Origin of the sequence: Candidatus Kaelpia aquatica (assembly GCA_030765335.1) — a bacterium.
Taxonomy (GTDB): domain Bacteria; phylum Omnitrophota; class Gorgyraeia; order Kaelpiales; family Kaelpiaceae; genus Kaelpia; species Kaelpia aquatica.
The window spans coordinates 1-56,365 of sequence record JAVCCU010000016.1 but is presented as its reverse complement, the minus strand read 5'-3'; the positions used below and the strand labels follow the sequence as shown (position 1 = coordinate 56,365).

Genomic DNA, 56,365 nt, shown 5'->3' with positions numbered 1-56,365 from the left:
TAATGCTGCTGTTATAATAGATAAGCAGAAGAATCCCAGAGGTACTCGTGTCTTTGGTCCTGTGGCTAGGGAGTTGCGAGACAGGGATTTTATGAAGATAATATCTTTAGCACCAGAGGTATTGTGAGGAGTATGTTATGGAGAGGTTAAAAAAAGGCGATACTGTTGAGGTTATTGCAGGTAAAGATAAAGGTAAGAAAGGTAAGGTTCTAAGGGTCTACCCTAAAGCAGGGAGAGCTCTCGTTCAGGGTGTTAATGTAACAAAGCGTCATATGAAGCAGAGATCTCAGGATACCCCTGGCGGCATTATTGAGCTAGAGAGTCCGCTCGTTTTAGCTAACATTCTGCCTGTTTGCAGTAAGTGTGGTAAGGGTGTTAAGGTTGGGTTCAAGGTTTTGGAAGATGGTACGAAGATAAGAATATGTAGAAAGTGTAGAGAGGCTATCTAATTATGCAAGCAAGACTTTATAAGATATACAAAGATAAGATCGCAGCAGAACTTACAGATAAGTTTGGATATTGCAATACTCATCAAGTTCCTGTTCTTAAAAAGATAGTTGTTAATATGGGCGTAGGTGAAGGCTCGCAAAATCTTGAGGTTTTAGAAAAAGCAACGGAAGAGCTCTCTATGATAACCGGCCAGAAGCCGGTGGTACGTAGAGCCAAGAAGTCGATTGCTAATTTCAAGATTAGGCAGGGAAATCCTGTAGGGTGTAAGGTTACTTTACGCAGAGATAAAATGTATGAATTTCTGGATAGATTGATAAATGTAGCTTTGCCCCGTGTCAGAGATTTTCAGGGCATTCCCAGCAATAAGGGTTTTGATGCTGGAGGTAATTATACTCTAGGGCTTAAAGATCAGACTATATTCCCTGAGATTAATCTGGATAAAGTAAAGAGGGTTCAGGGGATGGATATAAGTTTTGTTACAACTGCCAAAAGCCGCGATGAGGTACATGCGCTGTTAGAGGCGTTTAATTTTCCGTTTAGGAGGAAATAGTATGGCAAAGAAGTCTCAAGTCTTAAAGCAACAGAAGAAACAAAAATTTAAAGTTAGAGAGTACAATAGGTGTCAGATCTGCGGTAGACGACACGGTTATATAAGAAAATTTGGTCTCTGTAGAATCTGCTTTAGAGAGATGGCGCTTAGAGGTGAGTTGCCCGGCGTTACAAAGGCCAGCTGGTAGGAGGTTTAAATGAGTATATCTGATCCTTTAGCGGATGCTTTTGTTAAAATTAAAAATGGCTATAGAGTAAGCAAAGAGAGTGTTGATATAAAATTTTCTAAGTTACTCCTTAAAATTGTTGAGATTTTAAAAGCAGAAGGGTTTGTTAAAGAGTTTAAAGTGATAGAGGATGATGTTCAGGGTGTTATTCGGGTCTACCTTAAATATTTCGCTAGAAATAAGCCTGCCCTCAGAGATATAAAGAGAATATCTAAACCGGGCTGCAGGATATATGTGGACAAAGATAATATTCCAAAAGTCTTAAACGGAATAGGTTCGGCTATATTAACTACTTCAGGCGGTGTCTTCAGCGATCAAGATGCCAGGAAGAATAATCTGGGTGGCGAAGTGATCTGCCAAGTATATTGAGGTGTAAAAGATGTCACGTATAGGAAAAAAACCCATTAATATTAATGCTAAGGTAAAGATAAAAATAGAGAACGGTATTACGTACGTTGAAGGCTCTAAAGGGAAGCTGGAGTCTCCTATTCCAGAAGGTATAACTGTTGAGGTTAGTGAGAATCAAATTGTTGTAAAAAGGGTTAGTGAGGAAAAAAAGTTCCGTGCTCTACATGGTTTAACTAGAGCTTTGGTTAATAATATGGTTACAGGAGTGACTGAAGGTTTTCAAAAAGAATTGGAGATTATAGGCGTAGGTTACAAGGCTCAGCTCCAAGATAAAAAGTTGAGTTTACAGATCGGTAAGTCTCATCCTGTGGAATACTCAATACCTGATGGTATCTCTATGGAGACACCCAAACCTACAGTAATTATTGTTAAAGGTATTGATAAGCAGTTTGTTGGAGAAGTAGCTGCTGAAATAAGAGCTTATTATCCGCCCGAGCCTTACAAGGGTAAAGGGATAAGATATAAAGGTGAATATGTTAGAAAGAAAGCAGGTAAAGCAGGGATTAAATAATTATGGAATTAAAAACATTTATTAAAAAGAAAAGAGCGGCACATAAGAGGAGACATAATAGAGTAAGAAAAAAGGTTTCCGGGACTACTGACAGACCCAGGCTATCTATCTATATCAGTCTATCTTATATTTATGCACAGATTATTGATGATATCAAAGGTCAAACTTTAGTCTCTTTCTCTTCTTTGGAGTCAGAGTTAAAAGACAAGGTTAAGTCTAAAGGCTCTCTAGAGGCTGCAAAGATAGTTGGTACTCGTATTGCAGAGAAGGCCAAGGAGGCTGGGGTAAAGAAAGTTGTTTTTGATCGTAGCGGATATAAATATCACGGAAAAGTTAAGACTCTAGCCGATGCGGCAAGAGAAGTAGGGTTGGAATTTTAAAGGAGGTATATAGTGCCTGAAAATCAGGGATTTGCATTATTGGAAAAAGTAATAGCAATTAATCGTGTTACTAAGACGAATAAAGGAGGTAAGACCATATCCTTTAACGCTCTTGTAGCCGTTGGCAATGGAGAAGGCAGGGTTGGTATTAGTCTTGGTAAAGCCCATGAGGTTGCTGATGCAATTAAGAAAGGCATAAAGTCTGCGCAGAGAGATATGGTTACAATAAAGCTCTCTGATTCTACAATTCCCCATGAGGTGCTTGGTAGATTCGGTGCTTCTAAAATCATCTTAAAGCCTGCTTCAGCCGGTACTGGAGTTATTGCCGGCGGTGTTGTGCGTGCGATATGTGAGATGGTGGGTATAAAAGATATTCTTACAAAGTCTCTAGGCTCTCCTAATGCTATAAATCTATCAAAAGCGATGATAGATGGTTTAGAGCAGCTAAGAACCAGTAGAGATGGTTTAGATATAGTGAAAAATAAAGTAGTGGAAGAAGATAAAGTTGAAGTTCAAGAGGTGAAAGATGCAGCTGAATGATTTAAGAGCACCTCGCGGTGCTAAGAAGAATAGGAAGAGAGTTGGTCGTGGAATCGGATCGACAAGAGGTAAGACTTCTACAAGAGGAATGAGTGGACAGAATTCTAGAAAGAGTCCTGGTCTAGGAGCTCATTTTGAAGGCGGACAGATGCCTCTTATTAGAAGAATTCCTAAGAGAGGTTTTAACAATAAAAGATTTGCTCGTTCTTTCCAGATCGTCAATCTCTCCGACTTAGAAAAGATAGGTTTATCCGATATAGATCCTAATGTTTTAAAGAGCAGTGGATTGATACGGTATTCAAACAAGCCGGTTAAGGTTTTAGGGAATGGTCAGCTAAAGAAAAAACTTAAAATCTCTGTCCATGCTTTTAGCGCAACAGCAATAGAGAAAATAGAGGCAAATGGCGGAGAAGCCAAGGTAATAGAATAGAAAATGTTTAGAGGATTAGCTAACACTTTTAAAATTAAGGATTTACGGCGTAAGATTCTAATAACTTTAGCGCTTATCGCTGTATATAGAATAGGTTCTTACATACCTACACCAGGTATTAATGGCCAGGCTTTATCTGAGTTCTTTAAAAATCTTGCAGATACACCAGGGGGAACTCTATTTGGAATGATAAATATGTTTAGTGGTGGCGCCATACAAAGGTTGACTATCTTTGCTTTAGGTATCATGCCTTATATCTCTGCATCTATTATATTACAGGTTCTTACTCCTGTTATTCCGGCCTTAGAGAGAGTTGCTCATCAGGATAACGGCAGGCAAAAGATCAATCAATATACAAGGTACTTAACGGTTATAATTACTTTATTCCAGGCATTTTTTATAAGCCTCTGGCTGGAAAATCCTCAATCATTCCAGGGTTATCAAATAGTATTTAATCCTGGTTGGAGCTTTAGGTTTACTGCTGTTCTTACTCTCGTTACAGGCACTATGTTTATAGTTTGGCTAGGAGAACAGATAACAGAGTTCGGTATCGGCAATGGTATTTCACTTATAATAACAGCTGGTATAATATCGAGGTTGCCTTCTGCTATGATACAGCTTTACTCTCTTCTGGATCCATTCTCTCCTACTGGAGGTCAGATTCAGCCTTTCACTTTGGTTATTATGGCTGCGATGCTTGTTCTTGTGGTTGTAGGAGTGGTTCTTATAACTCAGGGTCAGCGGAAAATACCAGTTCAATATGCAAGGCGTGTTATAGGCAGGCGTGTATATGGCGGGCAGAGCACCTTTATTCCTTTGAGGATAAATCAGGCTGGAGTTATCCCTATTATCTTTGCGCAGTCTGTATTGATGTTCCCGGCTACTATAGGAGGTTTCATTAATAATCCGGCTGTAGCTAAAATAGTCTCACTATTTAGCCAGCAAGGCATACTTTACTATGTTCTTTATAGCGGTTTTATTATATTCTTCAGTTATTTTTATACAGCCCTTGTCTTTAATCCTAAAGATGTTGCAGAGAACATGAAAAAGCATGGCGGTTTTATTCCTGGAGTAAGGCCTGGTAATAATACTTCAGAATATTTAGATAAAATTATGACTAGAATTATCTTGCCCGGAGCTGTATTTCTTGCAATTATTGCAGTATTACCCTCGATTATATCCACCATTCTGCACATACCTTTCTTAGTGGCTAGTTTCTTTGGAGGTACGGGTATACTTATTATCGTAGGTGTATTATTAGACACAGAGAGGCAGCTTGAGTCGCAGCTTCTTATGAGGCAGTATGAAGGTTTTATGAGAAAAGGGCGTATCAGAGGTAGAAGATGATAGGGCATCTCAATATGATTATAATGGGTTCTCCGGGTGCAGGTAAAGGTACTCAGGCAGACTTAATAGCACGTCATTATAAGATACCCCATATCTCAACAGGAGATATGTTTAGAGAGATTCTTAAAGATGGCAGCAGCGAGATTGCAAATGAACTTGAGGGGTATGTTAAAAAAGGAGAGCTGGTTCCAGATGAGGTTGTACTTAAGATGGTAAGGATGAAATTGTCGGGAGAAGATGCAAGCAGCGGTTTTGTTTTAGATGGTTTTCCCCGAACTATGGAACAGACTAAAGGCTTAGATATTCTCCTTAAAGAGATAGAGAAAGAGATAGACCTAGTCCTTTATTTAGACGCCAGCGTTGATGTTATACTTGAACGTTTAACTGGAAGGCGTGTCTGCATACATTGCGGAGCTAATTATCATATAAAATATTCTCCAGCCCAAGAAGAAGGTGCATGTGATAGATGCGGTGGCGAGCTCTATCAGAGAGAGGACGATAGGGAGAGCACCATTAAAAGACGGCTGGAAGTATATAAAGAACAGATTGAAGATATTGTAAGTTTTTATGATCAGCAAGGCATTCTCTTTAAGGTCTCAGGAGACCTGAGTGCTGCAGACGTTTTCAATCATGTTGAGAAAAAATTAAAAGATATTAATATCAAGGTCCTCTGATATGTTAACTATGACTATACCAATAAAAAGCAAGGAAGAGATAGAAGGAGTTAAGATGGCTTGCGAGAAGACTGCTTCTATTATGAAGAGATTGAGCCGGAAGATTGAGCCGGGCATAACCACTGATTCTTTAAACAGTGCGGCCGAAAGATTGATCATCGAGTCACATTGTAAGCCTGCATTTAAAGGCTACATGGGTTATCCAAAGAGTATCTGTACTTCTATCAATAGCGAGGTTGTGCATGGGGTGCCGGGCTTAGATTGCGTTCTTACTGAGGGAGATATCCTAAGCTTAGATCTTGGGGTTATATATAAAGGTTTTTATGGTGATATGGCAGTTACTTTTGCAGTTGGCGAGATAAGCACTGAAGCGGAAATGTTGATCAGAACAACAAAAGAGGCTCTCTGTGTCGGGATATCATCTGCTGTAAGCGGGAATACTTTAGGGGATATATCTTCAGCTATACAACGCTATGTTGAAGATAGAGGTTATTCTATTGTGAGAAAGTTTGTTGGGCATGGTATAGGGAGAGAGCTGCATGAAGAGCCTGAGATTCCTAACTTCGGTTCTCCTGGTACAGGGCCTTACCTTGAAAACGGTATGATACTTGCATTAGAACCCATGGTTAATGATGGGGATTATAGGGTTAATATTTTAGAGGATGGCTGGACTGCTGTAACTGAAGATGGCAGTCTCTCAGCGCATTTTGAGCATACTATTCTTATTTGGGGAAGCAAACCCCAGGTATTAACGGAGTTTTAATATGGCTAAAGAAGAACCTATTCAAGTAGAAGGTAAAATAGTGGAGACCTTACCAAATGCAACTTTTAAGGTAGAGATTGAAGGTGGGCATAGGATTTTAGCGCATGTATCAGGTAAGATGCGGATGCATTATATTAAGATATTACCTGGTGACAAGGTATCGTTGGAGTTGTCTCCATACGATCTTACTAGGGGAAGGATAACCTACAGGAAGTAATAAGGTGGTTTTTTATGAAAGTAAAGTCGTCAGTGCGTAAAATTTGTGATAAGTGTAAAATCATAAAAAGAAAAGGTGTGTTAAGGATTATCTGTACCAATCCAAAGCATAAGCAGAAACAAGGATAATAGTTTAAAATAAAAAATGATAAAAGCATTTAGTAGGAGGATAGTATGGCAAGAATAGTTGGTGTTGAACTTCCTAAAAATAAAAGAATAGAGATTGCTTTAACTTATATTTTTGGAATTGGTACCACAAGAGCTCGGGAGATACTTAAAGATTGCGGTATGGACAAAAACAAGAAGACAGACCAGCTTACCGATGATGAGGTTTCTCATCTAGCTGATTTTATACAGAAGACCTATACGGTAGAAGGAGAGCTCAGGCGCGAGGTTCAGCAGGACATAAGACACCTGATAGAGATAGGCTCTTATCGTGGTAGAAGACATAAATTAGGCTTACCTGTAAGAGGCCAGAGAACAAAGACAAATGCCAGAACAAGGAAGGGGCCTAGTGCGATTAAGATTAAGAGGAAGAAAAAGGAGGCTTAGCTATGGCTCAACAGCCAAAGAAGAAAGTTAAAAAAAAGAAGATTACAAGAAGAGTAGAATATGGAATTGCTCATATTCAGGCTACTTTTAATAATACAATCGTTACTATAACAGACAAAGAGGGTAATGTGCTTTCTTGGGCAACAGGCGGTGTTGCTGGTTTTAAAGGAACTAGAAAATCTACTCCTTTTGCTGCGCAGATTGCATCCAAACAGGCTGCAAAACGTGCTTTGGAGTATGGCGTTAAAGAGATTACGGTCTATCTCAATGGTCCTGGAGCAGGTAGAGAGACTGCCGTCAGGTCTCTTCAGGCAGCAGGTCTTAATATAAGAGTGATTAAAGATATAACTCCGATACCACACAATGGGTGTCGGCCGCCAAAAAGAAGAAGAGTTTAAGGAGGAGTATAAATGAGTCAATTAAGGACAGGAGTGTGTAGGCTGTGCAGAAGAGCTGGGATGAAGCTTTTCTTAAAGGGTAGGCGGTGTAATACAGATAAATGCGCAGTAGATAAGAGGCCTTATCCGCCGGGGCAGCACGGAAAGAGACGTATAAGACATTCAGATTATGGTATTCGTTTAAAAGAGAAGCAAAAAGTTAAGAATATCTACGGTATTAGTGAGAGGAGAATGAAGAAGTATTATCAAGTTGCAGCTAAAACCAAAGGGGTGACAGGCTCAATTATGCTTCAGCTCCTTGAGAGACGCCTTGATAATGTTGTCTTTAGATCAAACTTTGCTTTAAGTAGATCACAAGCCAGAGAGCTGGTTAATCATGGACATATATATCTTAATGGAAGGCGAGTAAATATTCCTTCTTGCACTGTCTCTATAGATGACGTGATAACAGTTAAAAAAAGAGAAGCTTCTAGGAAGATTATAAAGGCCAACGAAGAGATGGCCGAGGATAGGCTTATCCCTTCATGGTTGGAGGTTTCCAAGGGGAAACTAGAAGTTAGAGTCGAGAGTCTTCCTGTTAGAGAAGATATAGTAGTTCCAATAGAAGAGCAGTTTATTGTTGAATTTTATTCTAGATAAGGAGGGTTAGATATGGGAATAAGAATGAAAGAATTTGCGATGCCCGTTAAGATAGAGTGGGATGAAGACAGCTATTCTCCTACTTATGGAAAATTTGTTGCTGAGCCATTTGAAAGAGGCTATGCTGTGACGGTAGGCAACTCATTGAGGAGAATATTGCTCTCTTCCATTGAAGGCAGTTCGATTACATCCTTGAAGATAAAAGGAGTGGACCATGAGTTTTCTGCTATAAAAGGAGTTCTTGAGGATGTGTCGCAAATAGTGTTAAACCTTAAAGGTCTGGTTTTAAAGTCTCATTCCCGTGCGCCTAAGAAAGTTATTTTGAAGCTTTCTAAAAAAGGAGATTATAAATCTGGTGATATCACAACAGATGAGACCGTAGAGATTATTAACCCTCAGCATCATATCTTAACAGTAACTGACAATGTAGACGTTGACATTGAGATGGAGGTAGGACGTGGCCGTGGCTGGGTTCCGGCAGATAGAAATAAAAGAGAGGATGACTCTATAGGTGTCATTGCAATTGATTCTCTTTTCTCTCCTGTTACTGGAGTGAATTTTAGAATGGAGAATACACGAGTTGGAGCTGTAACCAATTATGAAAGACTGATAATAGAGATAACAACAGATGGGAGTGTTGAGCCTAAAGAAGCTTTAGTTTATGGGGCATATATTTTGCAGAGGCATCTGGATGTTTTTACACAGATGGGAGATGTTGCCGAAGAGGAAGATGAAGAGGTCGTAGATGCGCTTGACCATGATCTTTTAAATAAGATTAAGATGCCTATAACTGAGTTGGAACTCTCGGTTAGAAGCGCTAATTGTCTTAAAGATGCCAATATCCATACGATAGGAGATCTTGTTCAGTTAACAGAGCAGCAGTTGCTTCAACATCGCAACTTTGGTAAAAAATCTTTAAATGAACTGCATGATATCCTAAAAGAGATGAATATATCTTTTGGAATGGAATTACCTCAGGATGTAAAAATGAAATTGCAGGGGGAGGCAGCATAAAATGAGACATCGCAAAAAAATTATTCTGCTATCTAAGCCTGCTGATCAAAGGAGAGCTTTAATCAAAAGCCTTGCGATATCTTTAATCATAAATGAGAGTATAAAGACGACATATAAGCGTGCTAAGGCAGCATCTCGTCATATAGATAAGCTTATAACTTTAGGCAAGAGAGGTGATATACATTCCCGCAGAGAGGTTTATAAGTTATTGCAAGATAGGAGCTTAGTTAAAAAGCTCTTTGACGACATTGCTCCTCGATTTAAAGATGTGCAGGGAGGCTATACCCGTGTTCTAAAAGCCGACAATAGGCGCGGTGACAATGCCTTAATGGCTATTCTGGAGTTGACAAAGATAAAAGAAGAAGTAATTGAAGATAAAAAGAAAGCACGCCGTTTAAGAAAAGAAAAGAAAGCCAAGAGAATAGAAGAAGATCTGTCTAGCGATGTTGGTGAGGTAGAAGTAGAGGAAGAGAAGGCGATCAAGAAGCCGAAGACAGAAAAAGACGATAAGAAAAAAGAAAAAAAACAGATAGACGAAGGTTCCAAAGATAAAGAGGTTAAGCAAGATGATAAAGAGAAAGGATTTTTTCAGGGGTTAAAAGGGTTTTTAAAAGCCAAAAAGGAAAAATAGAACATCTCTTTTAAGTGCTCTAGGAGAGACAATATGGATTTTTCAAAGAGAGTAAAAAGTATATCAGCCTCTCAAACTTTAAAGATAACTTCTGTCATCAAGAGGCTTAAGAGAGAGGGTGAGCCTGTAATAAATTTTGCCGCAGGTGAGCCCAATTTTGATACTCCAGACGAGATAAAATCCTACGCCAAAGATTCCATTGATGGCGGTTTTACAAAATATACTCCGGTTGCAGGAATGCCTGAATTGAGAGAAGAGATTTCAAAGAAGTTTAGGGCTCAGAACAACCTTAAGTATAATCCGGACCAAATAGTGGTCTCCAATGGCGCAAAGCATTCTCTGATGAATGTTTTGATGGCCCTCATAGATGTAGGCGATGAAGTGATCATTATGGCTCCTTACTGGTTGAGTTATACTGAGATGGTGAAGCTCTCATCTGGAGTTCCTGTTATTGTGAGCTCTAGCAAGGAGAGTGGTTTTAGGCCTGACTTCGATAAACTAAAAGCAGCTATTACTAAAAAGACAAAATGTATTATATTGAATAGTCCTACCAACCCAACCGGTATGGTTTGGAGAGAAGATGAGCTAGAGCATCTTGGAAAAATAGCCTTAGAGAAAAATATATTGATAATAAGCGATGAGATTTACGAACATCTAGTATATGAGGATAAACATATCTCTATCGGGTCTTTGTCGGAAGATATTTTTAATAATACTATAACAATAAACGGTGTCTCTAAGTCTCATGCTATGACAGGTTGGCGGATCGGCTGGATAGGTGCAAATATAGAGCTGGTCTCTGAAGTAACAAAGATGCAATCTCAGATGACGTCAAATGCATCGAGTATAAGTCAAAGAGCTGCTATTGCGGCTTTAAGAATGGATGACAGCTGGCTCTCTTTTATAAAGAAAGAGTTTAGAGAGAGAAGAGATGTTATGATGCAGATGTTAGATAATTATGGGATATCTTTCATAAAGCCTGAAGGTGCGTTTTACTTGTTTATGGATATATCAAAGTTTCAAAACGGTTCTTTTTCTTTCGCTCAAGATCTTCTGGATAAGAAGTTGGTCGGTGTTATACCGGGTGAGCCTTTTGGAGCCGATGATTATGTCCGCTTGAGTTATGCAGCATCCATAGAAGAGATCAAAGAGGGGGTAGATAGAGTAGGGAGTTTTTTAGATGGCTAAGACTATATCTGAGAAGATCTTTAGTCTTAAATCTGAATCAGAAGCAAGAGCAGGAGATATTGTAAGGGCCAGCGTTGATTTTGCACTTTCACAAGATGGAACAAGCTCGCTTGTGATAGATGCATTAAATGCTCTTGGTGTTAAAACTTTGAAGGATCCCAAGAAGTATGCTCTTGTTATTGACCATAGTGTCCCTTCACCCAGCCTAGGTGTTTCAAATATCCACAAAAAGATGAAAGATTTTGCTTCTCTAACCGGAGCAATAATATATGCAGAGGGAGAAGGAGTCTGTCATCAGGTTATTATGGAACATGGCCATGTGTTGCCTTCAAATCTTATAACTGGTGCCGATTCTCATACCTGTACCTATGGTGCTTTAAACTGCTTCTCAACCGGAATGGGATCAACTGATATTGCGATAGTTGTTGCAACGGGGAAGAATTGGTTTAAAGTTCCTCATAGTGTAAAAATCGTACTGAATGGCAATCTTCCTCAGGGTGTTTTTTCAAAAGATATAATACTTCATATTATAGGTGTTCTTGGTGCAAGTTCATGCACTTATAAAGCAATTGAATTTGATGGTGATGCTATATCTAATTTAAGTATGGCAGCCCGCTGTACAATAACCAATATGACTGTTGAGTTGGGTGCAAAAGCAGGGCTAATGCAGCTTGATGACAAGACGTCTAAATGGCTTGGGGATAAGACCGGCAGCATGGAATTTAACCCTGTTATGGCTGATCCTGGAGCTGAATATGAGTGGGTCAAAGAGTTTGATATATCTACTCTCTCTCCTCAGGTAGCTGAGCCTCACCAAGTGGACAGTGTTGTCGATATTGACAATCTCATTGGGACTAAAATAGATCAGGGGTTTATCGGTACCTGCACCAATGGGAGATTGGAAGATTTAGAGCTGGCAGCTAGGATTCTTAAAGGTAAGAGAGTTAAGTCCAGATTAATAGTTGCTCCGGCATCTAAGAGTGTCTTAAGTCAGGCTCAAGATGAGGGCTTAATAGATATACTTCTCTCTTCAGGTGCATTGATACTTCCTCCTGGATGTGGGCCTTGCGTAGGGACTCATGGGGGAGTGCCTGCTGATAAAGAGGTTGTGATATCAACTGCAAATAGAAATTTTAAAGGTAGGATGGGTAATCCAAACAGCTTTATATACCTAGGTTCTCCCGCTACGGTTGCAGCCTCTGTTTTAGAAGGAAAGATAGCCGACCCTCGAAGGTATCTGGATATATAATATGGATAATAAAAGAAAACAAGGGTACATTTTGATTGCTTTAATAGTGCTTATGCTTACAGTTTTTTCCTACCGCTTCTTCTACCGTAGCATAGATTTAGAACAGTATCAGAGCGTAGGGTTAGGTATGGATACAGAGCAGGTAAAGGCTGTTTTGGGAAGTCCGGTCAGAGTGTCCAAACATTATTGTTCTTGCCATGGTGCATCGGAAGTTTGGCGTTATAATATAAGGTTCTCTCTGCTTGCAGCTACAACATGGTTTAAGTCTCCAGGCGGAGGTTCTATGGTTGTTGTTGACAAAGTTTGGGGGTTTATATCCCAGTAATATTTATCGCTAAAAACTGCTTGCAGTTTAGATGTTTTAATTGTATGATTTAAAAATCATGGATAGAGAAGGTTGGGTTTTAGTAAAACTGCTGCTAATAATTACCGGGGTACTTATATTTATCTATTTTATTACTCCGAAATTCCAGAAGAATATATACCGAATACGTGATTTAACCACCCAGACTAATCTAGAATCAATAAGGGTGGCCTTGTTAAGTTATTATAAAGATAAAGAAGAGTGGCCCTCTTCTCTCTCTAAATTGACCCCGGAATATTTAGAGAAGATACCAAAAGAGTTTCTCTCTTCTGTTAAAGGGTCTTCAGAGATATTGATTGTCAAAAAAGAGTTTGATTTTATTTCTCAGAGAGGCCCCAGTTTAGCTGGCTGGATATATGGCAGCTATGATCAGGGAGGAGAAGATAGATATGCACGATTCGTATTACCTGTGAGTGTGACTCTGTCGGATGAGGCAGGCGATACTTCTTCCTGGTGATTATAGTTGTTGCAAATTTCTTTTTGTAAAATAATCTTAAATTAAAGGGGGAGATCATGGGAGTTATAATCGGAGGCAACAGAGAGGCAAGAAGGGCATATGGTTTTGATGAGATTGCTCTTGTTCCTGGATGTGCGACTATCAATCCCAGCGAGGTTGATGTTGAATGGTCTCTTGCCGGTGAAAAATACAAAATACCTATCATAGCTGCTGCTATGGATGGGGTTGTAGATGTAAAATTTTCCATCAAAATGGGAGAGCTAGGCGGGTTAGCTGTTTTAAATCTAGAAGGAGTTCAAACAAGGTATGAAAATCCTGATGAGGTATTGAAGAAGATAGCATGTGAAGACCCTGATGAGGCGACTAAGTTGCTGCAAAAAATATACAAGGAGCCTATCAAGGAAGAGCTTATCTCCAGGAGAATAAAAGAGATTAAAGATTCAGGCTGTGATTGTGTTGTATCTGCTATTCCTCAGCGAGCTGAGAGATTTGGAAAGATTGCTCAGGATGCAGGTTGCGATATATTTGTTGTCCAATCAACAGTTGCATCTCTAGAGCATGTCTCTAGCGAATATTCTGTTTTAGATTATAAGAAGTTCTGTGGTTATATGAGTATACCGGTTATAGTGGGAAACTGTGTAACCTATGATGTTGCAATGGATTTAATGCAGGCTGGTGCTGCTGCTATTCTTGTAGGTATAGGGCCTGGTGCAGCCTGTACAACAAGAGGGGTCTTAGGTATTGGCGTGCCTCAGGTGACAGCAACTTGTGATGCTGTAAAAGCAAGAGATGATTATTTTAAAAAGACAGAGCGGTATGTGCCTGTAATCACAGATGGAGGTATGCGTACAGGGGGAGATATCTGTAAGGCTTTTGCCTCCGGAGCTGACTCTGTAATGATAGGTTCATCACTAGCGCGCGCAAAAGAGGCTCCTGGTAGAGGTTACCATTGGGGTATGGCAACTCCCCACTACAATCTACCGCGTGGTACCAGGATATATGTAGGGAGTACAGGAACTCTAGAGGAGATACTGCTTGGTCCTGCCAAAGTTGATGATGGTTCTCAGAATCTTATTGGGGCTCTTCAGACCGCTATGGGTTCTTTAGGTGCAAAAGATATATCTCAAATGCAGAAAGTTGAGATTATTATAGCCCCTTCAATACAGACAGAGGGAAAGCTTTTCCAGCGTGCGCAAAGAGTTGGAATGGGTAAATAGATTGGTTTAAATCGATAGGTTGCGGGTTTTTCTTGCTCTTAATTTTACTGTCTAATAGTTATTATGGATAAGATATTAATACTTGATTTCGGTTCTCAATATACTCAGCTTATAGCAAGAAAGATAAGAGAATTAAATGTCTTCTCTGAGATAGTTTCTTTTAACATTAAAGCTCATGAAATAGCTAAGATAGCCCCCTCTGGTTTAATCCTTTCCGGAGGTCCAAGCAGTGTTGAGTTAAAAAAATTCCCTCTTCCAGATGAAGGTATTTTTAAGCTTGGGATCTCGGTGCTTGGCATCTGTTACGGTATGCAGGTTATGACCAAGTCTTTAGGCGGGCGAGTCTTGAATTCAAAAAGGCGTGAGTACGGTAAGGTTAGGATATACTCTGGTGATGGTAAAAGTAAGATTTTTAAATCAATCAAAAAAGATTTTATCTGCTGGATGAGTCATGGGGATGAGGTTAGCAGGTTACCCTGCGGCTTTAAAAAGACTGCTCATACTGACAACTGCAGCATTGCTGCTATGGAGTCTAAGGAGGGGTTATATGCTATTCAGTTTCACCCAGAGGTTGTCCATACTCAATATGGTAAAAAAATTATTGGTAATTTTTTAGATATCTGTAATTGTAAGCGGGAGTGGAAGCTCTCTTCTTTTATCAAGCAATCAACATGTGATATTAGATCTAAAGTTGGTGAGGCGAGAGTTGTCTTAGGTCTCTCTGGAGGGGTTGACTCTTCTGTTGCTGCAATGCTTCTCAGTGAGGCAATAGGCGATAAGCTGCATCCTGTTTTTGTAAACAATGGATTGCTCAGAGCTGGAGAGGCAGACAAAATAAATCAAGTCTTTAAGAATGATTTTAATATAAATCTCCACTATGTTGATGCGACAAGGCAGTTTTTAAGTGCTCTTAAAGGTATAGTTGACCCTGAGAAGAAAAGGAAGATAATCGGCAATGAGTTCATAAAAGTTTTTGATTCTACGGCTAAAAAGATAGGAGGTATTAAATATCTTGCCCAAGGTACCCTCTATCCAGATGTAGTAGAGTCTCTCTCTGCTTTTGGAGGCCCTTCTGCTAAGATAAAGAGTCATCATAATGTAGGCGGGCTTCCTGCTAAGATGAAGTTAAAGTTAATAGAGCCTTTTAGATTCCTCTTTAAGGATGAAGTAAGAAAGATAGGCAAACTGCTCAAGCTGCCTGATGAGATAGTATATAGACATCCTTTCCCTGGTCCTGGGCTCGGGGTTAGAATTATAGGGGAAATTACAAAAAAAAGATTAAAGATCTTAAGGGCTGCCGATACTATTATAATTGAAGAGATAAAGGCTCAGGGTTTATATAGCAAGGTCTGGCAGGTATTTGGGGTGCTTCTACCTGTTAAGAGTGTTGGAGTTATGGGTGATGGCCGCAGCTATGAAAATACACTTGCTATTAGAGCGGTCAAGAGTGTTGATGGTATGACTGCAGACTGGGCTAAACTGCCCTATAACACCATTGGATTAATATCAAACAGAATTATTAATGAGGTCAAAGGTATTAATAGAGTGGTTTACGATGTAAGCTCTAAGCCTCCTGCTACTATAGAGTGGGAATAATATTTTAACCTGTGATTGGTAGATAATATATGGTTCATTCAGACTTTGTACACCTGCATTTACATTCTCAGTATAGCCTGCTGGATGGTGCATGTAAAATTAAGGAGTTAATAGAGGTCTGTAATCAGCATAGAATGCCTGCGGTTGCAATAACCGACCATGGTAATCTATTCGGAGCCATAAATTTTTATTCTCAAGCAATGGCGGGAGGAATAAAGCCTCTAATGGGGTCAGAGCTCTATTTAACTCCTGGTTCTAGATTTGATAAATCCGGCGGAATTAAGAGCAGGGGACTTCATCATATTACCCTTTTAGCAAAAGACGAAGATGGTTACAGGAATTTGGTAAAACTTGTAAGCCTAGGTTATTTAGAAGGTTTTTACTATAAACCTAGAATAGATAGAGAGGCTCTGGCTCAATACTCAAAAGGTTTAATCTGTTTAAGCGGATGTTTGAAATCAGAGATAAATCAGGCGCTTCTAGGTGGTAATATTCAAAAAGCAAAAGATGATATCTCTTTCTATAAGGATCTATTCGATAAAGACTCTTTTTATATAGAGATGCAGGATCAATTTTTGCCTGAGCAGAGAGATTTGATTAAGGGTGCGCTGAAGCTTGCTAAGGAGACCAGTACGCCCTATGTTGCAACTAACGATGTGCACTATTTAAGAAAAGAGCATGCTTATGCTCATGAGGTTCTTCTGGCTGTCCAGACCCAGACTACTATGGATAATCCTAACAGATTTAGAATGAGTACAGACCAATTTTATCTTAAATCTCCCCAGGAGATGAAAGAGTTATTTTCGGAGATACCTGAAGCTATATCAAATACTATTGTGATAGCCGATAAATGTAATGTTGAGTTTGAATTCAACAAGGTTAGGCTGCCTAATTTTGAGGTCCCCCAAGGATACAATCAAAGGGAGTACCTAAGCTTAATTTGCCAGGAGAGTTTATCTGAAAAATACCCGAACACAACCGATGAAGTCAAGAAACGATTAGAGCACGAGCTCAATGCAATAAACAGCCTTGGTTTTACAAGCTATTTTCTAATAGTTAGAGATTTTATAAATTTTGCAAGGGAGCATGATATACCCGTAGGTCCAGGTAGAGGTTCTGCAGCAGGAAGTATTGTAAGTTATCTTTTAAATATCACCACAATAGACCCTTTAAAATACGGATTGCTCTTTGAAAGGTTTCTCAACCCCAGCAGGGCTTCTATGCCAGATATAGACATAGATTTCTGTTACGAGAAAAGACAGCAGGTAATTGACTATGTTGTTAATAAATATGGCGAAAATAATGTTGCTCAGATTATAACATTTGGAACCTTGCAGGCCAGAGCCGCCATAAGAGACGTTGCTAGAGCCCTTAATATTCCTTATCAGGAAGCGGATAAGATTGCAAAGCTGATTCCTCAAGAGCCGGATATGAATATTGAAAAGGCAGTAAAGGTTGAACCTGCTTTGGCTAACATGATGACCAATGCTAAGTTGAAAGATTTGATTAGTACAGCTAAAGTCTTAGAAGGCCTTGCAAGACATGTCTCTGTCCATGCTGCTGGAGTAGTCATAAGCGGCGCGCCATTAGTTGAACTTATTCCTTTATATAAAGTCCCTGACGGTGAAATTATAACCGGTTATGATATGTCTTCCATCGATAAGGTAGGCCTTATGAAGATAGATTTCCTTGGCCTTAGAACTCTTACAATGATAGATGAGTGTCAGAAAATAATCAAGAGAACCAGAGGGGAGGATATTAATGTAGAAAATATTACAACAGACGATAGCAATACCTATGAGCTTCTTTCAGAGGGGGACGGTAGCGGTATCTTTCAGCTTGAGAGTTCCGGGATGTGCTCTTTACTTAAGAGATTAAAACCGGATAAATTTGAGGACCTAATAGCCATACTTGCTCTCTATAGACCTGGACCACTGGGTTCAGGTATGGTAGATGATTTTATCAAAAGGAAGAGCAGTAATGCCCATATAAATTATGAACATATTTTGTTAAAGCCTATATTGTCAGAGACTTATGGGATAATACTATATCAGGAGCAGGCTATGCAGATTGCGTCTGATTTGGCTGGTTTTACAATGGCCGAAGCAGATCTCTTAAGGCGTGCTATGGGTAAGAAGTTACCTGAGATAATGAATGAGCAGCGGGATAAATTTATTAAAGGTGCTCAGGTTAATAATGTCAAGGAGAGAAATGCAGAGAAGATATTTGATTTGATACAGAAGTTTGCCGGCTATGGTTTTAACAAGAGCCATTCCACTGCATATGCAATAATATCTTATCGCACTGCTTATCTTAAGGCTCATTATTTCCCGGAGTTTGTTACTGCATTGCTATGTAGTGAGATGCACAATACGGATAAACTAAAAGGTTATTTAGATTATGCGCAGAAAAAGGGGCTTACAATTTTAGGCCCGGATGTCAATGAGAGCTTTATGCGTTTTACTCTTATTAAAGAGGATGTGATACGTTTCGGGCTTTATGCGATTAAGAACGTAGGTATTCATGCAGTAGAGTCAATAATAGGTTCTAGAAAAGATAAAGGCAGGTTTAAATCTATCTTTGATTTTTGTAAGAGAGTCGATTCTCGCGCTGTAAACAAGAAAGTTATTGAGAGTCTTATAAGAGTTGGAGCTTTCGATTCTATGGGCTATAAACGATCAGCGCTTCTAAGTGTTTTAGATAGAGCGCTCGAAACAGCCCAATTTTTTCAAAAAGATGCTCTTAAAGGGCAGCTCTCTTTCTTTGATTCAGATAAGGGGTCTTTTGATGTAGATCTAGAAAAATATATACCTGATATAGAAGAGTGGCCTAAAGAAGAGCTGCTTAAATTTGAGAGAAGTTTATTGGGTTTTTATATTTCAGGTCATCCTCTTCAGGAGTATGAGGGTATTATAAGCAGGTATTCTACGACAGATACCAAAGGTCTGCTTAATTTTAGAGAAAGCTCTGAAGTTATGATTGGAGGATTGATTTCTTTTTTAAAGAAAAAGATTACAAAAGGTGAGAACCAATGTATGGCTATAATGAAGATAGAAGATTTAGAAGGCAGTATCAATGCCATTGCTTTTCCAGAGATTTACAGTAAGAACGCTGATATTATTGTAGAAGGCAATATAGTTTTTGTAAAAGGGATGTTCATACTTAGAGGGGAAGAGCCTCAAATAGTTGTGGCAGAAATTTTTGGATTAAACGAGGCTCCTTACAAATTTCTCTCATCTGCTTTTATAGAGATAGATGCATCCGAAGACATAGACTCTAAGATGGTTCCGTTATTGGAGATCTTAAAGAGGTATAAAGGTGAAGTCCCTCTGAAAGTGATATGTAAAGATGTGGACGCAGATGTGATCTTTGAAACTCAGCAGAAAATAGATGTAAAGAGAGAGCTTTTGAAAGAAGTAAGAGATAAATTAGGGATGGAAATTTTTATTCGTTAAAGCAAAACCCTCTAAGTGCTTCTTAGATGTTTAAGATATGAAAAAGATTTTAGGTTTAGAGCTGCCGTTGTTTATGCCTGTAGCTACCCAGGGCAGTGTTAAGACTCTCACCTCTTCAGATTTAAGAGAAGCGGGGTATGGACTTATTCTGTCTAATGCCTACCATCTTTACTTAAGGCCGGGTGTTGAAATTATTGAAAAGGCAGGAGGTTTGGGTGAGTTTATCTCCTGGGATGGTTTGATATTAACAGATAGCGGTGGTTATCAGGTTTTTAGTATGGCCGACCTGCGTAAAGTTAGCGATGATGGCGTTGAGTTCAGCTCTCATATTGACGGCTCTAGACATTTTTTAACTCCCGAAGCAGTTCTAGATATTCAGTTTAAATTAAAAAGCAATATAATCATGCCTTTAGACCAGCCCCTAGCATATCCTGCATCAAAAATAGATGCAGAGAGAGCCCTTGATAGAACATTGCTCTGGGCAAAGAGAAGTAAGGAGCATTTTTTAAAATATTACGATTTTGAAAATAAGAACAGGCCTCTTCTTTTCGGTATTATACAAGGTGCAACCTATAAGGATCTAAGAAAGAGATCCATCGAGGAGCTTCTTGGTATAGGTTTTGATGGTTATGCAGTTGGCGGAGTTAGCGTTGGGGAACCGAAAAGCTTGACATATGAAATCATAAATTACGTGGCATTAAATCTGGATAGAGATAAACCACTCTATGTTATGGGGATGGGAACTCCCTATGACATATTAAAAGGGGTTGAGGCTGGAGTTGATATGTTTGATTGTATTATACCTACACGTCATGGCAGGACGGGTACTGCTTTTACCTGGAGAGGTAAGAAGGTTGTTCGGAATGCAAGGTATAAAGACGATATGTTAAGCTTAGATTCTGAGTGTGACTGTTTTGTCTGCCGTAATTATAATACTGCTTATATAAGACACCTTATAAATAGTTCTGAGATATCGGGGTTGAGACTTTTATCCTTTCATAATATATATTTCTATAGTAAACTTATGGAAAAAATAAGGGTTGCCTTAAGAGAAGGCAACCTAGGTGAATTAATTAGCAAAATGTCTGTATTCTACAAGGAGGAATAGTATGATTTTAGCACAAGTACAAGCTCAACCAAACCCTATGGCTACTCTCTTTCCTTTAATCCTCATCTTTTTTATCTTTTATTTTCTTCTTATTAGGCCTCAGCATAAGAAGCAGAAAGAGCATAACAAGATGATGGATGCTCTTGAGAAGGGAGATTCAATTGTTACTATAGGTGGAGTACATGGAGTGATTCAAGATATCAAGAAGGGAGAATTCCTATTAAAGATAGATGACAATACAAAGATTCTCCTGGATAGAAGTGCTGTTGCAAGAGTTAAGAAGAGCTCAGAATAAAATTAACCGATTGATGTAGTATTTATTCTAATGATTAGGAGGATGACATGAGAAATGTTTTCTGGAAACTACTATTAATTCTAGCCATTGTCGGCTTCTCTATAGCCAGCTTTTATCCGCTTCAGGATAAGATTAACCTTGGATTGGACTTAAAAGGCGGAATGCATCTTGTTTTAAGAGTCGAGACTGAGAAGATTCTTGAGGAGGCAAGAGAAGGCGCTGTTGATAGAGCGCTTGAGATCTTAAGAAATAGAATTGATCAATTTGGAGTTAAAGAGCCTGTATTACAGAAGCAGGGTAAGAATAAGATATTGATTCAGCTGCCTGGTATCAACGATAGAGATAGAGCGATTAATCTTATCGGTCAGACTGCTATGTTAGAGTTTAAGCTTGTGAGTTCTGATCCTGAGCTCATAAGGAGATCTTCTTCAGGTAATATCCCAATAGGCTATGAGATCAGTGCTCTTAACGAGGAATCTCTGTTGTTACATAGTAATACGGCTTTAACGGGTGAACATCTTGTAAATGCAGAAGTAAGGTTTGATCAATCGCGTTTTAATCAGCCCATTGTGGGTCTTAAGTTTGATGCTGAAGGTGCCCGTAAATTTGCCAGGATTACAGCTGATAATGTAGGCAAGAGGCTTGCGATACTGTTGGATGGAAAGATAAAGTCAGCTCCTGTCATAAAAGAGAGAATACCTTCGGGTGAGGCTATTATAAGTGGCAGGTTTGGATTGCAGGAGGCAAGGGATTTGGCAATAGTCTTAAAGGCCGGCTCTCTTCCCGCTCCTCTAGTTATTGAAGAGGAGAGAACTGTCGGCCCTCTTATGGGTAAAGATTCTATATTTAAAGGTCTCAAGGCCATAGCAATGGGTGGTTCTGCAGTTGCACTGTTTATGATTATCTACTATCTGCTTGCAGGTGCTGTTGCCTTAGTTGCTCTTATATTGAATATGGTCATAATATTCGGTGCTTTAGGTTATTTTGGCGCTACACTTACTCTGCCTGGAATTGCAGGTATTGTTCTTACTATAGGCATGGCAGTAGATGCCAATGTTTTAATCTATGAAAGGATTAGAGAAGAGCTGAGGCTGGGCAAGCCTCTCTCTGCGTCTATTCAATATGGCTACCAGAAGGCCTTTGTTACTATCTTAGATGCCAATCTAACTACTCTTATAGCCGCCCTGATACTATTTCAGTTTGGAACCGGTCCGATTCGTGGTTTTGCGACTACTCTGAGCATAGGTATAGTAGCCAGCATGTTTACCGCACTCTTTGTGACCAGGGTTATATTTGATAGCTTGACCTATTATGGTTTGAAGAAGCTGCCGATGTTTGCTCTATTCCCGACAACCCCTAAGTTGAAATTTATATCGAAGCGGCGTTTTGCTTATTTTTTATCTCTGGTTTTTATAATCATAGGAATCTTCTCTTTCTATAGCAGAGGAGAGAAGAATTTTGGCATTGATTTTACAGGCGGAATTCTTCAAGAGTATGAATTTAAGAACGAAGTCTCAACAGATGATGTAAGGAGCGCTTTGTCTGAGATAGGGTTAGGAGACTCTCTTATTCAACGTGTTAAGAATACGAAGAGGTTTATAATTCGTACTTATGCTGGAGCTACAGAAGATATAGTCTCAAAATTAAGAGATGTTTTTGGAAAAGATAATACTACAATCTTAAGAATGGAGAGTGTCGGGGCTATAGTAGGTGCCGATTTAAAAAGAAAAGCGATATTAGCTATAACCTTTGCTCTTATTGCAATGTGTATCTATATAGCCATCAGGTTTAAGTTTAAATTTGCAATTGTAGCGATAATAGCTCTTTTACATGATATATTGATATGTGTTGGAGCTATGAGTCTCACTCAACGTGAATTTTCTCTGCCTGTTATTGCAGCGTTGCTTACCGTTGTCGGCTACTCTATAAATGACACCATTGTTGTTTTTGATAGGATAAGAGAGAATATGCATTTTCAAAAGAAGATGAAACTTCCAGAGCTTGTTAATTTTTCGATCAACCAAACCTTAAGCCGTACTTTTCTAACTTCTTTTACCACTCTTCTTACGGTATTATCTCTCTTTCTTTTTGGGGGGGAGGTTATCAATCCGTTCTCGTTTGTATTGCTTGTAGGTGTGATAGTCGGAACTTATTCCTCTGTTTTTATTGCATCTCCTGTGATAGTAGATTGGATGAAGGGTAAAAAGAGTTGATAGATTCTATTCCTAGGCATAAGAAGATCTTAATATTCTCTCCTCATCCCGATGATGAGGTTGTGGGGATGGGGGTAACAATCTATAAGATTGCTCAGAGGGGAAATATATTTAAGATTGCATACCTTACGGATGGAGAGAGAGGAGTATTTTCCAATATTCCTAATTATAAGAAGAAAAAAATAAGAACTAAAGAGGCTGTTAAATCTATGGGTGTTTTAGGCGTGAGAGAGAAAGACTTAGTCTTTCTGGACCTACCTTTTTACTCCAATCGGGTTCCAGACTCAGAAGATACAGAGGCTGTCTATAATTTACTGACTACATTTATGCCGGATATTGTCTTTGTAGCTACTGATAGAGACCCTGGTTCTACCCATATTATGGGAGCGCAGATAATAGATGAGGCCTTAGTGCAGTATAGCATAAGAACCATAATATATTGCTATAAGAGCGTTTGGGAGAGTTTTAATAAAAGGGATGTTAATTTCTTTGTTGGGTTTGATAATCACTTGATGGAGCTTAAGGCGCTATCTCTGAAGGAGCATAGGTCTCAAGCAGAGAACCCCGATTTTAATAGCCATGAGAACTCTCTTGTTCAGAGGGTCTTAGATAGAGACATGAAGCTTGCCAGCAGCTTGCAGCTTAAAGAGAAATATGCTGAAGGCTTTCTGCGCACCGAGTCCTTATGAACAAAGCTTGGCATCTCCGTGATTTTGACTCTAAGAAAGCCGATCTTCTTAGCGCTAATCTTGGTATCTCTCTTACCCTTTCCCGTGTTCTTTTAAATAGAGGTATATCTGAGATGGTGGAAGCCGAAAGATTTCTCTTCCATACGCTCTATGATCTCCATGACCCTTATCTGCTTAAGGATATGAGTTTAGCGGTAGATAGAATAAAGATGGCAATAGTTAAGGGAGAGAAGGTGATGGTGCTGGGAGATTACGATGTTGACGGGATAACTTCGCTGGCCTTATTGTATGAATTTTTCAGGATAAATAATCTCGACCCTATTCCATATCTCCCACACAGAATAGATGAAGGTTATGGTATCAGCGACTCTGCAGTCAGCGCGGCAATAAGCTCTAAGGTGGATCTGTTTATATCCGTTGATTGCGGTATCACTGCAATAAGTGAAATAGAAAAACTTAAAAACTCCGGTGTAGATGTTATCGTAATAGACCACCATAGACCCAAAGATAATCTCCACCCCCCTGCAGATGCAATAATAGACCCCTGGCAGAATGATTGTAGCTATCCTGATAAAGATCTTGCAGCAGTTGGGCTAGTATTTAAGGTATTAGAGGCTATGTTAGGCATAAAAGATGAGAGGCTTTTAGGTTTTCTGGATCTTGTGTGCCTTGGTACCGTTGCTGATGTTGCATCACTAAAAGGTGAGAACAGGATACTTATTAAAGAGGGGCTTAAAATTTTAGCGGAAACAGAGAGAGTAGGCTTAAAGGAACTTTTCAACGCAGCCTCTTTAAGCAAAGATAAGGTGAGCGTTAGAAATATAGCGTTTGTTTTAGGACCTCGACTTAATGCTGCAGGAAGAATTGATTCGGCTGAAGATGCATTTAGGCTTTTAATATCAAAAGATAAGATTGAAGCAGAAGCGTTGGCTTCTAAGCTTGAAGAGTCCAACAGAAGGCGCAGAGAGATAGAAGCTGAAATTTTGAAGGAGTCTTTAAGAGCTGTTGATCAGGAGGTTGATTTTTCAAAGGATAATATCGTAATAGTGAAGGGTAGAGACTGGCATCCTGGAGTCTTGGGAATTGTTGCTTCAAAATTAGCAGATAAGTATTATAGGCCTTCAATAGTTTTTTCAGAGTCTGATATACTTCTTAAGGGGTCCGGGCGCTCTATCCCCGATTTCAACATTTTTAAAGCAGTATCATTATGTACTGACATATTAGAAGAGTTTGGCGGCCATGCCGCAGCCTGTGGAATATCCTTAAAGAGAGAAAATTGGACTAAGTTTAAATCTAAAATGTTCGATCTTACCCAGGAAGCCTTTAAGGAGGTTTCTTTGGTGTCTAAAATTGAGTTGGACGGGGAATTGGATTTTGGTCAAATGAATGATAGTTTTTTCAAAGATTTAGAGCTGCTTGAACCTTTTGGAACTGAGAATTCCGAGCCTCTATTTTTGACTTCTTCAGTCAAAGTTGTTTCTAGTATCAGGCCTCTGGCGCGCAACTTCTATAAGTTTTGGGTCAGGAAGGGTGATTTTTCTCAGCAGGTTCTTTATAAAGATAAAGATGGTGATAATCTACCCAAAGTGGGAGAGTTAATAGATATTGCTTATATTCCTTCAGTTGGTATCTGGAAAGGAGTTAAAAGTGTTACTCTTTTTCTGGAGGATTTTAGGTTGTCTAAAGATGATGCTTAAACTTTTTTAATTGTACCTTTTGAAATACAAGATGTACAGATTCGTATAGTCTTAGTTTGTTCATCTACTTTAACTTTTACATTCTGCAGGTTAGGCAAGAATCGTCTCTTTGATATTCCTGTTGTCTTCTTTCCTACGCCACCTTTTTTCTTAGCCATACCACGCCTTGTTATTGTGCGTCCAGCGGTCGGTCCTTTGCCGCACATTTGACATACTCTGCTCATAATTATTTCCTCCTTGCTTGTAAAAAACAGTTCTAAATACTATCATATTTATTAATTAAAATGCAAGAGGTAAATAGTCTATTCAACGACATTCGCTATATTAAAGGGGTTGGCCCTAAGAGGGCCCTTGATTTTAATCTTCTGGGCGTTAGCAATTTGCGAGATCTGCTCTATCTTTTTCCGAGAAGGTATGAAGATCGGCGTATAATCAAGAAGATATCGGAGTTGAATCCAGGCGATATAGCAGCAATTAGAGGAGAGGTAAGACGTACTAATCTTAGGCGTTCCAGAAGTAATATTGCTATATATGAAGCTGTTATTGATGACGATAGTTCAAATATTCATATCAGCTGGTTTAATCAGCCCTATCTTCAAAATGTAATTAAAAAGGGTTCTGATATTGTTCTTTACGGTAAGGTTGATCTTTACAAGGGATTAAGAATGAACTCCCCTGATTATGAGATACTGATTTCAGGAGACCCAGACTTAGGCATTGTTTCAGTATATCCTCTTTCTGGGAGATTGACTCAAAAGTTTATACGGAAACTAGTTTGCGATCAGCTAGAGCGATATAAAGAGAGCATAAAAGAGTTTATACCTGATTTTATAATTAATAGATATTCTATCATGGGTAGGGTCGATGCTTTAATTAATCTCCATCTTCCTCAGGATATCGATATCACAGAAAAGGCCAGATATAGATTGGCGTTTGAAGATATATTCATGATACAGATTGCTATAGGTATGAAAAGAGTTAAAAGAAGGTTTTTGGAGCAAGGTGTCAGTCATAATTTTACTCCCGATACAATGTTGGATTTTAAAAATGCTTTACCTTTTGGTTTAACCGAGGCTCAAGAGAGAGTTTTAAGAAATATCGAGAAAGATATGCGCGCTCCTTCTCCCATGAATAGGCTGCTTCAAGGGGAGGTTGGGACTGGCAAGACTGTTGTAGCAGCTTATGCCTCTCTGCTTTCAGCATCTGGAAACTATCAGACAGCCATTATGGTGCCTACTGAGATTTTAGCTCAGCAGCAATATGTTAAAATATCGGAGTTTCTTTCTCCTTTTAATATTGAGACAGGTTTACTTATAGGCGGTCTTGAGAAAGATTGCCGTAGAGAGATAGTGGGAGATATTGCATCTGGAGAGATATCTGTTGTTGTTGGGACCCATGCTCTCCTGCAAGAAGATGTTGAATTTAATAATCTCGGTCTTATTGTAGTGGATGAGCAGCATAAATTTGGAGTTCAGCAGCGTAGAATTTTGAAAAAGAAGGGCTCCGCTCCGGATTACTTAATCATGACTGCAACACCTATACCTAGAACGTTGGCATTGACTATATTTGGAGATATGGATATATCGACGATAAGAGAGACTCCTTTTGGGGAGAAGAAGATAAGCACTTATTGGGTTGGTACCAAGAGAAGGAGGTATGTCTATAGTTTTTTAAAAGAGCTGGTCGATAGCGGTGCTCAGGGTTTTATGGTTTGTCCAAGAATAGAAGAATCAGAGGATGAGTTAAGAAACGTCCAAGAGGCTTACAGAGATCTGGAATCTTTACTAGGTCCGGATAGGGTGGCGCTTTTGCACGGCAAGATGAGCGGGGAGGATAAGAAAAAGATTATTGATGAGTTTAAAAAAGGAGAGATCTCAGTTTTGGTCAGCACTATTGTCATTGAGGTTGGTATTGACGTTCCGGATGCTTCAATTATCATAATAGAAGATGCAGATCGATTTGGACTATCACAACTCCATCAGTTAAGAGGCAGGGTTGGTCGAGCTTCTCAAAACGCTTATTGCATATTATTAGCTGATCCTAAAACAGGCGAAGCTTACAAAAGGCTTAATGCTATAGTAAGCATAGAGGATGGTTTCAGGATATCAGAAGAGGATCTCAAGATTAGGGGTAGCGGTGAAATTTTAGGTATTAGACAACACGGCTTTATATCTACTGAATCTCTTCAACTTGCTTATCAGAATGCAGATCTCTTAGAGAGTATCAGAGGGGAGGCTTTTGAGCTTCTTGAGAGAGATCCATTCTTAAAAGATTTGGCGAATAGGGCTTTAGCCGAGGAGTTAAAGTCTAGGTTTAGATTTCTCTAAGTGTTATACCTGAAGTGTTTATGTAATTACTTTTTAAAAATATTAATGATGTTTGTATTTGATCTAAAAATATGGTATAATTGCGCTAAGATGAAGATGTTAAATAAAATAAAGGCAGATCTATGAAGTGTATTGATTGCTGTTATATGGCTAAATACTTAAAGATCCGAATCAAAAACATCTCTCGCTGTGACCAGAGAAGAGAAGTCCGGGAAGAAGCTGTCCTGAGAATGGTTAGAGAATGGAGTCTTCCTTCAAATGAAGCAGAGAAGATAAGACTATTTTTAGCTGATCCAGATTGTATGAATTGAGTCAAAAATCCATTTTTTCAGATTCCCCAATATTTTTATGGATATTAATCCCACCTGTTGTATAATGCTGGAGTATTAGGCATGGCAGTTCTTATCTAATTTAAAAGATTGGGGGATGAAATGAGCGGCATCTTTGGTGTTATTTCAAAAAACGACTGTTCTCAGGATTTAGTTTATGGGGTGGACTACCATTCACATTTGGGTGCAGAGTATGGTGGTATTGCTATTTCGAGAGAAGAAGGTTTTTTTCGTAGAATCCATAATATAAGTCAGAGTCAGTTTAAATCTAAATTTTACGATGAGATAGAAGGTGTCAAAGGAGATAGGGGAATAGGGGTAGTAAGTGATTCTGATGAGCAGCCGATCTTTCAAAACTCTAAATTGGGTTCTTTCTGTATGGTTACCAACGGTAACCTTGTTAATGCTCAGCCTCTAGCCAGCAGGATGTTTGAAGACGGTATTACATTGAGTGAAGTTACCAAGGGCGGCATAAATATGACAGAATTAGCTGCTAAACTCATTGCAAGAGAGAGCGATTTTGTTTCTGGAGTTGAAAAATTATTTGAGCTAATCGACGGAGCCTGTTCTCTCCTTATTGTAAATGAAGATGGTATCTATGCTGCAAGAGATAGATTGGGCTATTCTCCGCTGGTAGTCGGAAAGAAGGATTCTTCATGGGCTGTGACGACTGAGACTACGGCATTTCACAATCTTGGTTTTGAGGTTGTTAAGTACCTTGAGCCTGGAGAGATAGTTTTAATTAACAAAGATGGTTTGATCTTAAAATCAGAGCCGAGAGATGATATGCAGGTATGTTCCTTTCTTTGGATATATACAGGTTTCCCTGCTTCAAATTACGAAGGTATAAATGTTGAGGTTGCTAGAGAGCGCAGCGGTCGTCTTTTAGCTCAGAGAGATAAAGATTTAAAACCTGATCTTGTCTGCGGTGTTCCTGATTCCGGTACTGCTCATGCTATTGGCTATGCTATGGAGTCTAAAGTTGCTTTCCGTCGTCCACTTGTTAAGTATACCCCTGGTTATGGCAGGTCCTATACTCCTTCTAATCAATCTAGGAGAGATCTCATAGCTACGATGAAACTTATTCCTATTCGCGATATTATTAATGGTAATAAAATAGTTCTCTGCGAGGATTCTATTGTCAGAGGTACTCAGCTTAAAAATTTTACAATAACAAAGCTCTGGAATTCAGGCGCTTCTGAGATTCATGTTAGAGTGGCGTCTTCTCCGCTTCTGTTTCCCTGTAAATATAATATATCAACTCGGACCACAGGAGAGTTAGTAGCTAGGCGTGCTATAAAAGATATAGAGGGTAAGGAGATAGATGATGTGTCGGAGTATCTTGATCCTGAGACAGATAAATACAAGAAGATGGTTGATTGGGTTAAAGATGATACAGGGGTCAGTAGTCTGCGTTATCAAACTATGGAGGATATGATTAAAGCAATAGGGCTGCCTAGAGAGAAGCTCTGCTTACAGTGTTGGACTGGAAAATGCTCTAAGTCTCTCTGTAAGAAAAACGGTAATTCTCTCTCTGCTCGATAATAGATTTATTGACTTTAATCTTTATAAGTCATAAAATGTTGTTCTGATCTTATAAAAATAAAGGAGGTGCAAAGATGAACAAAGGTGATTTGGTGGAAGCAGTAGCTAAAGTAACTTGTACGAAGAAAGCAGCTTCTCAGGCTGTAGATGTTATCTTGGGTAGTATCGTTGCTGCTTTAAAGAAAGGCGACTCTGTCTCAATTACAGGTTTTGGAACTTTTAAGGCTTCTCAGAGAAAAGCGAGAACAGGTAGAAACCCCAGGACAGGCGAAGCTATTCAAATAGCTGCAAGAAAAGTACCTGTATTTAAAGCAGGGACTGGTTTAAAGAGCGCTATAAAATAAAACTGATTTAATTCGGGGTAGATATTCTTTCTACCCCGTTCTTATATTTCTTCCATTTTGTTTTATATCTAGATATAATATTTTTGTTAACCAATGGAGAGCTTATGAATCTATTATTGTTTTTTGTTATTCTGGTTATATCTTTTATAGTTGTTAGGATTGGAGCTATTGCTTTTGAGCTTACCGGTGTTGACTGGTCGTTTGCAAAGTTTCAGGCACTCTCCTGTTTTACCGGGACAGGTTTTACAACCAGAGAGTCTGAGCTCATTACCGCTAATCCACAGAGACGGCGTATCGCTTCAGTTCTTATGGTGCTTGGTAATGCCGGATTAGTTTCTCTTGTAGCTACTTTTGCCAACTCTTTGAGGCCGGATGTTTTGGAGTTCCGTATTCCTTTTCTAGGTTCGGTAGTACCTTATCAAGTATCACCTCTTGTAAATGTGGTAATAATAGCCGCCGTACTTTATTTTAGTTATAAGATCTTTAATAAGACAAATATTTCCCGCAAACTGACCAAAGCACTTAGAATGAGAATAATAAATAGAGATATGATTAAGCGCGTATCGTTTGAGGAGCTAGTCATATCTACTGGCGGATATGGTATATCTAGTATAAAAATATGCGATAGCAGTCCTGTTCTAGATAAAACTTTGCAGGAATCTAATCTTAGAAGTTGGGATATAACTGTGCTTGCAATAGAGAGAAAGAGGGAGACAATACCAAATCCTCAGGCTAGCATGAAGATAATACAGGACGATACTCTTATATGTTTTGGCAAGCTTGAGAATATAAGGTCAAAACTCTGTGAGATTAATTAATATTTTTTATTGTAAAAATTAGCCCTAGATTTATAATATTAATTGGAGGTTAAAATTTGATATGGATTCAGATTCTTCAGTAATTGAAAGAAGAAGACATAAAAGGTTTAAGGTGAATTTTACCGCAGTATGCACGACTCAGGAGCTCTTTAAATCTAGAACTATTGTTGAGCCCAGAGATATTATTGTCAAGATGTTTGATATAAGCGATAGTGGTGCAGGGTTTATATCGGACTATGATTTTTCTCCCAAAACCAATGTTGAGACAAAATTTACCTTGGTTAATTTAGGGGCAAGAGAGACTAAGCGCTATAGCCCGATGAGTATTACAGGTGAGGTTTGCTATAATTTTCCTTTCAGAGAAGACTTGCATAGGTTCGGTGTATCATTCAGGAATGTTGCGCCGCAAGAGAGGCGGGCAATATCCTCTTTTATAGATACACTATTAGATTGACAGTATCTTCGGTTACTATGCCGAAAAAGAGCATAAGACCTATGTGGAAATCTGCGGTATTGCTGAATGTCTAATAAAACCTTTCAATTCTTTAGATATAATAGTAGTTATTGAGAGTGCTATTAAACTCAAAGAGTAACCATTCTTTTTGTAAAATATATTCTGTGCTATTGACAGCTTAGAGTATTTTAATAATAATAAAGCAGGAATCAATAAGATTTATAGTGCTGAAGCTATGCTTAAACTTATTACCAGAGAATTAAAAGAGCATGCACCTTTTACTGCCTTAGGCGCAGTATCTGGTGTTATTATCATGGTTCTCTTCTCCGGTACACCCCGAGAAACGTCTTATAACATCTTTTATATCCTACACCCCCTGCATGTGCTTTTTAGTGCTTTAGTTACCGCTTCAATGTATAAGCTCTATAAGTGTAAGACTCATAAGGTAAAATGTAATATTCTTGTTCTTCTCGCCGTAGGTTATTTTGGCTCTATAGGCATTGCTACAATAAGCGACTCTATTATTCCCTATATAGGTGAGGCTTGGCTTAATATGCCTCACAGGCATGTCCATATTGGATTTATCGAGAAGTGGTATCTTGTAAATCCTTTGGCTATCATAGGTATAGCGATAGCATATTTTAGGCCTTCAACAAAGATACCTCATTACGGCCATGTTCTTTTAAGCACCTGGGCATCCCTGTTTCACATTATGATGGCCAAAGGGGACTCTCTTTATGCTGTTTTTGGCCATGTAGTTGTATTTATATTTTTGTTTCTCGCTGTTTGGATTCCTTGTTGTATTAGCGATATAGTATTTCCGCTTATGTTTGTAAAAGATAAAAAATAGTATCTTCTGCATTATAGCCATGAATAGAGCGCAAGAGATAGGAGAGAGGTCAATAGGGTATCTTTTAGTTAAGTTCTCTCTGCCTTCGGTATTTAGCTTAGTCCTCCACTCTTTATACATAGTAGTTGACAGAATATTTATAGGGCGCGGTGTAGGCTCACTTGCCTTAGCGGGAGTAACAATTGCTTTTCCTGTGCTCCATATAATTTTTGCTCTATCTCTTCTCTGTGCTAGCGGCTCATCTGCTTTGATATCAATATATTTAGGTCAAAAAGATAGAGAGAGAGCAGAAAATGTTTTTGGTAATACTTTTGTTATTATAACGCTATTTGGTTTTTTGACCTCTTTTTTGGGTCTTGCATTTAAAGATCAAATATTGGGTTTTTTCTCTGTTGGCCCCGAGGTATTTTCATATGCACGTGAGTATTTAGGCATATTTATAAGTGGAGCAATATTCTTTTTCTATGGCTTTACTTTAACATTTATCATAAGGGCAGAAGGCAATCCAATATATGCAACATTAATGATTGTCTCTGGAACTCTTTTAAATGTCGCACTTGATTATTTATTTATATTTATTTTTTCAATGGGTATCTCAGGCGCTGCTCTTGCAACAATAATATCAGAAGCTGTTGTTGTGTTGATGGGTCTTTTCTATGTTATGAGAAAGAAGGGTCTCTTGCATATTCGCAGGAACCATCTGCGCCTAGATTTAGTTAATTTTAAAAAGATATCTATGCTAGGTCTATCGCCTGCATTGGCCAATATCGCAGGCAGTATTCAGGTTGTTTTTTTGAATAAAAGGGTGTTGCTTTATGGAGGTGAAATTGCAGTCGCTGCTTTAGGTATCATCTTTGCATTAGGCTCGATTGTTAGAATGTTCTCTTTCGGGATGGCAGCTGGGATGCAGCCTATTATTGGTTATAATTATGGGGCTAAACTATCCAATCGTGTTAAAGATACATTTTTTTACGCATCTTTAAGCGGGTTTTTGATTACACTTTTAATAGTTCTGGTTATCTGGTTCTTTGTAGAGCCTATCTCTGAGCTTTTCTCAAAAGGTGATGACGAGCTTGTTAGGCTAAGCAGCTATGCTCTTAGGGTATTTCTGATTATGAGTCCTTTTGCAACTATCCATATCTTAGGTACACGGTTCTTCCAGTCCATTGGTAAAGGCGGTTACGCTATATTCCTTGGATTATTAAGAGAGACGGTTATCTTTATCCCTGCTCTTTTTATTCTTTCGTATTTGTATAACTTAGAAGGGGTATGGTTCAGTGGTCCTGCTGCGGATATTATAGCCGTGGCTATAACGGGCACTTTGATTATAAGAGAGCTTAGAAAGATTAAGTACTCTAGTCTATAGGCTTTAACGCTGAAGATAGGCTGTTTTTTAATGTAATTAATAGTTGCTGTAATTGCAATATTCCATATAATGTATTGAGTTAATTAGATAATGTTTTAAAAAAGGAGATTGTTGAATATGAAAAAACTTATACTTTTAAGACATGGAGAGAGTACTTGGAATAAAGAGAACAGGTTTACAGGCTGGACAGATGTTGACTTATCAGAGAAAGGTATTCAGGAAGCAGAGAGGGCAGGTGAAGTTCTAAAGAAGGGGGGCTATAGTTTCGATATTGTATTTACCTCTGTTTTAAAGAGGGCTATCAAGACGCTCTGGATAGTACTGGATAAGATGGATTTAGCATGGGTTAAGGTTGAGCGTTCCTGGAGGTTAAATGAAAGGCATTATGGAGCTTTACAGGGTTTAAATAAGAAAGAGACTGCTGCGGAGTTTGGAGAGGACCAGGTCCACATTTGGAGAAGAAGTTACGATGTTCCGCCTCTTGCTCTTACGAAGACAGATCCAAGGTATCCAGGCAATGAGGTTAAATATAAAGATTTAACAGAAGACGAGATCCCTCTTACGGAGTGTTTGAAGGACACAGTAGATAGGTTCCTGCCTTATTGGCACGATGAGATAGTGCCTGTCTTAAAAGAGAGAGATACTATTATGATTGCTGCCCATGGAAATAGCTTGCGAGCCTTAGTTAAATATTTAGATAATGTCTCAGATGAAGATATTCCAAAATTGAATATTCCAACCGGTATACCTCTTATCTATGAGCTGGATGATCAGTTAAAGCCATTGAAGCATTACTATCTTGGTGATGAGGAAGAGGTTAGGAAGGCTATGCAGAGCGTAGCCAATCAGGGTAAATCCAAATAGCAGCTTTGGTGCCGGATTTGCCTAAAAAAAGAACTCAAAAGTGTGTGCTCTTCACCGCGACCTATTCATTTGGGCACCTAATATAGTAAGAGTGCTTGTTGTTTCTGGGTATAATTCATACTATACTTATTATGCATAAAGATACTATCTTAAGAGAATGGAGAAGATATTATTTTGTCTAGTTATGATATAGCTGTAATTGGCGGTGGAGCGGCTGGTTCTATGGCCAGCATAATTGCTGCTTTATCTAGGAAAAGTATCGTTTTGGTTGAGAGCAATAGCTCTCTTGGTCATAAGATCTTACTTAGTGGTAAGAAGCGTTGCAATATTACTAACTCTGCTGATATTGATAGTTTTATCGAAGTATTTGGCAAACAGGGTCGTTTCTTAAGACAGGCATTCAACTCTTTCTTTAATGATGATTTGATTGCTTTCTTCAAAGACAGAGGACTTGATATGAAGGTTGAAAGGCAGGGGCGTATCTTTCCTGTTACTGATAAATCGTCTTCAGTTGTAGAAGTATTAGAGCGGGCTATCTCAGAGAGTAATAATATAAAAACTCTCTTCAACACTCCCCTTAAGGGTATAAGCAGGGAGAGAGAATCTTTTAGTTTAGGCTTGGAGAATGGCAAGAAGATCTATGCTAAGAAGGTGATTATTGCAACAGGAGGAGCTTCTTATAAGATGACAGGCTCGCTTGGAGATGGCTTTGGTTTTGCTAAAAAACTGGGCCATACCATAACGCCCTTAAATCCGGGACTTGTGCCGCTTAAGACACAAGAGGTTTGGGTCAAGAGGTTGCAGGGGTTATCGCTCAAGAATATCAGGGTTACATTCAGCTTTAATAAGGCTGGAGGCAGTAAAAAGAGAAAGAAGATAGTCTCTCCTATTGGAGAGATAATGTTTACTCATTTTGGAGTTTCCGGTCCTCTGATACTGGATTTAAGTGCCGATGTCATCTCTTTACTAGAAGAGCATAATCATGTTGAGATGCTGATTGACCTTAAGCCGGGATTGAGCAATGAGAAGCTCAAAGAAAGGATCTTAAAAGAGATTGAGGCAAAAAGCAAGATGAAGATTAAAAATGTTATTCGCAGCCTATTGCCTAAGAGGATGGCCTCTATTTTTCTCTATATCTCCGGTATATCTGAGGATAAAAAAGTGAATACTTTGAGTCGAGAAGAGAGGCATAAGATAGTCCAGCTTTTTAAAGAACTGCCCTTAACAGTTACAGGATCTTTGGCTATTGATAGTGCAATGGTAACCAATGGCGGAGTATCTATAGAAGAGATTAATCCTAGAACTATGGAGTCCAGGGTTGTTCCGGGCCTTTACTTTGCGGGTGAAATCATAGATGGCTGCGCTAAAAGTGGAGGCTATAATCTCCAGCAGGCCTTTTCAACTGGTTATCTCGCTGGAAGGAGCGTAGTGGATGGTTAGAATTATTTTGGCTTCAGGATCAAAGGCAAGGCAAGATCTTTTAAGGCAGATAGGATTAGATTTTAGCGTTGTTATACCAGTCGTTGAAGAGGAGAGAGAATTAAGATTTAAACCCGAAGATCTTGTTATCTCCAATGCATTGAAGAAGGCAGAAGATGTTGCTTCTAAGATTAAGTCTGGAATAATTATAGGGGCTGATACGGTTGTTTTATCGAATGAGAGTATAATTGGAAAACCAAATAGCATGGATCAGGCTTTTGCTATACTTAAAGAGATATCCCAGAAACCCCATTGGGTCTATACTGGCTTAGCGGTTGTTAATCTATATAGTGGAGAAAGATACACTGCTTATGAAAAAACCCAGATCTTTATGCGGGATTTATCCGATAATGAAATAAGAGATTATTTTAAGAAAGTTAATCCAATGGATAAAGCAGGAGCATTTGATATCCAGGGTTTAGGAGCAATCTTTATCGAACGTATTGAAGGCTGTTTTTATAATGTTGTAGGTTTGCCGCTTGCTAGATTAATGGGAATGCTCAAAAAAATGGGAGTATCTCTTTTGGCTCGATAGGTCCAGTACACAATTTTAATTTCTATTGTTACAATATTAATTGTGAAGAATACCAGTAACTATAATAATAAAGAGAAGAGAGATTTTAATGAAGAGACTGCTTTTTGGGGCGATAGCCCGCCCGGTACGTTTAAAACTTAAAGACGATTGGAGCAATATTATCCGACGCTTAAGCCCTAAGGGGATCTAATTGCCTTAGATTTAGATAAGGAGAATGGCATGCTCCTTAAAAACAGAGGTTGAATATGATTAAATTAAAATTTTATGTCTAAGAAAATAAAGCGTAGCGGTTCTTTTTATGTATACATATTGGAATGCAGTGATGGTACCTTTTATACTGGATATACAAAAAATATTGAAGCACGTATAGGGTTACATAGTAGCGGTAAGGGAGCTAAGTATACAAGAGATAGAAGGCCGGTTAAATTGGCCTGGGTTAAGGAGTATAAGTATTTTAAAAGAGCGTTTATGAGAGAATTAGAGATAAAGAGAATGAGTAGAAAGAAAAAAGAAGAGCTTGTGAGATCTTGTTTAAAAATTAATATCGGATAAGAAGTAGAGCTGATATTAGAGAACCTCTGTTGTCTGTACTCAAAGTCAATCTTTCTCTAAATAACTTGCGATATTTAATAAGATATAATATAGTGATAAAAAAGAGATGAATAAAGAATGAAAAAAGAGTTAAAAAAAGAGCTCACCCTTCTAGATGTTTTCTGCGTAGCAACTGGGGCAATGATTAGTTCGGGATTATTTATTCTGCCTGGGTTAGCTTTTGCCAAAGCAGGTCCAGCAGTAATTCTATCTTATATAATAGCCGGAATCTTTTGCCTTCCTACGCTTTTAAGCATGGCAGAATTAACCACAGCTATGCCTAAGGCCGGAGGAGATTATTTCTATATCATGAGAGGATTTGGTCCTCTACTGGGAACTCTTGCCGGTTTCAGCACCTGGTTCTCTTTGAGCTTAAAGGGAGCATTTGCTTTAATAGGCATGGGTGCTTATTTAAGTATAATAACCCCTTTATCTATAAATGTTATTGCTTTTTGTTTATGCGTGTTTTTTGTTGTTTTAAATTTGATGGGAGTAAAAGAAGCTGGTAGATTTCAGGTATTTTTGGTCTTAGGGCTCCTAGGTATACTTATTAGCTATGTTTTTTTGGGTATGAAAGCAGTTAATCCTGTTAATTTCTCGCCATTTTTTTCTAAGGGGTTAGGCCCTGTGTTTGCTACAGCTAGTTTTGTTTTTATCTCTTATGGCGGGTTAACCAAGGTAGCTGCTTTAGCTGAAGAGACAAAAAATCCGGGTAGAAATCTGCCTTTAGGCATGATTCTTTCTCTTATTGTAACTTCTATTTTCTATGTGTTAGTTATCGTTATAACTATGGGAGTTTTGAATCCTGAAAGTTTAAAAGTAACCCTTACTCCAATCTCAGACGGGGCAGCAGTTTTTGGCGGAGATACTTTGAAGATCATTGTAAGTATAGGGGCATTTTTAGCCTTTATCTCTACTGCTAATGCAGGGATTATGACTGCCTCAAGGTATCCTTTAGGCATGAGCAGAGACAAGCTTTTACCGGCTGTTTTTCAAAAAATAAGTCTCAAATTCAGTACACCTTATGTTGCTATTTTATGTACTGGTGTTTTTATGATTTTTGCTATTCTGTTTTTTAAGCTGGAATTATTGGTTAAGGTTGCTTCAAGTATATTAATCTTGCTTTATATATTAGCTAATTTAACCGTGATTTTATTTAGGGAGAGTAAGATCTTAAGCTATAGGCCGAAATTTTATTCCCCCTTCTATCCTTATCTGCAGATTTTAGGAATATTAGGGGGAGGATTTCTCCTAATTGAGATGGGATCGTTTATTGCGCTTCTAACTTCAGTGTTTTTTATGTTAGGATTTATCTGGTATAAAGTCTATGCCCAGAAAAGAGCAGCGCAAGACTCTGCTTTGATTTATGTTTTGGAAAAATTGACAGTTAAAGATAAAGAGCTGGCTTCAGATAATCTTCTGACAGAGCTTAAGGATATCGTTATTCAAAGGGAAGGTATTATTGAACAGAAATTCTATGAGCTTGTCGATGAAAGTATGGTTTTAGATATAGAGAGCCCTTTGAAGTTGGAAGATTTTTTTAAAGAGGCTTCGCTTGGTTTAGGTGAAAGCCTAGGTTTAAACCCTGAAGACTTATTCAATAAATTTATAGAAAGAGAAGAAGAGTCAAGCACAGTAATAGCAAAGGGGTTGGCTATTCCTCATATTTTTATTAGCGATAAGAATGTTAACAGATTGGTTTTGGTTCGAGCGCGAGCAGGAATCATTTTTCCCGGAGATCGATTAATTCATATTGCCTTTATTCTTGTGAGCTCTCCTGGTGAGCGCGTTTTACATCTAAAGATTTTGGCGGCTATTGCCGCAATCGTTCAAAGCCAAGATTTTGAAAAGAAATGGTTTGAAGCAAAAGGTGAGGAAGAGTTGAAGCACGTTATCTTTTTGGCTGAAAGGAAGAGAGGCTAAAATGTTTAGACCTAATCCTCAAGGCGATTATCCAGAAATAGATAAGAGTGCTTACATTGATTCTACGGCAGTAATAATCGGCAAGGTAAGCGTAGGTAAGCATGTCTTTGTTGGTCCGGGGGCAGTTATCAGAGCAGATGAGCCAGGTAGTTCAATAGCTATTAAAGATAACTGCAATATTCAGGATAGAGTAATAATCCATGCCTTAGACGATAGCTCGGTTTTAATTGAAGAAAACACATCTTTGGCGCATGGTTGCATAGTTCATGGGCCATCCAGGATTGGTAAAAATTGTTTTATTGGATTTGGCTCGGTTGTCTTTAAATCCGAACTTGGTCAAGGTGTAGTCGTTAAGCACTTGGTAATAGTAGAGGGAGCCAATATTACAGCAGGGAGGATGATAGAATCCGGTAAGAAAATAAAAGATGAAGAAGATGTAAAGGGATTAAAATTTGCAGATAAAGAAATAAAAGATTTTGCCATGAAAGCCATTGAAACCAATCTAGATTTAACCAAGAAATATAAAGAGTTAAATGACTGAAAGATAAAAATTAATATTAATATTAATTGTTGGTTTTTTACAAGGTTCTTTTAAACAACTAATTTTATTATTTTTAACCTTTGAACTTTCGGCTGGTCTTCTATGTTGCCCTATGAAATTTCTTTTAAAAAATCTCGGAGTTTAGTTCTGAAAATTTTACAAATTCCATAGAAGAGATAAGAAGTTTATTAGAATAATTGCCTGTGGTGAGTAACGGTATTTTTAGATAGAAAAAACTTGACAATTTTATAATTGATACTACAATAGTATCAATTAATTGAAGAGGCTTTTATGAAATTATTAACAAAACATACAGATTACGCAATTAGGGCATTGTTAGAACTTGCTGAAAACAAGGATGAATTTATCTCTGTGCGGCAGATTGCAGAGAAACAGCGCATACCCTATCAGTTTTTAAGGCAGATATTGCAAAAGTTAATCAAGAATAAACTAGTGATATCGAAAAAAGGAGCTGGAGGCGGCTTCATGATTGATAAGGACCCCAACTTAATGTCGATAGTCGATATCATAGTAATCTTTCAAGGTAATATCCAGCTTTCAGACTGTATGTTCAGAAGCAAGCTATGCGTCAATCGCTCTAGCTGTGTCTTAAGAAGACAGATTAATAGAGTTGAGAAGTTGGTAGCCAAGGAGTTTGAGGCCGTTACTATAAGTCATCTTTTAAAGGATTTGAAAAAACAAAAAAGGAGGTTGTAAATGTTCTGTTATCAATGTCAGGAAACAATCAAAAACACAGGCTGCACTAAGGTCGGTGCATGCGGGAAGAGAGAGCAGACTGCAGATCTGCAGGATTTGCTGATCTACGTTTTAAAGGAGATTGCTTTTTATTTTCAAGGATTAAAAGAAGAGAGTGTAAAGGGTAGCAGTGTAGGATTATTTACGGCTCGAGCGCTTTTTACAACGATTACTAATGTTAATTTTGATGACCAGCGGATTGCTGCATTAATACGAGAAGGATTAATCATCCGCGATGAGCTTAAAGAGAAAAGCGGCATCTCAGCAGATGAATTTTTTCGTGATCTTGTTCTGCGGCATACTGATGATACAGCAGTGTTTTATGATAAAGCAAAAGCATTAGGAGTGCTTTCTACTGAAAACGAAGACCTGCGTTCTCTTCGTGAGCTGCTTATTTATGGTTTAAAAGGTTTAGCAGCCTATGCGGACCATGCAGCTGTATTAGGATTTCAAAAAGAAGAGATATATGAGTTTATAATGGAAGGTTTAGCATCGACAATGAGAGATATTTCCGTTGATGAAATGGTTGCTCTTGTGTTGAAAGCAGGGGAAATAACTGTTGCTGCAATGGCCCTTTTGGATGAAGCTAATACGAAGACTTATGGGAATCCTGAAATTACGAAAGTTAATATAGGGGTTTGCAGTAATCCCGGAATTCTTATCTCAGGGCACGACCTTAAGGATATGGAAGAGCTTTTAAAGCAGACTCAAGATTCAGGAGTCGATATCTATACTCACAGTGAGATGCTCCCTGCTAATTATTATCCCGCTTTTAAAAAGTATGAACATTTTATTGGCAACTATGGCAATGCTTGGTGGCAGCAGAATAAAGAGTTCGCGTCATTTAATGGTCCGATTTTGATGACAACGAATTGCATTACTCCTGTTCAAGATTCTTATAAAGATAGAATCTTTACAACAGGAATGGCAGGCTATCCGGGCGTTAAGCACATTCCTGATAGGAGAGATGGGAAGCAGAAGGATTTCTCTGAAATAATTGCCCTAGCAAAAACATGCCAATCGCCACAAGAGCTTGAGAAAGGTGAAATCGTCGGCGGTTTTGCGCATAATCAAGTATTGGCTTTAGCTGATAAGATAGTTGAGGCAGTAAAATCAGGTGCGATTAAGCGGTTTATTGTTATGGCAGGTTGCGATGGAAGAGATCCTAGGAGGAAATATTTTACGGAAGTTGCTCAAGATTTACCTAAAGATACGGTTATTCTTACAGCCGGTTGTGCAAAATATCGTTATAACAAGTTAGATCTTGGTGATATTGGAGGAATACCAAGGGTTCTTGATGCCGGACAGTGTAACGATTGCTATTCACTGGCAGTCATAGCTCTTAAATTAAAAGAAGTCTTTGAATTAGATGATATCAATGATTTGCCGATATCTTTTGATATTGCTTGGTATGAACAGAAAGCAGCAGCCGTACTACTTGCTCTTCTGTATTTAGGTGTAAAGGGCATAAGGCTTGGGCCGACATTACCGGCATTTTTATCCAAGAATGTTGTAAAAGTTCTCATTGATAAATTTGACATTAAACCCATCAGTACAGTCAAAGATGACATCGAGGCAATGGTTGCAGGAGATTAATTAAAAGAGATATAGTGCAGATTGCATGCTGCAGCCGGAGATGTATTGTAAAGATAGTATCTAGAGCAGAGAAGTTAGAAGGCAAGGAGATGATCTATGAATGAATTTTTCGTAGCATTGAGACATTATCTCTTAGAGATAATCCCGGCTTTGGCAATAGGGTTTCTCTTAAGCGGTTTAATACATGAATTTGTCTCTAATAACTGGGTAGAAAAATATTTGGGCAAAAATGGTTTTAGGTCAATTTTCTATGCTACGGTTGCTGGTGTAATTCTTCCGATCTGCTGCTTGGGTTCGCTGCCGGTGGCTTTAAGTTTCTACAAAAAAGGTTCGAAATTAGGTCCAGTCTTAGCGTTTTTGGTGGCAACTCCGGCAACTTCAATAAGTGCTCTTTTAGTTACATATAAGCTGCTAGGAGTAAAGTTTGCTATATTTATATTTTTTGCAGTTATTTTAATGGGGATTTTAATAGGGATTATTGGAAATCTACTCTCTTTTGTTCCTCGCAAAAGCACTGAAGAGATATGTCCTCATTGTAAAGAAGGTATTGTTCATGCTCATAAAAAGAGTGTTTCTGAGCACATTAAATCAGTCTTTAAGTTTGCCTTTTGGGATATGCCTAAAGAGATTGGGCTTGAGCTGATCTTAGGGATAGTTTTAGCTGCTGTTGTTGCTACGGTTATGCCTTTAGGAGTTTGGATTAAAAATAATCTAGGCGGAGTCTTTGGGTATATTTTTGCACTTATATTTGGTCTCGCAATGTATATCTGTTCAACAGCTACTGTTTCACTGGTAGATGCCTTTGTAAGACAGGGGCTGAATATCGGAGGCGGCATGGTTCTTTTATTGGCTGGACCTATAACCAGCTACGGAACGATATTAGTACTAAAGAAAGAATTTGGTATAAAAATATTGAGTGTATATTTACTATTTATATCCATAGCAACTTTAACGCTGGGATATCTTTTTTCTTTACTATAAAGGAGAGTAGATTATGGCAAAAAGAAGGATAATAAAAATTGATAAAGATAAGTGTATTGGATGTGGTCAATGTATACAAGCTTGCCCTATGGGTGTTATTGAGATTAAAGACGGCAAGGCTCACGTTGTTAATGAGCCTATCTGTGACGGTATAGGAAAGTGTATAGGTGGATGTCCTCTGAATGCGATAGAGTTTATCGAAAAGGATATAGAAGAGAATCTACCCTGTGGATGCCCTGGAACAATGGCTAAAGATTTCAGGGAAATATCTCCTTCAGGTGGTAATGCAGCTGTAGGAGCTCTATTTTCAGAGCTTAGGCAGTGGCCTCTACAGCTTAAGCTTGTAAGTCCGAATGCATCTTATTTTGATAATGCTGATATTGTGGTTGCGGCAGATTGCACTGCGTTTACGTTTGGAGATTTTCACCGAAGATTTTTAAAAAATAAGACTTTGGTTGTTTTTTGTCCAAAACTTGATAACGATATCGATATGTATAGAGAGAAGCTTACAGCAATATTTCGCGACAACAATGTAAGTTCTGTGACTGTTGTGCGCATGGAGGTTCCCTGCTGCAGCGGTATAGTAGGGCTAACAGAGACTGCAGCAAGGGATTCAGGTAAGAATATTATCATAAAAGAATATACGATCTCGATTCGCGGTGAAATAGTATGAAGCTTTATTATTCACAACATCTATGATTTGAGAATCTGAACATTGTAAGGAGTAGGATTTTGAGTAGGAGGCAAGGGCTAGAGATAGCTCTTTATGGCGACAAATAACATTAAAGTGGTACTTGTTTAAGTGCTCAATATTTACTAAAATAATAAAAACTTAAAAGATATGGAGGCTTAAGGTGGAAAAATTTAAATGTACGGTCTGCGGCTATATTTATGATCCGGCGGAAAACAGCAATATTGCGTTTTCGGATTTGCCGGATGATTGGGTATGCCCTGAGTGTGGGGTAGGTAAAGAGATGTTTGAGCTGGTAGTATAATTATTTATAAGGAGTAGTGTGGTATGGAGCTATCCGATAAGGTGATAAATTTTTTTAAGAAGCAAAGTTTTGTTATTGTGTCTACCATAGACTTAGACGGTAGAATACATTGTTCTGCTAAAGGCATAGCTGGTATTCATAAAAATGGACATGTGTTTGTAGTTGATCTATATCATAACAAAACGTACGGCAATCTTAATAATGATCCAAGAGTGAGCATAACACAGGTAGATGAGCACAGTTTTACAGGATATACTCTCACTGGACAGGCAAAGATAGTGCTTAAAGATGACATAAGTGATGATTATATAAAAGAGTGGGAAAAGAGGGTTTTAAAGAGAATGTCGGATAGGCTCATAAAAAGCGTGCAGAGCGAAAAAGTATCAAGTGCGCATTATGAGGCTCAGCTGCCTGAAGAACCTAAATATCTTATTGAGATAGATGTCGAGAGTGTAATAGATTTAGCTCCACCTTACCGCAGCAGGGAAGAGAGATGAATGCAGTAGAGATCAAAAAAGGTATATATTGGGTAGGTGCAATAGACTGGAATCTTAGGAATTTTCACGGCTATCTTACTCAGCGGGGCAGTACATATAATGCATATCTTATAATCGATGAGAAGATCACACTTGTTGATACAGTTAAGCACTATCTTTACGATGAGATGCTTCAGAGAATAAGAAATATTGTCGATCCTTCAAAGATAGATTACATTGTATCAAATCATGTTGAGATGGATCATTCAGGTTCTTTGCCCAACATGATACAGCTATGTCCTGAGGCTGTTGTTGTTACTTCTCCAAACGGGGAGAAGGGGCTTAGAAAACATTATGGCTTAAACTGGAATTTTAAAGTTGTAAATACCGGTGACTCCATAAATATCGGACAGCGTGATATACGATTTGCTCTCACACAGATGGTGCATTGGCCTGATTCTATGGTGTCATACGTTGAGCAGGACAAACTGCTGCTTTCAAACGATTCTTTTGGTCAGCATATTGCCTCTGAGGAAAGATTTGATGACGAGCTCGATATTGATATGATTATGGATGAAGCAGCTAAATATTATGCTAATATCGTTCTTCCATATGGTAATCAGGTAAAGAAGGCCCTAGATGCAGTTGCTGGGCTTAAAATAGATATGATAGCGCCAAGTCATGGTATTATATGGCGCAGGCATATAGATGATATTGTCGGCAGGTATCAAAAATGGTCTGGTAATGAAACAGAAGAAAAGGCAGTTGTTGTATATGATACTATGTGGGATTCTACTAAGAAAATTGCTGAGACAATAAGTAGTGTTTTTAAAGAGAAAAGAATATCAGTGCTGCTGATGGATCTCAAGGATATCCATATCTCAGATGTTATGACAGAGGTTTTAACAGCAAAATATATATGTGTAGGCTCGCCTACATTAAATAATGGTATGCTTCCAACGGTTGCAGCTTTTCTTACCTACATGAAAGGTCTTGATCCTAAAAATAGGATAGGCCTAGCGTTTGGATCATATGGCTGGGGAGGCCAGAGTATTGGGCAGATAGATGAAATATTGAGATCATGTGGTTTCAATATGCTAGATTCAGTAAAGGCTCAGTATATTCCCGATGAAGGGAGTGTAAATCAAATTAAAGAAAAGTTGAAAGGAGGAATCTAGTATGGCAGATTTAAAAGGGACAAAAACAGAAAAAAATCTTCTCACATCATTTGCTGGTGAATCTCAGGCAAGGAATCGCTACACCTATTTTGCGTCGGTTGCTAAAAAAGCCGGCTATGAGCAGATAGCAGCGATATTTATTGAGACAGCAGAGAATGAAAAAGAGCATGCAAAGAAATTTTTCAAATACCTTGAAGGGGGAGACGTAGAGATAGTAACGACTTTTCCAGCAGGAGTGATAGGCGATACAGCAGCTAATCTTCTTGCTTCGGCAAAAGGCGAGAATGAGGAATGGACAAAGCTTTACAAGGAAGCTGAAGCAGTAGCAAGAGAAGAAGGTTTTAGTGATGTAGCTGATACCTTTAAAGAGATAGCCGAAGTTGAAGAGCAGCATGAGAAGCGCTACCGTAAGCTCCTTACTAACGTAAAAGACGGTAAGGTGTTTAAGCGGGATGAGGTTGTTAAGTGGAAATGTCGCAACTGTGGTTATGTGCATGAAGGAAAAGAGGCTATTGAGATATGCCCAGCTTGTGCACACCCTCAGGCCTATTATGAAATTTTATGTGAAAACTATTAATTAAACAGGAGAGGTCAATATGAAAGGTATAGTATGCAAAGTATGCGGTTATGTGGCAATAAACGGTGTTGTACCTCAACAATGTCCTGTCTGCGGGGCAAAATCTTTTGAAGAAAAAAACGATGCGCTCAAGACCGCTGTTGATAAGGTCGAGGTAGGAGAATCTGAAAAGAAACATATTCCGGCCATAGCAGTTATTAAAAAATGCGAGTCTTGCTGGGATGTCTATGTAGAGATAGGAGAGATACAGCATCCGATGACTTCTGAACATAGCATACAACATGTTGATTTTTATATTGATCAAGAGTTTATATCAAGAGTAATGTTTACTCCAGATAAGCTTAACCCTGTTGTTACGCTTAATTTAAAGTCTGGAGTAGGAAAGATCGCAGCGGTGGATCTATGCAACCTGCACGGAGCATGGTTTAATGAGATAGATCTTTAATATTAAAGAGGATTAAGTAGTTAGCTAAAAAAGCTGTTCTATTCATAAATTTTAAAAATCATGGATAAGTTTACACTTATATTCAAAGAGAGCATAAAGCGCACCCCTACAGTGGAGAGCTTTAGATTTAAATCTGAAAGTCCGGTGAATTTTTTGCCTGGGCAATTTGCTCAGATTATTTTTGATAAAGAAGATAAAAATAATTACGAACTGAATAAATACCTGTCTTTTTCCAGCGCACCTGGAAAAGAGTATGTTGAATTTACAAAAAGATTAAGCGGCAGTACATTTTCAGGTAAGCTTAAAGATCTTAAAAAAGGCGATATCATTATTATAGATGGCCCAATGGGAAGATGTGTGCTCAAGGACGAATTCAAGCGTATAGGGTTTTTGATTGGGGGTATAGGCGTTACACCGGTAATATCGATAATCGAATATGCTATGGATAAAAAACTTGATACAGATATCTGCCTTATTTATGCAAACAAAAGCGAAGCAGAGATAGCTTACAGGCAAGAGCTAGATAAGTGGAGTGGGAAGAATCCTTCACTGGACATTAAATATTTTGTTCAGGCGTGTGATGTTAAGAGCGCAGCGTGCTATCAGGGTGCAATAGATTTAGGTGCTATATCGGAGCATATGAGTGACTATCGTGACAGGGTTTTGTTTGCATTCGGACCGCCTGCTATGGTAAATGCTATGATAGAGTTATGTTCAGAGTTAGGCTGCGATAAAGATAAGTTGTGGGTTGAAAATTTTATAGGATATTAATAAAGTTGATTAGGTATCTTGTATTTGCGGAAAAGATAATTCTCTCTAGCGTAAAACGTTGCAATTTTAAGACAACACCCAACCAAAGCAGTGCCATCGTTTTCTATTGACACAATGGCGGAGTTTATATTAAATTATAATGCACATATGTGCATTATAGGAGTTTTTTATGAGACCTAAAAAAACAAGATGGGTCAAGTGTGCTCCAGAAGAGCGTTGCTTTCGGCCGCAGTGTAAACCTTTGAGTAAGCTGGAAGGTGTGCATATGACTATTGATGAATTTGAGGCCATAAGACTGGCTCACTTAGAAGGTTTTAATCAAGAAAAGATAGCCGAAACTATGAAGGTACATCGTTCAACTATATCACGCATCTTAGAGTCGGCTCATAAAAAGATAGCCGATGCCTTAGTAAATATTAAAGCAATAAAAATAGAGGGCGGGTGTTGTAAAATTATAGAGAAGGGTAAAAGATGAAAGAGAGAAAGAAGTTTTTGTTAATGATGGCTATATTTTCAGTATGCTTTTATTTACCCGTTGAAGCACTGCCTTTTAGAAATCCAATTTTTGAAGCACTTGCATTAGTGCGATGGTATGCAAGAGAACATGTATTGCTATGCTTGATTCCAGCATTCTTTATAGCGGGAGCAATCTCTGTATTTGTAAGTCAAGCATCGGTGATTAAGTATTTCGGAGCAAAAGCTAATAAAGTACTTGCCTATAGTGTTGCTTCAATTTCAGGAACTATATTAGCGGTGTGTTCCTGCACGGTGTTGCCTTTGTTTTCAGGTATCTATAAAAGAGGTGCAGGGATTGGACCTGCAATAGCATTTCTTTATTCAGGTCCGGCTATTAACGCATTAGCGATTATAATGACAGCCCGCATTTTAGGATGGGAACTCGGACTTGCCCGCGCTGTAGGAGCAGTACTTTTCAGTATTATAATTGGACTTCTAATGCATCTTATATTTCTTAAAGAAGAAAAAGCACGCCATGTACCGGATGATCTTATTGTTAATGAAGATGTAAAGAGCCGGACGCTTGGGCAGAACGCGTTGTATTTTATTTTGATGGTTGCATTTTTGGTATTTGCGAATTGGGCAAAGCCGGAAATAAAGACAGGTTTGTGGGCGTTTATTTATTCCATTAAGTGGTATCTTTCATTCAGTTTGCTTGCTCTGGTAGTTATTATGCTTATCAGATGGTTTAAGAAAGATGAAGTTAGGAGCTGGACATCTGCTTCATGGACATTTGCTAAACAGATAATGCCTTTACTTCTTGTAGGTGTAATAGTAGCCGGATTTCTTCTTGGCCGGCCTAACCAGGAGGGTTTAATTCCATCATGGATAATTGCCAAAGCTGTTGGCGGTAATTCTTTATTGTCGAATTTCTTTGCAGCAATCGTGGGTGCATTTATGTATTTTGCAACTTTAACTGAGGTTCCTATCCTGCAGGGACTCCTCGGAGCTGGGATGGGAAAAGGGCCGGCTTTGGCCTTACTATTAGCCGGACCTGCTTTGAGCTTACCAAATATGTTAGTAATTCGAGGCGTTATTGGAAACAAAAAAACAGTTGTTTATGTTGGTTTAGTAGTAATTATGGCAACAATTAGTGGAATTATCTTTGGCATAATAATGGGAGGTGTAAAATGAAGATTGAAATTCTCGGTATGGGCTGTCCTAAATGTAAAATACTTTATGAGAATACTCAAGCAGTTGTTAAAGAGATTGGAGTAATGGCAGAGGTTGTTAAAGTTGAAGATATGGATAAGATAACAGGTTATGGGGTTATGATGACTCCGGCTTTAGTTGTAGATGGAGAGGTAAAAACTTCAGGAAAAATTCCTTCATCTGAGGAGATTAAAAAATGGTTAAAACAATAATAGTTTTACTTACGGTCATAGCTTTTTTTCAGATTTCAGCTATTGCTATTGCTGGTGAAAGTATGCAAGATGAAAACACCCAGCTCATTGCTTACTATTTTTATGGAAATGTTCGATGTCGTACCTGTCACAACTTAGAACAGTATGCCAAAGAGGCTATTTATAATAATTTTAAAGACGAACTGGATAAAGGCGTCCTTGTCTTTAAAACTGTAAACGTTGAGGAGGAAAGTAATGAGCATTTTGTCAACGACTATAAGCTTTATTCAAGAGCTTTAATCTTATCATTAGTAAAAAATGGAGAAGAGGTGAAGCATGAAAATCTTGTCAAAATTTGGGAATATGTGAGAAACAAGGAAAAGTATGCTAATTATGTCAAAAGCGAAATCAAAACTCTTCTTAAGGAGATAGAATGATTGAGATTCTACTTGTCTTTGGCTCTGCTCTCTGGCTTGGTGTGCTTACATCAATAAGTCCATGTCCTTTAGCAACAAACATCGCAGCTGTCTCTTTTCTTTCAAAGAAGATTAATCATCCTAAAGCAGTGCTTTTTGCAGGCATAATGTATACTTTTGGAAGAATGATTGCATACGCTGTATTAGGGGTAATCATTATTGCATCTCTTGTGAGCATTCCTTTTATTGCAAATTTTCTCCAGAAGTATATGAATAAAATTTTAGGCCCTGTTTTGGTAATTGTCGGATTGTTCTTGCTTAATATCATACGTCTTAATTTTTCAGGACTCTCTATTTCAAAGCAAAAACAAGAGTCTTTGGCTCAAGGCGGATTGAAAGGGTCTTTTGTTCTTGGAATGTTATTTGCGCTTGCATTTTGTCCAATATCTGCTGCTCTTTTCTTTGGAAGTTTAATTCCGTTATCTTTGAATAATACTTATGGGGTTGTATTGCCTCTTATCTATGGAATAGGAACAGGCCTACCTGTATTGGTCTTTTCTTTTGGAATAGCTTTTGGAATTTCTACATTGTCCCATTGGTTTAATAAGATGGCAATGTTTGAAAAACATACAAGAAAAACTACCGGGATAATATTTATTCTAGCAGGCATTTATTTTATCTGGACTCATATCAGCAGTTTTATGTAGTTATAAGAAGGTGTTGAAATATGGAGCATGCTATTCATGGGAAACAACGCAGGTTAAGTTTTTTTGAGAAGCATTTAACTCTATGGGTTATAGGATGTATTGGTACAGGTATTCTACTTGGAAAGCTGTTTCCTAATGTGGCGGTAACGCTTGATCGATTTTCGATTTATCAGGTATCTATTCCTATTGCAATATGTCTTTTTTTCATGATCTATCCTATTATGGTAAAAGTTGACTTCACCGAGGTCATTAAAGCCGGGAAAACGCCAAAACCAGTTATTCTTACTCTGTTTGTTAACTGGTGTATTAAGCCCTTTACCATGTTTGCGATAGCTACTCTTTTTCTGGGAGTTTTATTTAAAGGATGGCTTCCCGGCGTAGAGATTGTTAAAGGAGGGCAGCAGGTAGAGTTATACAGGTCTTATATTTCAGGATGTATTTTATTAGGAATTGCACCTTGCACCGCAATGGTCCTTATATGGGGGCATTTATCAAAAGGAAATGATGGTCATACCCTTGTTATGGTAGCAATTAATTCTTTGGCAATGCTTTTTCTTTATGCTCCTCTTGGCGGATGGCTCTTGGGTGTAAATAAGATGCCTATTCCCTGGCAGACCATAGTTTTATCAGTTGTAATATATGTGGGGTTGCCTCTTTTCTTGGGGTATCAATCACGCAAATGGATTATTGCCAAGAAAGGATTTAAATGGTTCAAGGAGAAATTTATTCATCGTTTAACGCCGATTTCAATCTTTGCGCTGCTTATTACATTGATCCTCATGTTTTGTTTTAAGGGAGAGCTTATTGTCAATCAACCCCAAGTTATTTTTCTGATAGCGATACCTCTTTTTATTCAAACCTGTGTTATATTTGCTTTAACATATGCAATGGCGAGATGGTTAAAGTTAGGGTATCGCGATGCTGCTCCATCAGCTTTGATTGGAGCAAGCAACCATTTCGAAGTTGCGATAGCAACCTCTGCAATGTTGTTCGGCTTATCATCAGGTGCTTCTCTTGCCACTGTTGTTGGGGTTTTGATTGAAGTACCCGTTATGCTTATGCTGGTGAGAGTATGCTTGAGAACTAAGTATCTATTTGACAGATAGGTATAATATGAGAAAATCTCTTATTGAGACTTTCGGTTGTCTTTTTTCTGTCTGCCTACAGGAGAAGATTATAGAGGTATTGATTAAGCTGTAATAAAGAAAATGTTCTAAATATTAAGGAACAAGAAAGGAAGGTTTGCTATGAAGATTTATTTAGCTGGGTATAATGTAGATGCAGGGGTCTTAAGTGAACTTAAAGGGAAGGGGACTGAGCGCGAAGATTTGACGCCTGAAGTGCTCTCTGCAGCTTATGCCCGTATAAGTCGGGATTCTCGGCCGATTAATGAGATAAGAGTAGACGCCAGAGGGGAAGTCGAACAGGCCAGGCGTTCTAATTCAGCCATTATATTTAAGATGGGACATCATTCTGTAGCTGAACACGCTGTGTTTAATCTGGATATTCTGGGTGTTTCGCGTTTTGCCATGGAAGAACTAGAGAAATTTCGATTATGTTCTTATACGGAGAAATCTCAGCGTTATATCACACTTGATAATGATTTCGTTATTCCTGATGAAATTAAGCAAACATCTTTGGAGGGCGTATTTATTGATATGATTCATCGGCAGAATAACGCGTATTTTGAGCTCCTTGAGAAACTCAAAGAGCATGTTTTTAAAAAACATGCTGATCTTGCGAAAAATCCCAAAAATCATAACCTGCTTGAAGGCTGGGCTAAAGAAGATGCTCGTTATATTACAGCTTTAGCGACAGAGTCGCAAGTTGGACAGACTATAAATGCTCGCAACTTAGAGCTCTTGCTCCGTAGATTTGCATCCCATCCCTTAGCTGAGATACGTCAGCTTGGGAAGGCTATGTATAAATGCGTTGCTGATGTAGCACCGTCTGTCATCATTTTTCATGAGGCTAATGACTTAGATAGTAAAACCTATCCTGATCTTAAAAAACTTGCCAATAAGATGATTGATTTAGCTGCTCAATCTATAGCAGTTGATAGAGAAGAAGAGGTGCGATTAGTAGAATTTACAGAAAAAGCAGATCAGGTTATCGCGGCAAGTCTTTTACATGTATCCTCGAATCTACCTTATGAAGAATGTCGATCATTTATTGAAAATCTTTCAAAAGAGGAGCAGAAAGAGGTTTTTAAGACAACTTGGGGTAATATGCAATTTTACGACTCTATGCCCCGTGAATTTGAATATGTAAATCTCTCGTTTAACATCGTATTATCTGCTGCCTGTTTCGGACAACTGAAACGGCACCGCATGTCAACGATTACAGCACAACCTTATGATATAGACTTAGGATTGACAATTCCTGAATCTATAAAAGAGATTGGTATGGATAAGTATTTTCAAAAAATCGCTGATGAAACCAACGATGTATATAACAAGATAAGGAACGAAAACCCGCAAGCTGCGCCCTATATTTTAACTAATGCTCACAGAAAGCGTGTATTGATACGGGTTAATGCTCGCGAATTGTATCATATCTCACGATTAAGGGAAGATGTTCATGCGCAATGGGACATCCAAAACATCTCTTGCGCAATGAGCAAGCAGGCAAAGCAAGTCATGCCCTTGACCTTTGCGCTGATCGGAGGCAAGGATAAATATAATGAGATATATAAAAATATTTTCGGGTATTTACCAAAGGTAACAGAGGCTATCTTACCTGGTGCACGCAATATTAAATAGAAAGCAGCGGTTATTTAATGCAGCATATTAATATGTTAGTTGTCATGCAATCTTTTGACCAGTTCCGCGTATAGTATCTTGGCTTATTAAGGTGTTGATGGGGGAGGTAAGATCACTTAGGAAGCCAAAAATCAATCAGATAGAATATGAAAAGTCCTGTATTAAATTTCATCAAGTTTTATTTTTTTATTTAAAACCTATGTTTGCTGTATAAATATGGTATATTTATTAAAGAGGGTGTGTTGGGTATGGAAATGAAAAAAACATGTTGGATATCTATCTGCTTTGTTATTTTAACTTTCAATTTACTAAATGTTTTTATATTCTCAGTTAGCGATATTTCTTTAAGACGTGTTGTTAGTTTGCCTGCAGGAATTTCTTGTGATGATATCAGGAAACAATTGGAAGAGGGGGCTACTTTGTCTCCTATTTTAGGCACTGGAGCAGATCGCGCTGAGATTAAGATTGGCAATTTGCTGCCTGCGGTTGAGATAATAAGAGCGGATAGAGGCGCTTTGAGCGGTCAAAGTATTCAGCCTAAATCATTAGTTGCCGGTGAATTTGATATTTTGATTGAAAGTTTATATCAGATTGCAAGACTTACGGAGCAGTGGAAAAATGATTCTCATCAACCTTTAGTGGAATATTTAAGTTCTAATTTAGCCTCTGGATTCTTGAAACTTGGAAACATATCTTCGGATGGAGAAAAGCTATCCTTTAGAATCGGCGGGTTCATAGATGTAGAGATGGATATAAAAACACTTCAAATTTCTAATATAGATGGGTTAGTATTTGTTCCAACTTATGATTATTTTTATGAAACTACAAAAGTTTTTAGGGCGAGTCTGGAAAATCTTTTAATGGACGGAGAAGAAAACATGGGTCTTGATTGTGCCTTAGCACATAAAAGATATTTTGAAGAACTAGATTCTAAAATGAGAGGCATAGGAGGTAGTGGCACAATTAGATTACAGCGTCACGGTGAAGACATTCCATTTGAGGTCAAATTAGAAAATGAATCAGAGATTAATGCAGCAAGCTCTGGTGTTTCAGACTATCAATATGTAGGTGATTTTTCATCATTAGATCAGGAAGGAAGCTTTTTAAATTTAATGAATACATTATACTATGGGGCTTTTGGTGCCAATGCATTTGGTGTTATTGATAAGCAGATGACTTTAGAGCCTGGATGTGCAAGAAGGAGTGCAGAAGATTTTTATGGCAAATTAGAAGAGATGGATTTCGTTGGTCAATTGCCGGAAAATATCGTTGTTCAAGAATGGGGGGCAGGGGATGGTTGTTCGGCAGCTGAATTTTTGACGAGGATGAAAGAGCTCGATGGTGAGAAAGGTACTTCGTATTACGAAAGAATAACCTATGTTTTGCTTGATTATTCTCAGGCTGTTGTTGAGAACTTGTCAAATTCACCTCATTTAGCAGCGCATAGAGATAGAGTAGAGATTAAACAAGCCGATGCTTTAAATCCCGAAATCTTAGCAGGTGTAGAGCCGGCATTGCTGATTAGGTCTAACCTGCTTTTAAACTCTTTACCTACCAAGATAATCGAGATTAGAGATGGTATAGTCTATGAAGTTGAAGCAAGGATGTATGTTGACATGAAAGAAGATGAAGTGATTGAAGGCCATAGCCTTGAGGAGATAAAACTTGCTATTCAGACGCAGGACATTGCTTTATTGCAAAAGTTAGGCAAGAAATTTTTCCAGCGGATTAAATTTGTTGAAAGATTAAGGCCGATAGAAAATTTAAGTCAAATTGATCACAGCAGGTATATTGAGGGTATTTTACATTCGGGATATGAAGGTAGATTCAGCTTGGATGTGGGTGCAGCAGCATGTCTTGAGAATATGCTTACTAATCTTACAGATAATGGTTCAATCCAAATAGCTGATGCCGGTTTTCTAAGAGATAACCTGGCGATGACAGCAAGGTTGTTACGTCATTTTGGAGCAATATACCATGCTGTAAATATGGATTTTATATCCCAGGTTTTTCCGATTACACTGGATATAACTTCACAATATGACTATGCTGGCGATTACGCTCCGAAGTTGATCCCCATGAGAAATATCATGACTATTTTGAGTGATTTTTCAAACTTTAAACGATATTTCAACTCTCAAACAGTAGGTGTCCGGGGCAGTTTAGGAGAACTTTCTAGTGAGTTGATGGAAAGATACGGCGGGTTAACTGCTACGGGGTTACGGGAGTTTATGCATAGAATTGACGAGGATGTTTCTTCTCTAGCTTTCTACCCTAGAAATACTATTGATCGATTAGAAGGTGCGGGAATTATAGATTCTGTAAGAAGAGATCTTCTTTATGAATCAGAAGTAAGAGGTAGATCTACTCAGAGAAAAATAATTCAGCTAAAAATAACTAAAGAGGATTTGGAAACGCGTCTAAGTGAATTGGGCTCTGATAGTGAGACGGAAGCGGGTATCAGTTCTCTAATAGAAACAATAGATAGGGAGATAGCTGAGTTGACTTTGCCTGGCGATATTCAAACTCAAGGTATATTTGACAGTATGCTCCTAAACCTTCGAAGTATTGAAAATGAAGAAGGTTTCAGGATTGTTGAAAATTATGAAGATGTACTTCTTTATTTGTTATATGCACAAATGAATAATAATTCACTTAATTTTATACAGAATCAGAGATATTTAACAGATGAGTATGGAGATTATGATTCGTTTCAACATTTTTTAAGAATTATAGCTTCAACAGAAGCCTTAGATGTTATTTGGTCTGATTTAGCATCTTTCTATCCCGGAGTCAAAATTATTTCTATAGAAAGAACTTCTCAATAGATTGTTCTTTAGCGTACTGTTTTTGAAATTATTTTATTTTCCAATTTGCTAAAATTTGTATCTCTTTTAATTTGTGTTATAAATAAAGTAGAGTGAGGTGTAAATAATGTTTAAAAAGTATTTTTGTATTTTGATATTTTTAGCAATATTTTTATTTATAAATCAAAATAACTTTTCTATATTGGATCAAATTGACTATAGCTTTTCTTTGCGCAGGATAAAGACAGGTGGATTTACTTTACTTACTGCATCTGAAATAGAGAGGGCAATTGAGGAAGCAGGGGGATGGCCTGAAGGTGCCTGGGTTGCACATGTTGCAGAAATTAGGGAGCTATGGGAGCAGACTCTTAATCGGCCATTAATGATGAGAGAGAAGAGATTAACAAGCGGAGATAGCTCTATTTTTTATAAGTATATTGTCATACAGCTGCTAGATGAATACTTTGTTGAGACTGGTAGGTATAGCTATAATCATATTACTCCTGCTTTGGCTCCTTCAGAGGATGGCAAAGGTATTTATTTTATATCCGCAGAAGGCTCAGGTGGATTTCCATGGCAAGAGAATAGAGACTTTTTTATTCACTTAGAAGAATTTTTGGTTTTCTCCAATGCGTTTGAAAGAGCAGGGTTTAATATGAGCAATGACACAACAGACGTTGATGATGGGCGAATGTCTAAAAACATAATATTGGAAGTACCTTATCATGTACCTGATTCAGCCTGGGAATTATATGATCAGATAGGATCTTCAGGGCATACTCTACCTAAGCAGTGGATTAGAATCGACCTAGATGG

The 56,365-nt window shown here is 38.3% G+C and carries 65 protein-coding genes (1 of these 65 cut by a window edge); 64 read left to right on the top strand and 1 reads right to left on the bottom strand.

The features are described 5' to 3' along the window. The 31 genes from rplN to recJ all read left to right on the top strand — a co-directional run. On the top strand, window positions 1-127 hold the 3' end of the coding sequence (gene rplN, locus P9X27_02735) for a 50S ribosomal protein L14 (GenBank protein MDP8253296.1). Its footprint begins 242 nt before the window's first position; 127 of the gene's 369 nt are visible here — the last part of the coding sequence; its start codon lies beyond the left edge, outside the window; its stop codon occupies window positions 125-127. A gap of 10 nt (window positions 128-137) precedes the next feature. Further along, a complete protein-coding gene (gene rplX / locus P9X27_02730; protein ID MDP8253295.1) occupies window positions 138-449 on the top strand; it encodes a 50S ribosomal protein L24 in 312 nt (103 codons plus the stop codon). Window positions 450-451: 2 nt separating this feature from the next. Continuing rightward, window positions 452-1,000 (top strand): 50S ribosomal protein L5, encoded by a 549-nt coding sequence (gene rplE / locus P9X27_02725; GenBank protein ID MDP8253294.1) that lies wholly within the window; start codon window positions 452-454, stop codon window positions 998-1,000. A 1-nt stretch (window position 1,001) separates the two neighbouring features. Then, entirely contained in the window at window positions 1,002-1,187 is a 186-nt protein-coding gene (locus tag P9X27_02720; protein ID MDP8253293.1) for a type Z 30S ribosomal protein S14, read from the top strand. A gap of 9 nt (window positions 1,188-1,196) precedes the next feature. Further along, window positions 1,197-1,595 carry a 30S ribosomal protein S8 gene (rpsH, locus tag P9X27_02715; protein ID MDP8253292.1) on the top strand — a complete coding sequence of 133 codons (399 nt, stop codon included), beginning with the start codon at window positions 1,197-1,199 and terminating at the stop codon, window positions 1,593-1,595. A 10-nt stretch (window positions 1,596-1,605) separates the two neighbouring features. Next, window positions 1,606-2,145: a 50S ribosomal protein L6 gene (gene rplF, locus P9X27_02710; protein MDP8253291.1), complete on the top strand. Its 540-nt coding sequence runs from the start codon at window positions 1,606-1,608 to the stop codon at window positions 2,143-2,145. 2 nt (window positions 2,146-2,147) lie between these two features. Further along, window positions 2,148-2,525, top strand: coding sequence for a 50S ribosomal protein L18 (gene rplR / locus P9X27_02705; GenBank protein ID MDP8253290.1), 378 nt, complete (start codon window positions 2,148-2,150; stop codon window positions 2,523-2,525). Between the two features lie 9 nt (window positions 2,526-2,534). Continuing rightward, complete coding sequence (gene rpsE / locus P9X27_02700; GenBank protein MDP8253289.1) at window positions 2,535-3,065, top strand: 30S ribosomal protein S5; 531 nt, start codon at window positions 2,535-2,537, stop codon at window positions 3,063-3,065. Continuing rightward, entirely contained in the window at window positions 3,052-3,495 is a 444-nt protein-coding gene (rplO, locus tag P9X27_02695; protein ID MDP8253288.1) for a 50S ribosomal protein L15, read from the top strand. Before rpsE ends, rplO begins: the two co-directional genes overlap by 14 nt. A gap of 3 nt (window positions 3,496-3,498) precedes the next feature. Then, window positions 3,499-4,842: a preprotein translocase subunit SecY gene (gene secY / locus P9X27_02690; protein ID MDP8253287.1), complete on the top strand. Its 1,344-nt coding sequence runs from the start codon at window positions 3,499-3,501 to the stop codon at window positions 4,840-4,842. Then, window positions 4,839-5,516, top strand: coding sequence for an adenylate kinase (locus P9X27_02685; GenBank protein MDP8253286.1), 678 nt, complete (start codon window positions 4,839-4,841; stop codon window positions 5,514-5,516). Before secY ends, P9X27_02685 begins: the two co-directional genes overlap by 4 nt. A 10-nt stretch (window positions 5,517-5,526) precedes the next feature. Beyond that, window positions 5,527-6,279 (top strand): type I methionyl aminopeptidase, encoded by a 753-nt coding sequence (gene map / locus P9X27_02680; GenBank protein MDP8253285.1) that lies wholly within the window; start codon window positions 5,527-5,529, stop codon window positions 6,277-6,279. A gap of 1 nt (window position 6,280) precedes the next feature. Continuing rightward, the gene (gene infA, locus P9X27_02675) at window positions 6,281-6,496 is read left to right on the top strand and encodes a translation initiation factor IF-1 (GenBank protein MDP8253284.1); all 216 of its coding nucleotides are present in this window, start codon (window positions 6,281-6,283) and stop codon (window positions 6,494-6,496) included. 14 nt (window positions 6,497-6,510) lie between these two features. Further along, a complete protein-coding gene (gene rpmJ / locus P9X27_02670) occupies window positions 6,511-6,624 on the top strand; it encodes a 50S ribosomal protein L36 (GenBank protein ID MDP8253283.1) in 114 nt (37 codons plus the stop codon). A 45-nt stretch (window positions 6,625-6,669) separates the two neighbouring features. Continuing rightward, window positions 6,670-7,047, top strand: coding sequence for a 30S ribosomal protein S13 (gene rpsM, locus P9X27_02665; protein ID MDP8253282.1), 378 nt, complete (start codon window positions 6,670-6,672; stop codon window positions 7,045-7,047). Window positions 7,048-7,049: 2 nt separating this feature from the next. Next, window positions 7,050-7,445, top strand: coding sequence for a 30S ribosomal protein S11 (gene rpsK / locus P9X27_02660; GenBank protein MDP8253281.1), 396 nt, complete (start codon window positions 7,050-7,052; stop codon window positions 7,443-7,445). Between the two features lie 12 nt (window positions 7,446-7,457). Next, window positions 7,458-8,084 (top strand): 30S ribosomal protein S4, encoded by a 627-nt coding sequence (rpsD, locus tag P9X27_02655; protein ID MDP8253280.1) that lies wholly within the window; start codon window positions 7,458-7,460, stop codon window positions 8,082-8,084. A 12-nt stretch (window positions 8,085-8,096) separates the two neighbouring features. Then, entirely contained in the window at window positions 8,097-9,098 is a 1,002-nt protein-coding gene (locus tag P9X27_02650; protein ID MDP8253279.1) for a DNA-directed RNA polymerase subunit alpha, read from the top strand. Between the two features lies 1 nt (window position 9,099). Then, entirely contained in the window at window positions 9,100-9,729 is a 630-nt protein-coding gene (gene rplQ, locus P9X27_02645; protein MDP8253278.1) for a 50S ribosomal protein L17, read from the top strand. A gap of 33 nt (window positions 9,730-9,762) precedes the next feature. Next, window positions 9,763-10,917, top strand: coding sequence for a pyridoxal phosphate-dependent aminotransferase (locus P9X27_02640; GenBank protein ID MDP8253277.1), 1,155 nt, complete (start codon window positions 9,763-9,765; stop codon window positions 10,915-10,917). Then, window positions 10,910-12,166 (top strand): 3-isopropylmalate dehydratase large subunit, encoded by a 1,257-nt coding sequence (locus P9X27_02635; protein ID MDP8253276.1) that lies wholly within the window; start codon window positions 10,910-10,912, stop codon window positions 12,164-12,166. The genes P9X27_02640 and P9X27_02635 overlap by 8 nt, the downstream gene beginning before the upstream one ends. Window position 12,167: 1 nt before the next feature. Continuing rightward, window positions 12,168-12,491 carry a hypothetical protein gene (locus P9X27_02630; protein ID MDP8253275.1) on the top strand — a complete coding sequence of 108 codons (324 nt, stop codon included), beginning with the start codon at window positions 12,168-12,170 and terminating at the stop codon, window positions 12,489-12,491. Window positions 12,492-12,531: 40 nt separating this feature from the next. Further along, on the top strand, window positions 12,532-12,987 hold the full coding sequence (locus P9X27_02625) for a hypothetical protein (protein MDP8253274.1): 456 nt from the start codon (window positions 12,532-12,534) through the stop codon (window positions 12,985-12,987). A gap of 56 nt (window positions 12,988-13,043) precedes the next feature. After that, window positions 13,044-14,204 (top strand): GuaB3 family IMP dehydrogenase-related protein, encoded by a 1,161-nt coding sequence (locus P9X27_02620; GenBank protein MDP8253273.1) that lies wholly within the window; start codon window positions 13,044-13,046, stop codon window positions 14,202-14,204. Window positions 14,205-14,267: 63 nt separating this feature from the next. Next, complete coding sequence (guaA, locus tag P9X27_02615) at window positions 14,268-15,800, top strand: glutamine-hydrolyzing GMP synthase (GenBank protein MDP8253272.1); 1,533 nt, start codon at window positions 14,268-14,270, stop codon at window positions 15,798-15,800. Window positions 15,801-15,829: 29 nt separating this feature from the next. Continuing rightward, window positions 15,830-19,255 (top strand): DNA polymerase III subunit alpha, encoded by a 3,426-nt coding sequence (locus tag P9X27_02610; GenBank protein MDP8253271.1) that lies wholly within the window; start codon window positions 15,830-15,832, stop codon window positions 19,253-19,255. Window positions 19,256-19,292: 37 nt separating this feature from the next. Continuing rightward, a complete protein-coding gene (tgt, locus tag P9X27_02605) occupies window positions 19,293-20,363 on the top strand; it encodes a tRNA guanosine(34) transglycosylase Tgt (GenBank protein ID MDP8253270.1) in 1,071 nt (356 codons plus the stop codon). 1 nt (window position 20,364) lies between these two features. Further along, window positions 20,365-20,658 carry a preprotein translocase subunit YajC gene (gene yajC, locus P9X27_02600; GenBank protein MDP8253269.1) on the top strand — a complete coding sequence of 98 codons (294 nt, stop codon included), beginning with the start codon at window positions 20,365-20,367 and terminating at the stop codon, window positions 20,656-20,658. 47 nt (window positions 20,659-20,705) lie between these two features. Beyond that, window positions 20,706-22,871: a protein translocase subunit SecD gene (secD, locus tag P9X27_02595; protein ID MDP8253268.1), complete on the top strand. Its 2,166-nt coding sequence runs from the start codon at window positions 20,706-20,708 to the stop codon at window positions 22,869-22,871. Further along, window positions 22,868-23,560, top strand: coding sequence for a PIG-L family deacetylase (locus P9X27_02590; GenBank protein ID MDP8253267.1), 693 nt, complete (start codon window positions 22,868-22,870; stop codon window positions 23,558-23,560). Before secD ends, P9X27_02590 begins: the two co-directional genes overlap by 4 nt. Further along, entirely contained in the window at window positions 23,557-25,257 is a 1,701-nt protein-coding gene (gene recJ / locus P9X27_02585; GenBank protein ID MDP8253266.1) for a single-stranded-DNA-specific exonuclease RecJ, read from the top strand. Before P9X27_02590 ends, recJ begins: the two co-directional genes overlap by 4 nt. Here recJ and rpmB read toward each other — a convergent pair. Further along, on the bottom strand, window positions 25,254-25,481 hold the full coding sequence (rpmB, locus tag P9X27_02580; protein MDP8253265.1) for a 50S ribosomal protein L28: 228 nt from the start codon (window positions 25,479-25,481) through the stop codon (window positions 25,254-25,256). The two genes, recJ and rpmB, sit on opposite strands and share 4 nt — an antisense overlap. Window positions 25,482-25,541: 60 nt before the next feature. On the opposite strand from rpmB, the gene recG reads away from it, so the two are divergent. The 33 genes from recG to P9X27_02415 all read left to right on the top strand — a co-directional run. After that, complete coding sequence (gene recG, locus P9X27_02575) at window positions 25,542-27,584, top strand: ATP-dependent DNA helicase RecG (protein ID MDP8253264.1); 2,043 nt, start codon at window positions 25,542-25,544, stop codon at window positions 27,582-27,584. 122 nt (window positions 27,585-27,706) lie between these two features. Further along, the gene (locus P9X27_02570) at window positions 27,707-27,895 is read left to right on the top strand and encodes a hypothetical protein (protein MDP8253263.1); all 189 of its coding nucleotides are present in this window, start codon (window positions 27,707-27,709) and stop codon (window positions 27,893-27,895) included. Between the two features lie 120 nt (window positions 27,896-28,015). Beyond that, the gene (locus P9X27_02565; GenBank protein MDP8253262.1) at window positions 28,016-29,458 is read left to right on the top strand and encodes an amidophosphoribosyltransferase; all 1,443 of its coding nucleotides are present in this window, start codon (window positions 28,016-28,018) and stop codon (window positions 29,456-29,458) included. 74 nt (window positions 29,459-29,532) lie between these two features. After that, a complete protein-coding gene (locus P9X27_02560; protein MDP8253261.1) occupies window positions 29,533-29,802 on the top strand; it encodes an HU family DNA-binding protein in 270 nt (89 codons plus the stop codon). A gap of 104 nt (window positions 29,803-29,906) precedes the next feature. Further along, window positions 29,907-30,620, top strand: a complete 714-nt coding sequence (locus tag P9X27_02555) for a TrkA C-terminal domain-containing protein (protein MDP8253260.1) — start codon at window positions 29,907-29,909, stop codon at window positions 30,618-30,620. Between the two features lie 61 nt (window positions 30,621-30,681). Further along, window positions 30,682-31,074, top strand: coding sequence for a PilZ domain-containing protein (locus P9X27_02550; protein ID MDP8253259.1), 393 nt, complete (start codon window positions 30,682-30,684; stop codon window positions 31,072-31,074). Between the two features lie 235 nt (window positions 31,075-31,309). Continuing rightward, window positions 31,310-31,924: a hypothetical protein gene (locus P9X27_02545; protein ID MDP8253258.1), complete on the top strand. Its 615-nt coding sequence runs from the start codon at window positions 31,310-31,312 to the stop codon at window positions 31,922-31,924. 19 nt (window positions 31,925-31,943) lie between these two features. Further along, window positions 31,944-33,290, top strand: coding sequence for an MATE family efflux transporter (locus P9X27_02540; protein MDP8253257.1), 1,347 nt, complete (start codon window positions 31,944-31,946; stop codon window positions 33,288-33,290). A 117-nt stretch (window positions 33,291-33,407) separates the two neighbouring features. Next, the gene (gene gpmA / locus P9X27_02535) at window positions 33,408-34,154 is read left to right on the top strand and encodes a 2,3-diphosphoglycerate-dependent phosphoglycerate mutase (protein ID MDP8253256.1); all 747 of its coding nucleotides are present in this window, start codon (window positions 33,408-33,410) and stop codon (window positions 34,152-34,154) included. A 174-nt stretch (window positions 34,155-34,328) separates the two neighbouring features. After that, window positions 34,329-35,594, top strand: coding sequence for an NAD(P)/FAD-dependent oxidoreductase (locus P9X27_02530; protein MDP8253255.1), 1,266 nt, complete (start codon window positions 34,329-34,331; stop codon window positions 35,592-35,594). Then, entirely contained in the window at window positions 35,587-36,168 is a 582-nt protein-coding gene (locus P9X27_02525) for a Maf family protein (protein MDP8253254.1), read from the top strand. Before P9X27_02530 ends, P9X27_02525 begins: the two co-directional genes overlap by 8 nt. A gap of 264 nt (window positions 36,169-36,432) precedes the next feature. Next, window positions 36,433-36,720: a GIY-YIG nuclease family protein gene (locus P9X27_02520; GenBank protein ID MDP8253253.1), complete on the top strand. Its 288-nt coding sequence runs from the start codon at window positions 36,433-36,435 to the stop codon at window positions 36,718-36,720. A 117-nt stretch (window positions 36,721-36,837) separates the two neighbouring features. Beyond that, window positions 36,838-38,682 (top strand): amino acid permease, encoded by a 1,845-nt coding sequence (locus tag P9X27_02515; protein ID MDP8253252.1) that lies wholly within the window; start codon window positions 36,838-36,840, stop codon window positions 38,680-38,682. Window position 38,683: 1 nt separating this feature from the next. Beyond that, a complete protein-coding gene (locus P9X27_02510; protein MDP8253251.1) occupies window positions 38,684-39,223 on the top strand; it encodes a DapH/DapD/GlmU-related protein in 540 nt (179 codons plus the stop codon). 291 nt (window positions 39,224-39,514) lie between these two features. Then, window positions 39,515-39,940, top strand: coding sequence for an Rrf2 family transcriptional regulator (locus P9X27_02505; GenBank protein ID MDP8253250.1), 426 nt, complete (start codon window positions 39,515-39,517; stop codon window positions 39,938-39,940). Next, window positions 39,941-41,575 carry a hydroxylamine reductase gene (gene hcp / locus P9X27_02500; protein MDP8253249.1) on the top strand — a complete coding sequence of 545 codons (1,635 nt, stop codon included), beginning with the start codon at window positions 39,941-39,943 and terminating at the stop codon, window positions 41,573-41,575. Between the two features lie 96 nt (window positions 41,576-41,671). Next, entirely contained in the window at window positions 41,672-42,556 is an 885-nt protein-coding gene (locus tag P9X27_02495) for a permease (GenBank protein MDP8253248.1), read from the top strand. A 13-nt stretch (window positions 42,557-42,569) separates the two neighbouring features. Next, window positions 42,570-43,229 carry a 4Fe-4S binding protein gene (locus P9X27_02490; protein ID MDP8253247.1) on the top strand — a complete coding sequence of 220 codons (660 nt, stop codon included), beginning with the start codon at window positions 42,570-42,572 and terminating at the stop codon, window positions 43,227-43,229. Window positions 43,230-43,410: 181 nt separating this feature from the next. After that, window positions 43,411-43,551, top strand: coding sequence for a rubredoxin (locus P9X27_02485; GenBank protein MDP8253246.1), 141 nt, complete (start codon window positions 43,411-43,413; stop codon window positions 43,549-43,551). Between the two features lie 23 nt (window positions 43,552-43,574). Continuing rightward, entirely contained in the window at window positions 43,575-44,048 is a 474-nt protein-coding gene (locus tag P9X27_02480; GenBank protein MDP8253245.1) for a pyridoxamine 5'-phosphate oxidase family protein, read from the top strand. Further along, on the top strand, window positions 44,045-45,205 hold the full coding sequence (locus P9X27_02475; protein MDP8253244.1) for an FprA family A-type flavoprotein: 1,161 nt from the start codon (window positions 44,045-44,047) through the stop codon (window positions 45,203-45,205). The genes P9X27_02480 and P9X27_02475 overlap by 4 nt, the downstream gene beginning before the upstream one ends. A 1-nt stretch (window position 45,206) precedes the next feature. Next, complete coding sequence (locus P9X27_02470) at window positions 45,207-45,782, top strand: rubrerythrin family protein (protein ID MDP8253243.1); 576 nt, start codon at window positions 45,207-45,209, stop codon at window positions 45,780-45,782. Between the two features lie 19 nt (window positions 45,783-45,801). Further along, window positions 45,802-46,227: a desulfoferrodoxin family protein gene (locus P9X27_02465; GenBank protein MDP8253242.1), complete on the top strand. Its 426-nt coding sequence runs from the start codon at window positions 45,802-45,804 to the stop codon at window positions 46,225-46,227. A gap of 60 nt (window positions 46,228-46,287) precedes the next feature. Further along, window positions 46,288-46,998, top strand: a complete 711-nt coding sequence (locus tag P9X27_02460; GenBank protein MDP8253241.1) for an FAD-dependent oxidoreductase — start codon at window positions 46,288-46,290, stop codon at window positions 46,996-46,998. A gap of 169 nt (window positions 46,999-47,167) precedes the next feature. Further along, window positions 47,168-47,473, top strand: a complete 306-nt coding sequence (locus P9X27_02455; GenBank protein ID MDP8253240.1) for a DUF134 domain-containing protein — start codon at window positions 47,168-47,170, stop codon at window positions 47,471-47,473. After that, a complete protein-coding gene (locus P9X27_02450; GenBank protein MDP8253239.1) occupies window positions 47,470-48,648 on the top strand; it encodes a permease in 1,179 nt (392 codons plus the stop codon). Before P9X27_02455 ends, P9X27_02450 begins: the two co-directional genes overlap by 4 nt. Next, complete coding sequence (locus P9X27_02445; GenBank protein MDP8253238.1) at window positions 48,645-48,878, top strand: thioredoxin family protein; 234 nt, start codon at window positions 48,645-48,647, stop codon at window positions 48,876-48,878. The genes P9X27_02450 and P9X27_02445 overlap by 4 nt, the downstream gene beginning before the upstream one ends. After that, window positions 48,863-49,294, top strand: coding sequence for a nitrophenyl compound nitroreductase subunit ArsF family protein (locus P9X27_02440; GenBank protein MDP8253237.1), 432 nt, complete (start codon window positions 48,863-48,865; stop codon window positions 49,292-49,294). Before P9X27_02445 ends, P9X27_02440 begins: the two co-directional genes overlap by 16 nt. Then, entirely contained in the window at window positions 49,291-49,980 is a 690-nt protein-coding gene (locus P9X27_02435) for an aromatic aminobenezylarsenical efflux permease ArsG family transporter (protein ID MDP8253236.1), read from the top strand. Before P9X27_02440 ends, P9X27_02435 begins: the two co-directional genes overlap by 4 nt. Before the next feature lie 20 nt (window positions 49,981-50,000). Continuing rightward, window positions 50,001-51,086: an ACR3 family arsenite efflux transporter gene (gene arsB, locus P9X27_02430; GenBank protein MDP8253235.1), complete on the top strand. Its 1,086-nt coding sequence runs from the start codon at window positions 50,001-50,003 to the stop codon at window positions 51,084-51,086. Between the two features lie 141 nt (window positions 51,087-51,227). After that, window positions 51,228-52,742: an FAD-dependent thymidylate synthase gene (gene thyX / locus P9X27_02425; GenBank protein ID MDP8253234.1), complete on the top strand. Its 1,515-nt coding sequence runs from the start codon at window positions 51,228-51,230 to the stop codon at window positions 52,740-52,742. A 248-nt stretch (window positions 52,743-52,990) separates the two neighbouring features. Beyond that, window positions 52,991-55,570, top strand: coding sequence for a hypothetical protein (locus P9X27_02420; GenBank protein MDP8253233.1), 2,580 nt, complete (start codon window positions 52,991-52,993; stop codon window positions 55,568-55,570). A 106-nt stretch (window positions 55,571-55,676) separates the two neighbouring features. Then, on the top strand, window positions 55,677-56,365 hold a 689-nt coding region (locus P9X27_02415; protein ID MDP8253232.1), incomplete at its 3' end, for a hypothetical protein.

What these genes read in the sequence shown, in the direction of transcription:
- rplX (MDP8253295.1), top strand. Translation starts at nt 138, where the DNA reads ATGGAGAGGTTAAAAAAAGGCGATACTGTTGAGGTTATTGCAGGTAAA.
- rplE (MDP8253294.1), top strand. Translation starts at nt 452, where the DNA reads ATGCAAGCAAGACTTTATAAGATATACAAAGATAAGATCGCAGCAGAA.
- P9X27_02720 (MDP8253293.1), top strand. Translation starts at nt 1,002, where the DNA reads ATGGCAAAGAAGTCTCAAGTCTTAAAGCAACAGAAGAAACAAAAATTT.
- rpsH (MDP8253292.1), top strand. Translation starts at nt 1,197, where the DNA reads ATGAGTATATCTGATCCTTTAGCGGATGCTTTTGTTAAAATTAAAAAT.
- rplF (MDP8253291.1), top strand. Translation starts at nt 1,606, where the DNA reads ATGTCACGTATAGGAAAAAAACCCATTAATATTAATGCTAAGGTAAAG.
- rplR (MDP8253290.1), top strand. Translation starts at nt 2,148, where the DNA reads ATGGAATTAAAAACATTTATTAAAAAGAAAAGAGCGGCACATAAGAGG.
- rplO (MDP8253288.1), top strand. Translation starts at nt 3,052, where the DNA reads ATGCAGCTGAATGATTTAAGAGCACCTCGCGGTGCTAAGAAGAATAGG.
- secY (MDP8253287.1), top strand. Translation starts at nt 3,499, where the DNA reads ATGTTTAGAGGATTAGCTAACACTTTTAAAATTAAGGATTTACGGCGT.
- P9X27_02685 (MDP8253286.1), top strand. Translation starts at nt 4,839, where the DNA reads ATGATAGGGCATCTCAATATGATTATAATGGGTTCTCCGGGTGCAGGT.
- map (MDP8253285.1), top strand. Translation starts at nt 5,527, where the DNA reads ATGACTATACCAATAAAAAGCAAGGAAGAGATAGAAGGAGTTAAGATG.
- infA (MDP8253284.1), top strand. Translation starts at nt 6,281, where the DNA reads ATGGCTAAAGAAGAACCTATTCAAGTAGAAGGTAAAATAGTGGAGACC.
- rpmJ (MDP8253283.1), top strand. Translation starts at nt 6,511, where the DNA reads ATGAAAGTAAAGTCGTCAGTGCGTAAAATTTGTGATAAGTGTAAAATC.
- rpsM (MDP8253282.1), top strand. Translation starts at nt 6,670, where the DNA reads ATGGCAAGAATAGTTGGTGTTGAACTTCCTAAAAATAAAAGAATAGAG.
- rpsK (MDP8253281.1), top strand. Translation starts at nt 7,050, where the DNA reads ATGGCTCAACAGCCAAAGAAGAAAGTTAAAAAAAAGAAGATTACAAGA.
- rpsD (MDP8253280.1), top strand. Translation starts at nt 7,458, where the DNA reads ATGAGTCAATTAAGGACAGGAGTGTGTAGGCTGTGCAGAAGAGCTGGG.
- P9X27_02650 (MDP8253279.1), top strand. Translation starts at nt 8,097, where the DNA reads ATGGGAATAAGAATGAAAGAATTTGCGATGCCCGTTAAGATAGAGTGG.
- rplQ (MDP8253278.1), top strand. Translation starts at nt 9,100, where the DNA reads ATGAGACATCGCAAAAAAATTATTCTGCTATCTAAGCCTGCTGATCAA.
- P9X27_02640 (MDP8253277.1), top strand. Translation starts at nt 9,763, where the DNA reads ATGGATTTTTCAAAGAGAGTAAAAAGTATATCAGCCTCTCAAACTTTA.
- P9X27_02635 (MDP8253276.1), top strand. Translation starts at nt 10,910, where the DNA reads ATGGCTAAGACTATATCTGAGAAGATCTTTAGTCTTAAATCTGAATCA.
- P9X27_02630 (MDP8253275.1), top strand. Translation starts at nt 12,168, where the DNA reads ATGGATAATAAAAGAAAACAAGGGTACATTTTGATTGCTTTAATAGTG.
- P9X27_02620 (MDP8253273.1), top strand. Translation starts at nt 13,044, where the DNA reads ATGGGAGTTATAATCGGAGGCAACAGAGAGGCAAGAAGGGCATATGGT.
- guaA (MDP8253272.1), top strand. Translation starts at nt 14,268, where the DNA reads ATGGATAAGATATTAATACTTGATTTCGGTTCTCAATATACTCAGCTT.
- P9X27_02610 (MDP8253271.1), top strand. Translation starts at nt 15,830, where the DNA reads ATGGTTCATTCAGACTTTGTACACCTGCATTTACATTCTCAGTATAGC.
- tgt (MDP8253270.1), top strand. Translation starts at nt 19,293, where the DNA reads ATGAAAAAGATTTTAGGTTTAGAGCTGCCGTTGTTTATGCCTGTAGCT.
- yajC (MDP8253269.1), top strand. Translation starts at nt 20,365, where the DNA reads ATGATTTTAGCACAAGTACAAGCTCAACCAAACCCTATGGCTACTCTC.
- secD (MDP8253268.1), top strand. Translation starts at nt 20,706, where the DNA reads ATGAGAAATGTTTTCTGGAAACTACTATTAATTCTAGCCATTGTCGGC.
- recJ (MDP8253266.1), top strand. Translation starts at nt 23,557, where the DNA reads ATGAACAAAGCTTGGCATCTCCGTGATTTTGACTCTAAGAAAGCCGAT.
- rpmB (MDP8253265.1), bottom strand. Translation starts at nt 25,481, where the DNA reads ATGAGCAGAGTATGTCAAATGTGCGGCAAAGGACCGACCGCTGGACGC.
- recG (MDP8253264.1), top strand. Translation starts at nt 25,542, where the DNA reads ATGCAAGAGGTAAATAGTCTATTCAACGACATTCGCTATATTAAAGGG.
- P9X27_02570 (MDP8253263.1), top strand. Translation starts at nt 27,707, where the DNA reads ATGAAGTGTATTGATTGCTGTTATATGGCTAAATACTTAAAGATCCGA.
- P9X27_02565 (MDP8253262.1), top strand. Translation starts at nt 28,016, where the DNA reads ATGAGCGGCATCTTTGGTGTTATTTCAAAAAACGACTGTTCTCAGGAT.
- P9X27_02560 (MDP8253261.1), top strand. Translation starts at nt 29,533, where the DNA reads ATGAACAAAGGTGATTTGGTGGAAGCAGTAGCTAAAGTAACTTGTACG.
- P9X27_02555 (MDP8253260.1), top strand. Translation starts at nt 29,907, where the DNA reads ATGAATCTATTATTGTTTTTTGTTATTCTGGTTATATCTTTTATAGTT.
- P9X27_02550 (MDP8253259.1), top strand. Translation starts at nt 30,682, where the DNA reads ATGGATTCAGATTCTTCAGTAATTGAAAGAAGAAGACATAAAAGGTTT.
- P9X27_02545 (MDP8253258.1), top strand. Translation starts at nt 31,310, where the DNA reads ATGCTTAAACTTATTACCAGAGAATTAAAAGAGCATGCACCTTTTACT.
- P9X27_02540 (MDP8253257.1), top strand. Translation starts at nt 31,944, where the DNA reads ATGAATAGAGCGCAAGAGATAGGAGAGAGGTCAATAGGGTATCTTTTA.
- gpmA (MDP8253256.1), top strand. Translation starts at nt 33,408, where the DNA reads ATGAAAAAACTTATACTTTTAAGACATGGAGAGAGTACTTGGAATAAA.
- P9X27_02525 (MDP8253254.1), top strand. Translation starts at nt 35,587, where the DNA reads ATGGTTAGAATTATTTTGGCTTCAGGATCAAAGGCAAGGCAAGATCTT.
- P9X27_02520 (MDP8253253.1), top strand. Translation starts at nt 36,433, where the DNA reads ATGTCTAAGAAAATAAAGCGTAGCGGTTCTTTTTATGTATACATATTG.
- P9X27_02515 (MDP8253252.1), top strand. Translation starts at nt 36,838, where the DNA reads ATGAAAAAAGAGTTAAAAAAAGAGCTCACCCTTCTAGATGTTTTCTGC.
- P9X27_02510 (MDP8253251.1), top strand. Translation starts at nt 38,684, where the DNA reads ATGTTTAGACCTAATCCTCAAGGCGATTATCCAGAAATAGATAAGAGT.
- P9X27_02505 (MDP8253250.1), top strand. Translation starts at nt 39,515, where the DNA reads ATGAAATTATTAACAAAACATACAGATTACGCAATTAGGGCATTGTTA.
- hcp (MDP8253249.1), top strand. Translation starts at nt 39,941, where the DNA reads ATGTTCTGTTATCAATGTCAGGAAACAATCAAAAACACAGGCTGCACT.
- P9X27_02495 (MDP8253248.1), top strand. Translation starts at nt 41,672, where the DNA reads ATGAATGAATTTTTCGTAGCATTGAGACATTATCTCTTAGAGATAATC.
- P9X27_02490 (MDP8253247.1), top strand. Translation starts at nt 42,570, where the DNA reads ATGGCAAAAAGAAGGATAATAAAAATTGATAAAGATAAGTGTATTGGA.
- P9X27_02480 (MDP8253245.1), top strand. Translation starts at nt 43,575, where the DNA reads ATGGAGCTATCCGATAAGGTGATAAATTTTTTTAAGAAGCAAAGTTTT.
- P9X27_02475 (MDP8253244.1), top strand. Translation starts at nt 44,045, where the DNA reads ATGAATGCAGTAGAGATCAAAAAAGGTATATATTGGGTAGGTGCAATA.
- P9X27_02470 (MDP8253243.1), top strand. Translation starts at nt 45,207, where the DNA reads ATGGCAGATTTAAAAGGGACAAAAACAGAAAAAAATCTTCTCACATCA.
- P9X27_02465 (MDP8253242.1), top strand. Translation starts at nt 45,802, where the DNA reads ATGAAAGGTATAGTATGCAAAGTATGCGGTTATGTGGCAATAAACGGT.
- P9X27_02460 (MDP8253241.1), top strand. Translation starts at nt 46,288, where the DNA reads ATGGATAAGTTTACACTTATATTCAAAGAGAGCATAAAGCGCACCCCT.
- P9X27_02455 (MDP8253240.1), top strand. Translation starts at nt 47,168, where the DNA reads ATGAGACCTAAAAAAACAAGATGGGTCAAGTGTGCTCCAGAAGAGCGT.
- P9X27_02450 (MDP8253239.1), top strand. Translation starts at nt 47,470, where the DNA reads ATGAAAGAGAGAAAGAAGTTTTTGTTAATGATGGCTATATTTTCAGTA.
- P9X27_02445 (MDP8253238.1), top strand. Translation starts at nt 48,645, where the DNA reads ATGAAGATTGAAATTCTCGGTATGGGCTGTCCTAAATGTAAAATACTT.
- P9X27_02440 (MDP8253237.1), top strand. Translation starts at nt 48,863, where the DNA reads ATGGTTAAAACAATAATAGTTTTACTTACGGTCATAGCTTTTTTTCAG.
- P9X27_02435 (MDP8253236.1), top strand. Translation starts at nt 49,291, where the DNA reads ATGATTGAGATTCTACTTGTCTTTGGCTCTGCTCTCTGGCTTGGTGTG.
- arsB (MDP8253235.1), top strand. Translation starts at nt 50,001, where the DNA reads ATGGAGCATGCTATTCATGGGAAACAACGCAGGTTAAGTTTTTTTGAG.
- thyX (MDP8253234.1), top strand. Translation starts at nt 51,228, where the DNA reads ATGAAGATTTATTTAGCTGGGTATAATGTAGATGCAGGGGTCTTAAGT.
- P9X27_02420 (MDP8253233.1), top strand. Translation starts at nt 52,991, where the DNA reads ATGGAAATGAAAAAAACATGTTGGATATCTATCTGCTTTGTTATTTTA.